Annotated in this window: 34 protein-coding genes; 33 read left to right on the plus strand and 1 reads right to left on the minus strand. The window is 38.2% G+C overall.

Annotated features, from left to right (window positions below; genetic code table 11):
• The first annotated feature begins 118 nt into the window (after window positions 1–118).
• From DFR79_RS12600 to DFR79_RS12755, 32 genes are all read left to right on the plus strand, one after another.
• Window positions 119–1111: a TRAP transporter substrate-binding protein gene (locus DFR79_RS12600; protein ID WP_133515834.1), complete on the plus strand. Its 993-nt coding sequence runs from the start codon at window positions 119–121 to the stop codon at window positions 1109–1111.
• 72 nt (window positions 1112–1183) lie between these two features.
• Window positions 1184–1669, plus strand: coding sequence for a TRAP transporter small permease (locus tag DFR79_RS12605; RefSeq protein WP_133515835.1), 486 nt, complete (start codon window positions 1184–1186; stop codon window positions 1667–1669).
• 13 nt (window positions 1670–1682) lie between these two features.
• Window positions 1683–2963 carry a TRAP transporter large permease gene (locus DFR79_RS12610; RefSeq protein WP_133515836.1) on the plus strand — a complete coding sequence of 427 codons (1281 nt, stop codon included), beginning with the start codon at window positions 1683–1685 and terminating at the stop codon, window positions 2961–2963.
• Window positions 2964–2990: 27 nt separating this feature from the next.
• On the plus strand, window positions 2991–3821 hold the full coding sequence (gene kduI / locus DFR79_RS12615; RefSeq protein ID WP_133515837.1) for a 5-dehydro-4-deoxy-D-glucuronate isomerase: 831 nt from the start codon (window positions 2991–2993) through the stop codon (window positions 3819–3821).
• Between the two features lie 92 nt (window positions 3822–3913).
• Window positions 3914–4678, plus strand: a complete 765-nt coding sequence (kduD, locus tag DFR79_RS12620; RefSeq protein ID WP_133515838.1) for a 2-dehydro-3-deoxy-D-gluconate 5-dehydrogenase KduD — start codon at window positions 3914–3916, stop codon at window positions 4676–4678.
• A 153-nt stretch (window positions 4679–4831) separates the two neighbouring features.
• Window positions 4832–5725: a dihydrodipicolinate synthase family protein gene (locus DFR79_RS12625; protein ID WP_133515839.1), complete on the plus strand. Its 894-nt coding sequence runs from the start codon at window positions 4832–4834 to the stop codon at window positions 5723–5725.
• Between the two features lie 26 nt (window positions 5726–5751).
• Window positions 5752–6738, plus strand: a complete 987-nt coding sequence (yiaK, locus tag DFR79_RS12630) for a 3-dehydro-L-gulonate 2-dehydrogenase (protein WP_133515840.1) — start codon at window positions 5752–5754, stop codon at window positions 6736–6738.
• Between the two features lie 89 nt (window positions 6739–6827).
• Entirely contained in the window at window positions 6828–7217 is a 390-nt protein-coding gene (gene mntA / locus DFR79_RS12635; RefSeq protein ID WP_133515841.1) for a type VII toxin-antitoxin system MntA family adenylyltransferase antitoxin, read from the plus strand.
• Window positions 7217–7624 carry a type VII toxin-antitoxin system HepT family RNase toxin gene (gene hepT / locus DFR79_RS12640; RefSeq protein ID WP_133515842.1) on the plus strand — a complete coding sequence of 136 codons (408 nt, stop codon included), beginning with the start codon at window positions 7217–7219 and terminating at the stop codon, window positions 7622–7624. Before mntA ends, hepT begins: the two co-directional genes overlap by 1 nt.
• Window positions 7625–7748: 124 nt before the next feature.
• Window positions 7749–9239 (plus strand): hypothetical protein, encoded by a 1491-nt coding sequence (locus DFR79_RS12645; protein WP_133515843.1) that lies wholly within the window; start codon window positions 7749–7751, stop codon window positions 9237–9239.
• A 1-nt stretch (window position 9240) separates the two neighbouring features.
• Entirely contained in the window at window positions 9241–10020 is a 780-nt protein-coding gene (locus DFR79_RS12650; protein WP_133515844.1) for a DUF6063 family protein, read from the plus strand.
• Entirely contained in the window at window positions 10004–14482 is a 4479-nt protein-coding gene (locus DFR79_RS12655; RefSeq protein WP_133515845.1) for a hypothetical protein, read from the plus strand. Before DFR79_RS12650 ends, DFR79_RS12655 begins: the two co-directional genes overlap by 17 nt.
• On the plus strand, window positions 14457–15593 hold the full coding sequence (locus DFR79_RS12660) for a Wadjet anti-phage system protein JetD domain-containing protein (protein ID WP_133515846.1): 1137 nt from the start codon (window positions 14457–14459) through the stop codon (window positions 15591–15593). Before DFR79_RS12655 ends, DFR79_RS12660 begins: the two co-directional genes overlap by 26 nt.
• On the plus strand, window positions 15580–16239 hold the full coding sequence (locus DFR79_RS12665) for a flavodoxin family protein (protein ID WP_166638052.1): 660 nt from the start codon (window positions 15580–15582) through the stop codon (window positions 16237–16239). The genes DFR79_RS12660 and DFR79_RS12665 overlap by 14 nt, the downstream gene beginning before the upstream one ends.
• Before the next feature lie 188 nt (window positions 16240–16427).
• Entirely contained in the window at window positions 16428–17429 is a 1002-nt protein-coding gene (locus DFR79_RS12670) for a LacI family DNA-binding transcriptional regulator (RefSeq protein WP_133515848.1), read from the plus strand.
• Window positions 17430–17638: 209 nt separating this feature from the next.
• Window positions 17639–18958 carry an ABC transporter substrate-binding protein gene (locus DFR79_RS12675; RefSeq protein ID WP_133515849.1) on the plus strand — a complete coding sequence of 440 codons (1320 nt, stop codon included), beginning with the start codon at window positions 17639–17641 and terminating at the stop codon, window positions 18956–18958.
• Between the two features lie 95 nt (window positions 18959–19053).
• Window positions 19054–19920 carry a carbohydrate ABC transporter permease gene (locus DFR79_RS12680; protein WP_133515850.1) on the plus strand — a complete coding sequence of 289 codons (867 nt, stop codon included), beginning with the start codon at window positions 19054–19056 and terminating at the stop codon, window positions 19918–19920.
• A complete protein-coding gene (locus DFR79_RS12685) occupies window positions 19914–20756 on the plus strand; it encodes a carbohydrate ABC transporter permease (protein WP_133515851.1) in 843 nt (280 codons plus the stop codon). Before DFR79_RS12680 ends, DFR79_RS12685 begins: the two co-directional genes overlap by 7 nt.
• 54 nt (window positions 20757–20810) lie before the next feature.
• Entirely contained in the window at window positions 20811–22133 is a 1323-nt protein-coding gene (locus DFR79_RS12690; protein WP_133515852.1) for a glycosyltransferase family 4 protein, read from the plus strand.
• Between the two features lie 57 nt (window positions 22134–22190).
• Window positions 22191–23951, plus strand: a complete 1761-nt coding sequence (locus DFR79_RS12695) for an alpha-amylase family glycosyl hydrolase (RefSeq protein WP_133515853.1) — start codon at window positions 22191–22193, stop codon at window positions 23949–23951.
• A gap of 3 nt (window positions 23952–23954) precedes the next feature.
• Window positions 23955–24995: a zinc-dependent alcohol dehydrogenase gene (locus DFR79_RS12700; protein WP_208107548.1), complete on the plus strand. Its 1041-nt coding sequence runs from the start codon at window positions 23955–23957 to the stop codon at window positions 24993–24995.
• A gap of 21 nt (window positions 24996–25016) precedes the next feature.
• Window positions 25017–26006 (plus strand): Gfo/Idh/MocA family protein, encoded by a 990-nt coding sequence (locus DFR79_RS12705; protein ID WP_133515854.1) that lies wholly within the window; start codon window positions 25017–25019, stop codon window positions 26004–26006.
• Between the two features lie 158 nt (window positions 26007–26164).
• Window positions 26165–27136, plus strand: a complete 972-nt coding sequence (locus DFR79_RS12710) for a D-2-hydroxyacid dehydrogenase (RefSeq protein WP_133515855.1) — start codon at window positions 26165–26167, stop codon at window positions 27134–27136.
• Window positions 27137–27164: 28 nt separating this feature from the next.
• The gene (locus DFR79_RS12715; RefSeq protein WP_133515856.1) at window positions 27165–28292 is read left to right on the plus strand and encodes a glycerate kinase family protein; all 1128 of its coding nucleotides are present in this window, start codon (window positions 27165–27167) and stop codon (window positions 28290–28292) included.
• A 297-nt stretch (window positions 28293–28589) separates the two neighbouring features.
• On the plus strand, window positions 28590–28964 hold the full coding sequence (locus tag DFR79_RS12720) for a phosphatase PAP2 family protein (protein ID WP_133515857.1): 375 nt from the start codon (window positions 28590–28592) through the stop codon (window positions 28962–28964).
• Between the two features lie 20 nt (window positions 28965–28984).
• Entirely contained in the window at window positions 28985–30154 is a 1170-nt protein-coding gene (locus tag DFR79_RS12725) for a glycosyltransferase family 4 protein (protein WP_133515858.1), read from the plus strand.
• A gap of 294 nt (window positions 30155–30448) precedes the next feature.
• A complete protein-coding gene (locus DFR79_RS12730; protein WP_133515859.1) occupies window positions 30449–31747 on the plus strand; it encodes an MFS transporter in 1299 nt (432 codons plus the stop codon).
• Between the two features lie 39 nt (window positions 31748–31786).
• A complete protein-coding gene (locus DFR79_RS12735; RefSeq protein ID WP_243727794.1) occupies window positions 31787–33175 on the plus strand; it encodes an MATE family efflux transporter in 1389 nt (462 codons plus the stop codon).
• 82 nt (window positions 33176–33257) lie between these two features.
• On the plus strand, window positions 33258–34337 hold the full coding sequence (locus DFR79_RS12740) for a GGDEF domain-containing protein (RefSeq protein WP_133515861.1): 1080 nt from the start codon (window positions 33258–33260) through the stop codon (window positions 34335–34337).
• Between the two features lie 159 nt (window positions 34338–34496).
• Window positions 34497–35537 (plus strand): LacI family DNA-binding transcriptional regulator, encoded by a 1041-nt coding sequence (locus DFR79_RS12745; protein ID WP_347814037.1) that lies wholly within the window; start codon window positions 34497–34499, stop codon window positions 35535–35537.
• Window positions 35538–35774: 237 nt separating this feature from the next.
• Window positions 35775–38450, plus strand: a complete 2676-nt coding sequence (locus DFR79_RS12750) for a GH36-type glycosyl hydrolase domain-containing protein (RefSeq protein WP_208107549.1) — start codon at window positions 35775–35777, stop codon at window positions 38448–38450.
• A 112-nt stretch (window positions 38451–38562) separates the two neighbouring features.
• Complete coding sequence (locus DFR79_RS12755) at window positions 38563–41823, plus strand: hypothetical protein (RefSeq protein WP_133515864.1); 3261 nt, start codon at window positions 38563–38565, stop codon at window positions 41821–41823.
• Window positions 41824–42063: 240 nt separating this feature from the next.
• Here the strand turns inward: DFR79_RS12755 and mgrA are convergent, their stop codons facing one another.
• On the minus strand, window positions 42064–43056 hold the full coding sequence (gene mgrA / locus DFR79_RS12760; protein WP_133515865.1) for an L-glyceraldehyde 3-phosphate reductase: 993 nt from the start codon (window positions 43054–43056) through the stop codon (window positions 42064–42066).
• A gap of 242 nt (window positions 43057–43298) precedes the next feature.
• On the opposite strand from mgrA, the gene DFR79_RS12765 reads away from it, so the two are divergent.
• The gene (locus tag DFR79_RS12765; RefSeq protein ID WP_133515866.1) at window positions 43299–44423 is read left to right on the plus strand and encodes a Gfo/Idh/MocA family protein; all 1125 of its coding nucleotides are present in this window, start codon (window positions 43299–43301) and stop codon (window positions 44421–44423) included.
• The last annotated feature ends 145 nt before the right edge of the window (window positions 44424–44568 follow it).

Consider the following 44568-nt stretch of genomic DNA (forward strand, 5'->3'; position numbering starts at 1 on the left):
AGGGGGAGGGATTCCTGCATTTAATGCAGATTTCTAACCTGACAACCATGATAACTATTAATATTTTTAAAAAAACTATTAGATTTGACGTAACGTAATAAAACCTAGGAGGAATAAAATGAAATTTAAGAAATTAATTTTGATCAGTATTTTTGTTTTTGTCCTATTAATGGCTAACACTGTGATGACTTTTGCTGCAACTTATGAGTGGTCTCTAGCATCAGTTTTACCGGAATCTCATCCAGTTCATAGTTCTTTAGAATTTTTTGCAGAAAGAGTAAATCAGAATACAGATGGAGAAGTAGAAATTACAATTTTTGCCGGTGGTCAGCTGGGAGAAGAGCAGGATTATATTGAAGGGTTACAGCTGGGAACTGTTGATATGGCAAAAGTTTCTTCTGCTCCTCTGGGACAATTTTCCGAAAGCCTGCAGGTTTTAAGTCTACCATTTATATTTAGAGATATCGACCATCAGCATGCTGTAGTAAGAGGTCCTATTGGTAAAAATCTAATGGCCGACTTAGAGGATCATGGTTTTAAAGGCTTAAGTTTCTTTGACGCTGGGTTTAGAAGTGTTACTAATACTGTTCGTCCGATTAGAAAGCCGGAAGATTTAGAAGGATTACAGATTAGAGTTATGGGAAGTCAGCCTTTAATTGAAACCATCAATGCTTTTGGAGCAACAGCAGTGCCAATGGGTCAGGGCGAAGTTTATGTAGCTTTACAGCAGGGAGTAATCGACGGCTGGGAAAATAATATACCTACAGTTCTAACCTTTAACATGCAGGAAGTAGCCGAATATTATTCTTATACCCGTCATGTTTCTATACCCGATATTTTAATCATGAGAAATGATCTTTTTGCAGACTTAGATGAAGAAACAAAAGCGGCGATAATGGATGCTGCAGAAGCAACTGCAATTTATCAATCAAGTATCTGGGGAGATTATGTGGGTCAGGCTAAGAAGAAATTAAAAGAAGAAGGCATGATCTTTAATGAAGTAGACAATATTAAGGATTTCCAGAAAGTAGTAACTCCAATTTATGAAAAATACGGCCAGCAGATTCCTAATGGAGAACAGTTAATCGAATCAATCGTAAATTATGAATAATAATCTTAAAATTAATCCGGTTATGATCCAGGTGGGTCATAATCGGATTCTTAAAAAGGAAGGATTATTAAAATGGATAGATTAATTTTAGTGATAGATAAAATTGAAAGGTATCTTACTTATCTTACTTCAGTAATGATTATTTTATTAACAACTGTAATTAGTGCTCAGATATTTTTTAGATATGTTTTAAACACAGGAGTATTCTGGCTGCAGGAATTATCAGTTATTATGATGATGTGGATAGTATTTTTAGGAGCAAGTGGAGCTGTCTGGGATAATCGACATATCGGCTTAAATTTTGTAGTAGATAGTTTACCTGCAGGTGTAACAATCTGGGTTAGAGTATTAAGTGATTTGATTATTGCTATTTTCTCTATTCTGTTTTTTAACTATGGTTTAACTATGACACTTAAAACTGGGGGAACTCTGTCCGCTCTCAGAATTCCGATTGGTTTTACATATGCAATTATACCTGTGACAGCAGTACTGATGGCTTTATTTGCTATTATAAATTTAATAAATCGAATTAGACTTTATTATTTAAATGAAGACTAGGAGGTAGTAATTTATGGAACCAATCTGGGTTTTAGTTTCTACATTCTCATTTTTTCTGGTAATTGGACTTCCTATAGCTTTTTGCCTGGCTACATCATCTTTATTAACAGCGATGGCTATGGGGATTCCACCCTTAATCGTAGCCCAGAGAATTGCACGAGGAGTTCAATCTGTTCCTTTAATCGCAATCCCCTTGTTTGTCTTAGCCGGTTCAATAATGGCTAAAGGGGGAATAGCAAAAAGAATAGTTGATTTTGCTTATATTTTAGTTGGTCCTTTTAAAGGGGGACTGGCTATGGTAAATTGTGTACAGTCAATGTTTTTTGGTGGAGTTTCTGGATCTGCAATTGCAGATATTTCTTCCACCGGTCCAATTATGATTCCTATGATGGTAGAAAAAGGCTATGATCGCGAATTTGCTACTGCGATTACTGTTGCCTCTTCAACTCAGGGTATTATTATACCACCCAGTCATAATATGATAATTTTTGCAATGGCAGCTGGGGGAGTTTCGATTGCAGATTTGTTTTTAGCTGGCTACATACCAGGGATTATGGTTGGTTTATCCCTGATGATCACCAGTTATTTTATTGCTATCAAAAGAGGTTATCCGCGTGAGCAGAGACCATCATTTAAGGAGTCTGTCCAGATTACAAAAGATGGTTTGCTGAGTTTACTGGCTGCTGTCATAATTGTGGGAGGAATTGCCTTTGGTATTTTTACTGCAACTGAGGCCTCAGCAATTGCGGTCTTATATGCTGCATTTTTAGGGATTTTCATTTATAAAGAAATTACTTTTAAAGATCTATTCCCAATAGTTGTAGAAAGTGTAAAAACTATCTGTACTGTCTTATTTCTGATTGGTGCTGCTTCTGCTTTTGGCTGGATTATTACCTATCTGCAGGTGCCGGCTCTGGTAACAAATTTCTTTTTATCACTGACTACAAATAGAATAATTATTTTTCTTTTAATTAATGTCTTACTTATTTTACTGGGAATGGTAATGGATGTTGCACCTTTGATAGTTATTGTGACCCCGGTTTTATTACCTGTTGTTCAGTCTTTAGGCATGAGTTCTATAACCTTTGCTGTGGTTTTATTACTTAATTTAGGAATCGGTTTAACCACACCCCCGGTTGGAACAGGATTGTTTGTCGGCTGTTCGGTAGGTAAAACTACAATGGAAAAAACGGCTAAATCAACCATGATTTTATGGCCGGGTATGATTTTAGTAGTGCTTTTAGTAACTTTTATTCCAACATTAACTACTTTTTTACCAAATTTGTTTAATTAAATCTCAAAAAAACATAGGAGGAATATTATGGACGTTAGATATCCGGTACATGCAAGAAATTTTAAGAGGATGACCACAGATGAACTCAGAAATGATTTTTTGGTTGATGATCTTTTTAAGGAAGATGAAATTAAACTTATTTACAGCCATATTGATAGAATAGTAATTGGTTCTGCAGTTCCTGAAACTAAAGAACTTAAGATCGAGGTAGATAAAGAGATTGGAGCTAATTACTTTCTGGAAAGAAGAGAAATGGGAATAATCAACATTGGCGGCCCAGGTCAGGTAATAGTTGATGGAGAAAAATACAGCCTCGATTCTGGAGAAGGTCTATATTTAGGTAAGGGGAGTAAAGAAATTTCTTTTATAAGTGAAAACGGGGAAAAAGCAGCTAATTTTTATTTTAACAGCACTCCGGCTCACAAAAAATATCCAGATAAGAAAATAGCTTTAAGCGACATTCAGGCTGAGCATTTAGGAGAAAAAGAAAAATGTAATTTAAGAGATCTTTATAAATATATTCATCCCGGAGGAGTTCAGAGCTGTCAGTTAGTAATGGGGATGACCAAAATAAAAGAAAATAACAACTGGAATACCATGCCCTGCCATACTCATGACCGCAGAATGGAAGTTTACTTTTATTTCGATATTGAAGCTGATAATGTTTTATTCCATTTATTTGGCGAACCAGATGAAACCCGGCATATTGTAGTTAGAAATAAGCAGGCCGTAATCAGTCCCAGCTATTCGATTCACTCCGGAGTAGGTACCAAAAATTACAGCTTTATCTGGGGTATGGCTGGAGAAAATCAGACATTTACTGATATGGACCATGTTCCGATGGATGTTTTAAAGTAAGAGTATTAGAATAAAAGTATAAGTTATTTTATGCTTAAAATATTTTTGATCAGGCAAGATTAATAATCATAAAATTTCGAGGGAGAGATAATATGGATTTATTCAACTTAGAAGGAAAAGTTGCTATTGTTACAGGCTGCTCTAGTAAAAAGGGAATCGGTTATGCAGTTGCAGAAGGTCTGGCAGAAGCAGGTGCCGATATAGCGGGAGTTGCCCGCAGTGATTTAAGTGAGATAAAAACAGCTATAGAAAGCAAAACAGGTCAGAAGTTTCTGGGAATTCAGGCTGATTTAATGGAAGAAGAGAATTTAGATAAAATAATCGAAGCAGCTCTCAGTGAGTATGGCAGAATTGATATCCTGGTTAACAATGCCGGGATTATTAGACGCGATCCTATTCTAGAATTTTCAGCTGCCGACTGGGATGCTGTAATGACAGTTAATTTAAGAAATCTATTTTTATTAACTCAAAAAACAGCAAATTATTTTGTGGAAAATGAGATTAAAGGTAAGGTAATTAATACAGCTTCTATGTTATCTTACCAGGGAGGTAAATTTGTTCCTGCCTATACTGCCAGCAAACATGCAGTAGCGGGGATTACAAAATCATTCTGTAATGAGCTGGCGGCAAAAGGAATTAATGTAAATGCTATTGCTCCCGGGTATATAGCTACTAATAATACTGCTCCCTTAAGAGAGGACGAAGAAAGGAATGCGAGTATTTTAAGCAGAATTCCGGCCGGACGCTGGGGACAGAATGATGATTTAAAAGGAGCAGCTATTTTCCTGGCTTCTAAAGCTTCTGATTATGTGCATGGAAGTATGATTCCGGTTGATGGGGGCTGGCTGTCCAGTTAAAACTTAAAATCAATTGCAGTATAAAAATATTTAACGAAAGGAAGGGGAGTTATTAATATCTCCTTCTTTTTTATGTTATAATAACTTTATAGTAAGGTTATAAGACTTGAGTGAATTATTTTTTAAACAAAAAATGCAGAGGGAAGTGTTAGAATGGAGAGATTAAAAGGAATTGTCCCAGCTTTAATGACCCCATTTAAAAAAGAGGGAACAGCTGATTATGAATTTTTAAAGGAACATCTTGATTTTTTGATTGAGGCAGAAGTTGATTCACTTTACATACTGGGGACAGCCGCCGAAGTGTTTTTAATGGACTTAGAAGAGAGAAAAAAGGTGGCCAAAACTGTTGTTGAACATACTGCCGGTCGGATTCCGATTTTCATGCATGTCGGAGATTTGAGAATGGATCAGGCTGCAGAGATGATTGATTTTGCAAAAAATATAGATATTGCCGGCCTGGGAGCGGTAACACCTTTTTATTACCATTTTTCTCAGCAGCAGATGATAGATTATTATCAGCAGCTTGCTGAGCTGGCAGCTCCGGAATTGAATTTGTATCTCTATAATTTACCTTCCTATACTACTAATGATCTGCTGCCGGATTCTGTGGCAGAATTGAGTCAGACAAAAAATATTATCGGAATCAAAAACAGTATGGCTGATCTGGAAAGGCTTTATACTTTGATTGATCAGAGCCAGGATGATTTCGATATTATAATGGGTAATGATTTACTTGCCTACCCGGCCTTTTTATATGGTGCTAAAGCTGTAGTTTCCGGCCATTCCAATGTTTTCCCCGAGATTTTTGTTAAACTTTATCAGGCGCTGGAAGCGGGAGATTTAAAAACAGCCCGTAAAATGCAGCAGGCTACTACTGTCATCGGCAGGGTCTTAAAAGGAGGCAGCAACCTGGCTTATTATAAGAAAGCTATGGAGTTTAGAGGTTTTAAGCCGGCTTACAGCCGGGAGCCGATAGGAAGTTTAACTGATAATCAAGTTAAGAAATTGAAATCAGATCTGAAGCAAATCGAGAAAAAATATTTATAAAGAGCTCAGGAAAGGGATGATCGGAAATGAGAATTAAGTATCAAAAATTATATGATAAATTTTTAGAAGTTCTGCTGGATCGAGGTTTTGAGCATAAAAAAGCAGAACTTGCTGCTAAAATTTTTGCAGACAGCAGTCTGGACGGTTTTCAGTCACATGGAATTAACAGGTTTCCCGAGTTTATAATGATGATTGACGAGGGCTATGTAGATATTGAAGCAGAGCCCGAAAAAGTTGAGGCTAATGGGAATATTGAAATTTATGATGGCAATCTGGGGCCAGGAGCTTTAAATGCTCATCAGATAATGGAAAAAGCAGTTGCTAAAGCCAAAAAAGAAGGTGTAGCAGTGATGGCTCTGCGCAATACAAATCACTGGATGCGGGGCGGCACCTACGGCTGGCAGGCAGCAGAAGCAGGCTGTGGTGCAATCTGTTTTACCAATACTCTACCCAATTTACCACCCTGGGGAGCTAAGGAGTCAAAACTGGGGAATAATCCACTGGTGATGGCGATTCCGCGCCAGGAAAAACATATTGTTCTGGATATGGCGGTTTCTCAGTATGCCTATGGAACTCTGGGCGAATATGAGATGAAAAATAAGGATTTACCCTATCCCGGTGGTTATAACAAAGCAGGAGAATTGACCACTGATCCGGGCGAAATTTTAGAAACAATGCGGCCGCTTCCTGCCGGCTACTGGAAGGGTTCCGGACTTTCGATGATGCTTGATCTATTTTCCGCCCTACTTTCTGGAGGTTTAAATACTTTTTTAATTGGAAAAAAAGAAAAAGAGCATGCGGTTTCTCAGCTTTTTCTGGTTTTTGATATGGAGGATAAAATCAACGAAGAAACAACTGAACAGACTGTTGATTCTATTCATTCGGCAGAGAGAGTTGATCCCGAACAAAAACCGACTTATCCAGGAGAAGGAACTTATCTGCGGCGGCAGGAAAATCTTGAAAAGGGAATTCCAGTTCAAAAAGAAGCCTGGGAAAAACTCAATAATTTATAATTAAAAAACAAACAGCTTTCTTAATTGAGAGCTGGTTTTCTTTTTAAATTACTTTAAATGATGTATAATTTAATAAATGGGGTGATGCTATGGATTTAGAAGTGCCAGCAGCTATTATTGAAAAGTATAATATAGAATTATTTATTGTTTTTGGATCCTATGCTGAAAATGTGAACAAGCCGGAAAGTGACCTGGACCTGGCTTATAAAAGCTCTAAGATTTTGGCAGAAGAAAAGGAGTTAGAGCTTTTAAAAAAATTATCTCAATTTTATCAGCGTGGTGATCTTGATTTAGTTAATTTAGCCAAAGCTGAACCAGTTTTAAAGGTAGAGGTGGCTAAAAAGGGAAGATTATTATATGGCAGTGAGAAAAAATTTGAAGAGTTCAGCATTTATGCTGCTGCTATTTATGCTGATACAAAGTTTCTGCGTGATGATCGCAGAAAAACTCTGGAGAAAAAGCTTGAGGTGAGGCGTTAATGAGCGAAATAATAGTAAATAAACTGATTAAAATGGAAGAATACATTAGTGAATTAGAAGAATTTAAACCTGAAACATATAAGGAATATAAAAATGATCAGCTTAAGCGGTATGCGATTGAGCGTTTAATTCAGCTAATTATTGATTTAGCTCTGGATATTAATAATGTTTTAATAAAAAAATCAGATCACTATCCCGCCCAGGATTATTATTCTTCATTTCTGGAATTAGTTGAACTGGAGATTTTACCAGAAGAATTTGCCAGAGATATTGCCCCCAGTACCGGAATTAGAAACCGACTGGTTCATGAATACGAGAAGGTTAATGATAAAGTTGTTTATCAAAATCTTGATAAGTTAGTTAAATATTATCTTGATTATATTAAATATGTAAATCAGAATATCTAAGTTTTAGAAGCAGCTTTCTTAAGCGAGAGCTGTTTTTTTGAGTAATTTTGCTTTAAAAGCAGGAAGAAGCCAGTCAAAATAGAATAAATATTAATGAAAGATTATTATTCTGGAGTTGATTTTTATGGATAGAGCCAATACAGGTTTACATGAGCGTTTAAAAAAGACAACTGCGATTTCACAGCTGGGGCGGGGAATGGATGTGGGAGCTTTAAATGATTATTCCCACCAGATTGCCCTATATCTGCTGCTTAAGGTTTTTAAGCGGGAAATTAATAATAACGGTCAGCGGCAGAGACGTGATCTGATTTCAATGACTACAGAAGTGGTTAAAGAGATGAAATTGCCGCTTAATCTGGAAGAAATTGAGAGGCTGGTGGATGGAGTTCTCTATTCCGGGGATCCAAAACAGCAGTCTTATTTTACTGCCCGGATTTATGATGAAAAGGCCGGGAAAATCAGAGAATTTAAATACCGCTATTTAATTCCCGACCGCGAAGCCTCTAACTGGCAGGAAGGTGGGAGCACAGTCTATATGCTCTCCGAAACTGCTCAGGAAATTATTTTTATCACCAGAGAAATTTTAGAGGAATTTGGTTTTGACCTGGAGCAGTTTTATACCCTGCAGCTGATCAAAAATGGCAACTTTACCGAAGCCAAAAGCAGTGTCAGCAACCTAATTGCCCGGGTTCGTAATTTAATCAAAAAGGAAAAGGACTGGCGGGAGGATATTCTGCGCAATCCGGGTCTCATATTTTCAGCCTATAAAGAGCGCAAACGGCGAACGGAAGCCGAGGTTAGAGAACAGTTTAAAGATGAAAAAAAAGTTTTTAATGATATTTTTGTCTGGCGGGACAGGCTCGATACCTTTGAGAATGTAAATCGAAAAGAAGGGGAACTGCTTTTTGAAGAGCTGGAGCGAGCTCGATCCCTACACGATCGGCTGGCCGAGCTTACAATTTCTAATCTTTCCCTTGAACTGCAGATTCGTAGGGATAACCCTGATATTTTCTGGAAGACTTCCCGCCTCAGTTTCAAAAAAGACTTCTGGCAGAATACCATCTTACAGGAAGGACTGCCCCGGATGGAGCTGCTGGAAGAAATGCTCAACCCCCTATTTTCACCGGCCCAGGACTTTATTTTTCCTTTAGCCTGGGCCTGGTCAGAACAGCAGCTCTACAGTTATTTAGAAGAATCTGAGGCAGAACTGGAAGAATTTGAGGTCGAAGCAGCACCAAAACGGGAATTTGACTGGGAGCTGATTTTAGATCTCTGGCAGGATGTTTTTAAGGAATTAAAAGAAAAGGGCGAGTTTAATTTAAATCAGCTCAATCAGCTGCCCCTGGCGGAAAAGGAGCGCTGGCTGAGTCAGGAAATTAATCTGGAATTATTTATGATGTTTATTATCACCGATATCAAATTAAGACTGGTTGAGGAATACCCGGGACTTGATGAGCGGCTGCTCTTATTTAAACGTCTGACAGAGAAAAACGAAGATTTCGCAGAGCTGGCAGGTAAAAGAGTTAAAGCAGAACTAGATGCCGGGGCAGAAAAATTAAAGCTTCTGGATCAGTTTATCATTTCACCCTATAAAATTTATCTGGAGGAAGAATAAAATGGCTTTTAATCAGGAACAGTTAGAAAAAGGAGCAGCTTTGTTTTTTAAACTACTGGATGAGCAGATAATTTCTGCTTCTGAGCCGCTGGCGGAAAAGTATCGCAGTGACAGTGAAGTACATAATATTGTTAATACGATGGCAGCTGAGGCCGGGCTCAAGGTTTTTGCTACAGCCAGAAATGTACACTTGATCTCAAAGGCCAGGGGTTCAAGTTTTGCCAACTCCTATACTCAGATGAAAAGTAAGTATTCGGGCTTAAAGCGCAAAAGATATTTTTACCTGGCCAATATCATTATTTCAATTTTTCTGGCAGAGGTAGATAAAGAAAGCCATGTCCGGATTCGCTGGGAAGAGGAAGGTGTAAGCTACCACCGTCTTTCTGATCTGGTAACCTCGACTCTGGAGAGCTGGCAGCAGCGCAAAAAGGAAGATCACAGTTTTGCCGAGGAATGGTCAATTGCAGTTGAAGAGGTGGCAGAGCTCTGGCTGACCGAGTTTAACGAATATAAGTTGAGTCAGGTAGATGAGACTATAGATGTGACCAGGACCAGAGGTAACCGCCTTTCCTTTATTAACACCGCCTTAAAACCCTTAACTGAACAGGGATTGATCATTGATCAGAGTGATGAACTTAAAATCATTCCCCGGCCTCAACTTTATGAACGCCTGGATGAGATTTACCATGATCAGAAAAGATACAACCAATTTATGGATTTAATCAGAGAAACCCGCAGTAAAATTGAGCAGGAGGAAAATAAAGATGCCCAGACTGAGTAAAATAAGGATTACCGGAAATAAATATGATGGATTTCAGAAACAGCACCGCAACTCAATCTTTGATCTGGAGGCTGACCATACTCTTTTTACCCTCCAGAATGGGAGTGGGAAAGGAGTTATGCTCCAGCTGATTTCACAGCTGATGCTGCCCGGAACCGCCTGGGGTAAGCGGAATGGTAATAAGCTGGAGGGAATGTTTTATGACCGCTACCAGGTTTTTCAGCCCTATAGCTTCCACGTAGTTTTGGAGTGGAGACTTGATGGGAAAGAGGATAAAAAACTGCTGGCCGGGATCTGTGTTTCAGCCCACAAGCAGCAGAGCACCTCTGACCAGGAGGGAAAGGTCGGTTTAAAATATTTTCTCTATACTCATCAGTATCAGGGTCAGAGCCGTTTTGGCCTGGAAAATCTACCTCTGTATACTAAAAGCAGTGATCAGGTTTTAGAATATGATAAACTGGAAGAATTTATCGATCAGAACCGCAGTGACTTTATGAAGTTTTCGAAAACAGCTGTTTCCAGCCTCAACTCCGAATACTATCAGTACTTAAGCAGCCACGGAATTTACCGCTCCGAGTGGGAGATCATGAAAAACATCAACCGCAGTGAGGGTGGGTTGGAAAAATATTTTTCTCAGGCCAGGGATAATAAGGCACTTTTTGAACAGCTGATTATTCCGGCAGTCAGTGAGAGTATTTCCTATCGGGGAGAATCAGAACAGAATTCTCTGATCAATATTTTTGTTGATAATATCAAGATTGCAGAAAACCTGCCGGAATTGATTTCCCGGACCGAAGATCTGCAGAATTTAGATCAGATGGTGGAACCGCTGTTAAGTGATGCCGAACAGGGTCTGCGGCTGAAGAAAACGAAGACCATGATTAGAGAAAGAGGTAACAATTATCTGCGGGGAATTGCAGACCGCAGGACTTTTCTGGAAAATGAGCTGCGCCGCAGTGAGAGTGATTTACAAGCAGCGGAAAAGGAAATTAGGGATTTAAATTTTGCCCGGGAAAACTTAAAATATGTGGATAAAGCCAGAGAATTAAAAGAACTAAAGGATCTGCAGCAGCAGCAGCAAAAACAGCTGGAAGAGCTGAAAGCAAGAGAAGCCGCCTTAGAAGAGAACAGGCTCCAGTATCAGCTCAATCTGGAATATCTCAAATATCAAAAGCTGCAGCAGGAAGCAGCAGAGACCCAGCAGAAAATTTCTAACTTAAAGGAACGCAGTGAGTTTAAAGAAGTGGAAGCGGAGATTGAAAAAATAAAATCCAGACTGCAGGAAAATTATCAGCAGCTAAAAAACAAGCTGCAGAGAAGTGCAGCCGATTATTATTCCCATCAGAAGTATTTAAAATCAGAAACTAAAACTCTGATCCAGCGGGAAAAAGATCTTAAAAATCTGCTCCGGGATCAGGAAAGAATTATTGCTGACTATGAATTTAAAAAAGAAAAATTTGAGACAGAGCAGAAGAGGCTGGCCCAATTTTTTAATCCTCTGCAGCTGGAGACTCCGCGCTATCTGCTAGAGGAATTGAAAAAGAAAAAAGATGAGCTGGAGAAAAAGCTGGCCGAACTCAACGAAAACTTAAAAACGGAAATGGATAAAGAGAAAGAATTAAAAAACAAACAGCAGGAGCTGGAAGTTAAGCTGGCAGAAGCAAAAAAAGATCGAGACAACCTGGCTGAGCTTTATCAGCAGCAGAAGCAGGAGGAAGAAAAGGTTTTTTCCCTGTTAGTTAAGAATCTGGAGCTGGATAAATTCGATAATTTTTACAGCAAAAAATGGCTGCAGCAGCAGAAAAATGAGCTTTTAAAGTTAATTACTGAGAAAAAAGAACGGCTAAAGGAACTAAACAACCAGAGTTTTGAACTCCAGCTTGATCTAAATTTAAATGACCAGGAGTACTGGGTGGCCAATCATGAGCAGCAGAAATTATATCAGAAAATTAAAGCCTTAAATATTAGAGTTTACTATGGCAGTGAATTCCTATTTGAACTGAGAGATGACAGGGAAGACCTGTTAAAGAAATATCCGCAGCTGCCCTATGGGCTGGTTGTAGTTTATCAGTCAGACTGGGAGAAAATAGAGCAGAATCTCTCCTTAGAAGAGCTGATGCATTATGCAGTTCCAATTTTTATCAATCATCAGCTGGATCAGGAAGAAATAAAACTTCCCTTTAAGGTGCTGGGCGGAACTGAGTTAAAATTTATTGAGGATAATCAGAATTTCAGCAGCTGGTACAGCGGTCTGAAGCAGAAAGAGGCAGAAATAAGCGAAACGACTTCGATTCTGGAGACAAAGATAAATAAGCTGGAGGAACTCAACTATCAGGCAGCCGGGATGCTGCAGAAAAAGGAAGCTTCAGAGCTGAAAACTGAGCTGGATAATCTAGAGGCTGAGCTGGAAGAACTGCAGAAGTCGCTGCAGAAAAATGAGCACAGGCTGAGTAATACTGCTCAAAATATTAATTCTATCAGGGGCAGGATAGAGAAAAAAGAAGAGCAGCTTAAAGAAAATGCTACCAATCTGGAACAGATAGAAGAGTTTATAGAAGCTAAAGAAAATTTAGAGCAGAAAAAGTCCCGTTATCAGCAGGCAGAAGCGGAAATTGAAAAACTTGAATCCAGGCTGGAGGAAAACTCAGATAAACAGCGTCAGAATGATAAATTACTGCTGCAGCTGGATAATGATTTTGAAAACTGGCAGCAGAAGCTAAAGAATTTTCAAAATCAGCTGCGAGAAGTTTTAACTGAGGTAGAGACTCTAAAAATAACTGAGTCAGCCGGCCAGGACTACAAAGCTTCTAAAAATTATCCAGAGTTTATTAAAATAGAGGAAACTGAGGCCTATCAGGATTTTCAAAAGATAACTGACCTGCAGAAAAAAGAAGCAGAGATAGAAAGTGAATTAAAATATCTGCGCAAAGATCTGCAGAAAACTCTGGCTGCTTTAAATGAATCAGAGGCAGAATTAAATAATCTGGCAGCTGACTGGGAAACAAGAGACTATGATTTTCGCTCCCGGGAAAAACTTAAAATCAGCCTGGAAGAAGTAGAAACCCAGCTGCAGAGTCTGGAAGCTGAGATTAAAGAATTAGAGGCTGAAATTAATATTAGAACCGGAGAAATTAATAATCAGAGCCGGGTTTTAAGCGAAAAAGCAGCAGAAATCAAGGAGAGATTTCAGCGCTCGGTTCAGAGCTGGGAAGATGTGGACTTAAAGGTTAAAGAGCTGGAAATCAAAAAAGAGCTGAGTGAAGCCAGAGATTTTCAGTCAAAATTAAAGGAAATGATCATTAATTATAAAGATAAAATTTCTCATTACAGCAATTTGAGCAATAAACTCGAATACTATCAGCTGGAGGCGGCAAAGGGTGAGCTTAATGCCGGAATCAAAGAGGAACTTAAGGAAGATCCGGCGGCTGTGGTTGACAGCTGGACTGCTGATTATGAAAATATTCGTTCCAAACTGCAGAAGTTAAGAGAAAGAACAGAAGAAAATTATTACCGTTTTAAAAATGAAGTGGCAGAGATTGTGGAAAATAAAACTCTGCGCAGTAGAATTAACGAAAAACTGCTCAACAATTTCCGGATGAATGATTATCAGTATAATTTCGAAATGCTGAGCAGCTTTAAGGAATATTTAAACAATGAACTGAATCGAATTGATGAAGATAAATCGGAGGCAGAAAGAGCCCGCAGTCAGTGGGCTGAGCGTTCGGCCCTGCATGTGATGCGCCTAATTACTTCGATGCAGGAAATGATCAACAATATGGTTTATCACAATCAGCGGGGTTATGCTTTTCCTTTAGTCCGTCTGCGCCGCAGCGATCTGCTGCCTGAGACTGAGGAAGAGATTACGGCTGAACTGAAGGAATACTTTCTGGAACTGCTGCAGAAGTTTAAAGAACAGGAGATTGAGGTTGAGCGTTTAAGTGATTATCAGCTCAAAGAATACTGTGGAGATGCGGCACTTTTCTCCCGGGCCCTGCGCGGCCGTTATCCCGTACTCCAGGTTTATAAGATGACAGAGAAAAACGAATTTCTGCATGCTAAACCCGAGGATTATTTCTATTCTGACTGGGAAGCTGTAATTCAGGGTAAGGGTAATGCACCTGAGGGCAGTGGTGGTCAGTCATTATCAATCAATGCCTTTATGATGATGATGCTTTTAAATTACAAAAAGCAGCGTTTTGACCGCACAAATCCCTGGACAGTACTTTTTCTGGATAATCCCTTTGGTAAGGCTTCGGCCGCCCATGTGCTGGATCCGATCTTTAAAATTGCCGATAAGCTTAATTTTCAGCTGGTAGCCTTTGCGGCTCCGGAGATTATTAAAACAGAAATATCAGAGCGGTTTCCCGTATTCTGGGCTTTAGAGATTGCCGATGATCAGAAAAACAGAGGTGTAGTTAAAGGACAGGTGGTTTCCGGTGAAAGAAGAAGAAAAATGGAATAAGTTGTTTAAAAAATTTAGAAAAGAAGAGCTGGCCCATAGAAAGCGTTTTGAGCTGGCAGAACTGGAGGATTATTTTAAAACAAAACTGGGTGGAGTTTCTGCCTATCAGGCTGCCGGTGGTTATCAAAAACTTTATCAGCTGCTGCAGAAGCTGGAAGCCAACCATAAAATTAGTACAATTAAAAGTTCGGATTTCAATCAGCGGCAGCCTCAGCTTAAAAAGCGCTGGCGTCTGGTAAAAAAAGAGCATCAACACTGGTCAGATAAGGATATTTTGCGGCTTTCCCGGCATCTTAATTTGAACTATTATTTAAAAAGACCGGAGCAGCAGACGGAAGAGTTAAAACAGAAACTTTTTAGTCTCTGTAACTTTTTAAACAGTAAAGCTGAGCGGGAGTGGGCCAGCCGGGAAGAGCGTTCTCTGGAATTATTTGCTGACGAGAAATTTTTGAGCAGAGCAGAAGGAAAAAAACTTTTAAATAATTTAAAGTTAAGTCTGGCTGATTTGAAGGCCCAGCAGTACAACCATTTATTTGTTTACTGGACTCAGGACCCGACTCAGATCAAAAATATTTTGATCATGGAAAACCATTCGGCCTTTATTGGTGCCAAAAAAGCCCTGGCAGCAGGATTTAATATTTTCGCTAAAAATTTTGATACAGTAATTTACGGTCAGGGTAAAAAGATTGTCAGCAGTTTTTCCTTTTTAGAAGAACTGCTGGGAGTTAATTTGCTGGCCAATGAGCGGAAAAAAAGAAATAAAATTGAGGAGCTGAATATTTATTATGCCGGTGATCTGGATCCGGAAGGATTTGCAATTTATAAAACATTGAAAGAAAAATATCTGCAGTATGAGATTGAACTGCTGGAAGAATACTATCAGCTGCTTGTAGAAGAGTCCAATAAGTTTTATCCCTCACAGAAGCGGCAGAATAAAAATAAAAATGTTTTAGCTGTGGTGGCAGCCGAATTTCAAGCTCAGGATTTTGCTGAACTAGCGGCCAGCCTGGAAAAGGCCTGGGAGAAAGATTTGAGGCTGCCCCAGGAGCTTATAACTTTTGAAGTGCTGAAAAAATATTTTTTTGAGGAGGCAAAGAGTGGAAGCAGGTAAGTGGATTGGAATAAGTGCAGGTAGAGAAAATAAAGTGACCGAAAAGGCTGTCAAGACTATACTCAAAGCCAGCGGAGAGGATTATGATTTTTATTCACTCTCCAGCTTTGAAATACTCAGCTGTGATGGCTGTAATGGATGTGTTGAATCTCATCAATGTGTTAAAGATGACCAGCTCAACCAGATGTCAGAAGCTATGCAGCAGGCTGCAGGAATTGTTTTTGGAGCCCCGGAATACTGGGATGGAATGAATGCTAAGGGGAGAGCTTTCTGGGAAAGAATCTGTTTTAGTACCCGCCATAATGAATATTTTCCCCTGGCAGATAAGCCGGCTGTATTAATTGGAATCAGTGGTGATGGTAATTCTGCTGGAGTTATAGAAGATGGAATCGAATTTATGCAGGACGCCCGCCTGGAAATTATAGAAAAGATTGAAATTAAAGGAGAATATGCCTGCTTTGACTGCGGTTATGGCCACCTCTGCCAGGTAGGAGGCCTCAAAAATTTTTATGATCTGCCCGTAAAAGCAGAAGAAATTGAGCGGCCCAGACTAGCAGAAGGACAGTTGGAAGAAGAGATAGATTATGCTGGAATCAGAGCTGTCTGTGCGCGGTTTCGTGAAGTAGAGGCTGAAGTCTGCAGATAAAATTCAAGCCAGCAGTTGATAGTTAAATTTAAATTTATAAAAAACATTAATCATTTTTAAACAAACGCTTGACTAATCACAAAAATAGTATTATGATAAAAACAAATCAAAATAGTATGACAATTAAACGAATTATTTGATGATGATGATTAAATAAATATAAATTTTAAATAAATGGGGTATTGAAAATGGCTGTCACACTAAAAGATATAGCAGAAAAAGTGGGAGTAACTGAATCAACAGTTTCTAGAGTTTTAAATGGTATCCCAAAGGCAAGTAAAGAAACCAGAAAGGAAATCTTTCAGGTTGCAGCAGATTTAGGTTATAAGCCAAATCAAATTGCCCGCAGCCTGGTAACTAAAAAAACACATACTATAGGGTTAATTATCAGTGATCTTGCTAACACTTATTTTGCCAGGGTGGCCAGTGGAATTGAAAATATAGCCAGTAAATATGATTACAGCCTGATTATTTCCACTACCGGGGGTCAGGAAAAAGAAGAGTTAAAATATATTAACTTACTCAAAGAAAAACAGGTGGATGGGTTGCTTTTTGCCAGCGGTCGGATGCCTTTTAGCTGCAAAAAATTATTAAGAGAGACCGAAATACCGACAGTTGTTGTAGCCAGAGAGGTAGATGAGGATCTGCCGTCTGTTCATATTAATAATGTTAAAGAATCTTATCGGGCAGTAAAATATCTGATTAATAATGGTCATCAAAAGATTGCCATGATAAGTGGTAATGCAGATGACAAAGAGTCAGGTCTATATAGAATTCAGGGATATAAGCAGGCCCTTAATGATAATAAGCTTGAAGTTCGCGAAGAACTAATTGTGGAGGGAGACTTTAAACTGCAGAGTGGTATCAAAGCAGTGGAAGAAATATTAAAAAGAGATAGCTCTATTACGGCTGTTTTTGCTGCCAGTGATGAAATGGGAGTTGGGGCTATTAAGGCAATTAAAAAGGCCGGACTTAAAGTTCCTAATGATATTTCAGTTATCGGTTTTGATAATAATATAATTTCTTTAGCCAGTGATCCCGAGTTAGCTACAATTTCTCAACCGGAAGAAGAATTGGGCTGGCGGTCAATGGAAATGTTATATAAAGTAATTAAGGGAGAAGAGTTAGAAGAGAAAAAAATATATTTACCCTGTGAATTGAAAAAAAGGGGTTCTGTCAGAAAGATTTAATTTAAGATAATTTAGGCTGCTTATTAACTCTAATCAGCCTGAAATTATAAATGAAAGAGTAAAGGCGGTTTTTTTACCATTTTAGTCAAACGATTGACCAATAAATTTTGTTATTAATTTTGGAGGTGGTAAAAGATTATAAAAATTGTAAGGATAAAGGGGAGTTGTGTCTGAGTTAAATTTTTCAAAAATTATTAGGAGGGCTAAAATTGAGAAAAAATAGAATTTTAACACTAATCTTATTAACTGTTCTGATGCTGGCTTTAACCACTGGTGTTTTTGCAAAGACAACAGTTGAGTACTGGACCACTCAGACTGAAGAAAATCGAGTTGAAGTTATTAACTCTCTAATCAAAGAATTTGAAGCAAATCATCCTGCTTTTGAGATTGAATTAGTTACTGTGCAGGAAAATGATATTCCTACAAAACTGGTAGCTGGAATGGCCGCTGGTCGTTTACCCGAAATTGTAGAAATGGGTTCTGAGGTTATTATGAAAATGGGTGCAGAAGGAATGGTTGCCAGTGATGAGGTAAGTACAGTAATTAATAAAATTGGCAAAGATGACTTTTTTAAAGGAAGTTTAACAATGCTTTCCCGTCCTGAGGAAGGTTATTTTGGAGTTCCTTTCCACGGCTGGGTTCAGGGAATCTGGTATCGTCAGGATTTATTTGAAGAAAAAGGTCTAGAACCCCCAACAACCTGGGACAATATAATCAAAGCAGCAGAAGCATTTTACAAACCTGATCAGCAGCAGTATGGAATTGTAATTGGAACAGACAAAGATGCTTATGCCAGACAGACTTTCACTCAGTATGCTCTGTCTAATAATGCCAGAATTTTTGATGAAAATGGAAATATAGTCTTTAATTCACCGGAAATGGTAGAAACTCTTGATTATTACAGCAGACTGGCTGAGTTTACTCCTCCTGGGCCAGATGGCTGGAGAGATGCACGAGATCTTTATTTAGCAGGTAGAGTACCAATGATGATGTATTCAACTTATATTATGGATGATATTGGTCTGGAAGCAACTGGATATAAAGGTGAAAAAGGAAGTATTATTCCAAATTTAGTTGATAAAACAGCATTTGCCAACAAAATGCATAAAACAAGAGATGCAGTTTTTGGTCAGATTAATGGTCTAACCTTTATAAAAGGTAATGAAGATACTCAAATGGATGGAGCCAAGATGTTTGCCGAATTTCTGTTAACTGGAGATAACTATATTAAATTTCTCCATATGGCGCCTGGAGGAATGAACCCTGTCAGAGCATCAATAGCTTCTGATCCACAGTATCAGAATAATAAAGTTCTGGAAGTTTGGGGAGAGAAAGCAGGAGAAATCGCAGCTGGACTTAATAGTATTGGCAAATTTGGTTATGTAGGTGGAAAAGTATTCCCTAAAATCGGGGATATAACAAGTCAGTTTATTGTAGGACAAACAATAATGAAAATGACCGAAAGCGGCTGGACTGCAGAAGAGGCAGCCGAATGGGGTCAGAAAGAAATGGAAGATGCAGTCGAGTAATTTAAAAAAATAAATAGATTTAAATCCCGTCAGATTTATTTCTGGCGGGATTTAATTCAATATTGACAGGAGACACAATTTAAAGGAGGAAAAAAATGCAGATCAAAACTGATAGAGATGCTCGCCTGGGATACTGGCTGATTTTACCAACAGTAATCGCAGTAAGTGGCCTTATCTTTTATCCAATAGTTTATAATCTCTGGTTGAGTTTGCAGGAAGTTAATATGAATCCGGTACAGCCGAATACCTTTGTTGGACTTAAACATTTTACTGATGTTTTAACTGATAGTGATTTCTGGAGATCATTTAAAACCTCACTTATTTTTACTTCTACAACTGTAGTTGGAACAACCCTACTTGGACTGGGAACAGCATTATTATTGAACAGGGATTTCCCTGGACGTTCAGTAATTAGAGGTGTTATTTTGTTACCCTATGTTACCCCGGTAATCTCAGCTGTATTTGGCTGGAAATATCTTTTTGATCCGGTTTTTGGAATGGCCAATTACTTTCTGGTAGATATTATACATTTACTGCCCCAGCATATTAACTGGATAGAGTCGCCGGCGTATGCAATTTATGCGGTTATTATATTCAATGTATGGAAAAACTTTCCTTTTGCGTTTTTAATGATCCTGGCAGAGCTGCAGTCAATTTCTGCAAATTTATATGAGGCAGCAGAGGTTGATGGTGCTTCTATCTGGCAGCAGTTTAGATATATTACCCTACCAGAATTAAAATTTGTAATTGGAGCCCTGGTAATTTTAAGAACAATCTGGAATTTTTATAAATTTTCCGAAGTTTACTTACTTTCATCATCTGTAGAAGTGTTACCGGTCTATATTTATGAAAAAGCATTTGCCAGTTATGACTTTGGTCAGGCTGCTGCTATTTCGGCAATTTTATTTGTTTTTGTTTTAGGTTTTATTATGTTCTATGTGAGGAAGGTGCTAGAATGGTAAAACAAAATACTATCCTAAAAAAAGTAATTTTTATTATTTTATTATTTCTGCTTTTAAGCTTTGTTTTAATGCCCTTTATTACTATGCTCAGTTCATCCTTTAAACCGGATAGGGAGCAGGGAGCTTTTCCGCCAACTATTTTACCGGATGATCCAACTATAGCTCATTATAAGGGGGTTTTAAATCCTGAAATTTTTCCTTTTTTAATGTATTTTAAAAACAGTTTAATTGTAGCATTTTTATCAGCTGGTATTGGGGTTGTGATTTCGATTTTTGGTTCTTATAGCTTTGCTCGTTTAGAATATACCGGAAGAGCTGTTATTCAAAGAGGAGTACTTTTAGTTTATATGTTTGGTGGAGTCTTACTGGTAATTCCTCTGTTTCAGATGGTAACTAAGTTAGGGCTTTTTGACACAAGAACTTCGCTGATAATTACTTATATCGTTCAGACCCTGCCAGTTTCTCTTTATATGCTTGGTAACTATTTTAGAACAATACCGGAAAGTATAGAAGAAGCAGCGATTATTGACGGCTGCAGCAGATTGGAGGTCATTTATCGAATAGTTATTCCTCTCTCAACTCCAGCCATAGTTTCAGTTTTTATTTATGCATTTATGATTGCCTGGAATGAATATTTATTTGCTTCAGTATTTATTAACTCCAGCAGTCTGCGTACACTGCCCATAGGATTAAATCAGCTTTTCTATACCCAGCACTATATCTGGGGTAGAATGATGGCAGCATCTATTTTGACAGCTATTCCAGTAATTATCTTATTCCTTTCCATAGAAAGATTTATTACAAGTGGTTTAACCTTTGGTGGAGTCAAGGAATAGATTTGATAAATTAAATTTTCGCAAACTTAAATAATCATCAGGGGAGGTTTGATAATGAAAATTGCTCTGGCACATTTTCGTACCGGTCAGACTGATGGGGTTTCCCTGGAAATGGATAAATGGCGTTTTGTTCTAGAAAAAATGGGACATCAGGTAGTCTATATTTCGGGAACTCCTGAAGCAGAAATTCAGATTGAAGAAATGTATTATCAAAATGAAAAAAATCTTAAATTTGTTGATAATGCCTACCGCTGTCTGGAGGATTACAGCTCCGAAGCAGAACTTCAGGCTGAGATTGAGGCTGAAGCAGTTCAAATTGCTCAGAAGCTGGAAAAAGAAGTGAAAAATGCGGAAATTGAACTTTTAATTCCCAATAATATTTTTTCCCTGGGCTGGAATCTGCCGGCAGCGATAGCCTTTAAACGAGTTATAGAAAAACTAAATTTGAAAACAGTAGCCCATCATCACGATTTTTACTGGGAGCGGGAACTTTACAGCAATCCAGTCTGTTCCTTTGTTGAAGAAATACTGGCAGAATATTTTCCACCACAGCTGGAAGAAATTGAACAGGTAGTGATTAACAGGATTGCTCAAAAAGAACTAAAAATGAGAAAGGGACTTGATTCTATGGTAGTTCCCAATGTTTTTGATTTTAAACAGCCTTTATGGCAGCAGGATCAGTATAATCAGGATTTGAGAGCCAGACTGGGGATTAAAAAAGATGATATCGTCATCTTACATGCAACCCGAATTGCTGAGCGAAAGGCAATAGAGCTGGCGATAGAGTTTACAGCCCGACTGCAGCAGCATAATTTACAGGGAAAACTTTATGATGGACGAGAATTCAGCAGTGAGAACAGGATTGTTTTTCTGCTGCCGGGATTGACTGAGGGGAATGAGGATTATATTCAGTTTTTAAAGCAGCAGGCTTCAGAAAATAAGGTAGAGGTTATCTGGGCCAGTGATTACTTTGCCCATCAGCGTTCAGCCAGAGGAGAAAGGAAAATTTATTCTCTCTGGGACAGCTATGTAATCTCTGATTTAATTACCTATACCAGTATCAAAGAAGGCTGGGGTAATCAGCTTCTGGAAGCATTATTTGCAAAAAAACCGGTAGTAGTTTTTGAATATCCGGTTTTTAAGAGTGATATTAAGGAATATAATCTAAATCTTGCTTCTCTGGGATCAGAATATCAAAAAAGAGAAGACGGCTATATTAAGATAGCGGAAGAGCAATTCGAGCCTGCCTTAAAAGAGGCAGAAAAATATTTAAAAGATCAGGATTACCGCCAGCAGGCTGTAGAAGAAAATTATAAAATTGCCGCAGAAAATTTTTCTTATCAGCGTCTAAAAGAATTACTGGAAAAATTAATTTAGGATCAGAATTTGTTTGAGTATCAGAAAATAAGAATAAAAATAACTGGAGTGATATTTATGGATTTTAAAATTCCATATTCAGCCCAAAAAAAATTAAAAGAGAAGTTAAATTTCATTTATGGAGAGCAGAAAACTGCAGAATTTTATCCTGTACTGAAGGATTTTATTCTGGAATTTGCAGAAAAGCATCCCGAGTTGAGAAAGCGAGATCAAAATTCAGCCAGATTAAGCGAAAAAGACAGTGTGGTAATCTGTTATGGAGATCATATACAAACTGAGGGAGAAGCACCACTGCAGACTTTAAACAACTTTTTTAAAAACCATTTAGAGCAAAGTATCAGCACCATTCATCTTCTGCCCTTTTTCCCTTATTCTTCAGATGATGGTTTTGCAGTAATTGATTATAAGGAGGTTAACTCTGATTTTGGTAACTGGTCAGATATTGAGGCGATTAGAGAAAACTTTTCGCTGATGTTTGATGCAGTGATCAATCATATTTCTGCAGAAAGTAAATGGTTTAAAAAGTATAAAAAACAGGAAGGCAAATATGCAAATTATTTTATTGAGGCCGATCCGGAAAAAGATTATTCTAAAGTAACAAGACCGCGGGCCAAACCTCTGCTGACTGAAGTTGAAACTGCAGCCGGCAAAAAACATGTCTGGACAACCTTTAGTCCGGATCAGATTGATTTAAATTTTAAAGAAACTGAAGTTCTGCTGGAAATTATAGATGTGCTTCTCTTTTATGCAGCCCAGGGGGCAGAAATAATTCGTCTGGATGCGATTGCCTATCTCTGGAAGGAAATTGGCACCAGCTGTATTCATCTGCCGGAAACTCATAAGGTGATTCAGCTCTTTAAAGAAATATTTAAGCTGGTGGCTCCAGAGACCTTAATTTTAACAGAAACCAATGTACCACATGAGGAAAATATTAGCTATTTTGGTCAGGGAGTGGATGAGGCAGATATGGTCTATAATTTCACCCTGCCACCACTTGTTTTATACAGTTTTTTAGAGGAGGATGCCTCTAAATTGACTGAGTGGGCTGCTTCTTTAGAGGAACTGGAAGCAGGTAACTATTATTTTAACTTTTTAGCCTCTCATGATGGGGTTGGACTGAGACCTGTAGAAGGAATATTAGCTGAAAATCAGATTGAAAATGTGGTTAAAAAAGTTAAAGCGAAAGGGGGCTTGGTTTCCTATAAGACCAATTCTGATGGTTCAAAAAGTCCTTACGAAATAAATGTCAGTTATGTAGATGCAGTTAGAGATCAGGATAAAAAAATTGAATTACAGGTTAAACAGTTTATGGCTTCTCAGGCAATTATGCTGGCCCTCCAGGGAGTACCAGGGATCTATCTTCATTCTTTACTTGGTTCAGAAAATTACCAGCAGGGTGTAGAAGAAAGTGGAGAAAACAGAAGAATTAACAGAGAAAAATTGGATCGAGACAGGCTTTTAGCCGAGTTAAATGAAGAAAATTCATTCAGACAGCAGGTCTTTGACAGCTACAGAGAATTATTAAAATTAAGAAAGGAAAATGCGGCTTTTGCGCCTGATAGTCTTCAAAAAATATTAGAGCTTGATCGGAGAGTATTTGCAGTTCAGCGGGGTGAGGGTGAGCAAAAAATCATCGCTCTCTGTAACGTTTCTGCTTCACCTGTTGAATTGGAAATTGCAGCCGATATAATTCAAAGTAAAGCCCAAAATTATTTTGAAGATATTATTGAATCTAGAGATTATAAAATTGAAGCTAAAAGCTTAAAGCTAAAACTAGCTCCATACCAAAGCAGATGGTTAAAAGCCAGGGAGGAATAAGCAGTGGGAAAAGTATTAGCTCTAATTAAACCGGGGAAAATTGAAATTATGGATTATGAGGAAAAAGCTCTGCAGCCAGATGAAGTGAGAGTTAAAACTCTGTACTCGGGAATCAGTGCCGGTACAGAGCTGACCTCTTATAGAGGAGACAATCCACATTTAAATAAAAGCTGGAATTCAGACTTAAGAATTTTTGAAGACAAAGAAGAAAAGAAAGACAGTTATCCGATTACAAACTGGGGTTATGAAGAAGTGGGAGAGATTATTGAAATCGGCTCTGCGGTAGAAAAAATTAAACTGGGTGATACTGTCTACGGTACCTGGGGTCACAGAACTAAAGCTGTTCTGACAGAAGACTTTGCTGCCGACCACCGACTGCCTGAGGACGCTGACCCGATCTATGGAATATTTTCGCATATCGGATCAATTGCCTTAAATGCAATTTTAGATGCCGATATCCATGTTGGAGAAACAGCAGCAGTTTTTGGTCAGGGGGTACCGGGCCAGATTGTGACTCAGCTTGCTAAATTAAATGGAGCCCGGGTAATAGCACTTGATTTAAATCCGAAGCGATTAGAGACAGCCAGAAGAATGGGTGCAGACATAGTTTTTAATCCGGCTCAATCTAAGGCTGCAAAAGAAATTAAAAAGCTGACAGGAGGCAGAGGAGCGGATGTAAGTATTGAAATTTCTGGTTCTCTAAAAGCACTCCACCAGGCAGTAAAATCCACTGCCTATTCTGGCAGGACAATTGCTTCCGGTTTTTTTGCCGGCAGCAGTCAGGGTTTAAATTTAGGAGAAGAATTTCATCATAATCGAATTCAGCTGATCTGTTCTCAGATTTCAGGAGTCAGACCGGAATTGAGCTATCGCTGGAACCGGCTGCGGTTAAATCAGACAATTATGGATTTACAGCAGTCTAAAAAAATAGATTTAAAAGGACTGATTACCAACATAGAAGATTTTAATGATGCAGAAAAATTGTTTAAAAAGCTGAATCAGGAGCCAGAAGAAACTCTGCAGACAGTACTTAAATTTGATTAAACTGGGAGGCTGAAAACTATTATGCAGAAATTAAATGTAGGATTTTTAGGTGCAGGAGAAATGGCCCGAATTCATGCTGGAATTTTGCGGGACATGGCGGAAGTTGAAATTACTGCTGTTACTTCCCGCCATCAAAGTTCAGCAGCTGATTTGATAAATAGTCTTGGCTTTGAAAATGCAGCAGCTTATACTGATTTTGATCAGATGCTGGCAGAAAAAGATTTAGACCTGCTCTATATCTGCTTACCACCGGCTGCCCATCAGGGCCAGCTGGAAAAGGCAGCTCGTAAAGGAATACATATTTTTATTGAAAAACCAATAGCAATTAACGAGAAAAAAGCAGAAGAGATGTTAAAAGCTGTGCAGGAAACTGGTGTTGTTTCTCAGGTCGGCTACCACTACCGTTTTGCAAAAGGAATTCAGAAACTAAAAAAATTAATAGATAGTGGTCAGGCGGGGAGAACAGCACTGCTGCAGGGTTATTATTTCTGCAATTCTCTCCATTCCAATTGGTGGCGTCAGCTTGAAAAATCTGGAGGTCAGATCTATGAACAGGTTATTCATCTTTATGATCTGGCTCTGCATTTGTTTGGAGATTATCAGAGTGCAGAAGGAATGCTGGCCAATCTATGCCATCAGGAAACAGAAGGTTATACGATTGAGGACAACAGTCTTTCTTTAATTCAGTTTAAGTCAGGAGCGATGGGTAGTATTGCCGGTTCCAACTGTGCTGTACCCGGCAGCTGGAAGAAAGCACTGACAGTAATCTGTGAGAATTTGACCGTGGAATTTGAAAATATAGAAAAGGCAGTATTTCAATATCATCAGGAAGAAGAAGTTGAAACAGAAGTTTTTGAAGGCAGGGAAGATCTCTATTATCGAGAAAACAGAGATTTTATCGATGCCGTAATAGAAAAAAGAGAAGCCCGGGTTCCAATCAGTGAGGGGTTAAAAGCAATAAAATTAATTACTGAGATTAAGGAAAATAATAAAAAGCGTGGAAATTATTAATTCTTTCTTACTCCTCTATTATTTTTAAATAATATAGAAAATTTGGCTTCTATTTGTTATCATTAATGTAATGATTAAGAATAGAAGCCTTTTTAGTTAAATTTGAATTAATTAAATATTTTATTGACGTAACGAATTTTTAAACGGGAGGTATAAAGATGAAAATTGTAGTTTTAGATGGCTATGCTTTAAATCCCGGTGATTTAAGCTGGGAGGGCATCAGAGAGCTGGGAGAAGTTGAAATCTATGAGCGGACACCGGAGGCTAAAATTCTGGAGAGAGCTCAGGGGGCAGAGGTGCTTTTGACCAATAAGACACCTTTAGACCGGGAAACTATTGAATCTCTGACGGAATTAGAGTATATAGGAGTGCTGGCCACCGGTTATAATGTGATCGATACTGAGGCAGCAGCTGAGAATGAAGTAGTGGTCACCAATGTACCTACCTATGGCACAAATGCAGTGGCTCAATTTGTGATGGCCCTGCTGTTAGAGACCGCCCATCATGTGGGTGAACATAATCGAGCAGTTAAAAATGGTGACTGGACTGAGGCAGCTGATTTCTGTTTCTGGAATTACCCTTTAATAGAACTGCAGGGTAAAATTCTGGGACTTATTGGTTTTGGCAGTATCGGTCAGCAGACAGCTGAGCTGGCTTTAGCCTTTGGCATGGAGGTTATAGTTTATGACCGTTCTCCTGAGAAGAAAATTGAGAATCCAGAAACTAAAACGGAAAATGTAGAATTTGTTGATTTGCTGGATCTTTATAGAAGATCTGAGGTGATCAGCCTCCACTGTCCCCTGACTGAGAGAACCGAAGGGATGATCAATAAGGCAACAATTGCTCAGATGCAGGAAGGGGTAATTATCATTAATACAGCCCGGGGTGGCTTAATTGTGGAGCCGGATCTGGCAGCTGCTCTGGAGGCAGGCAAGGTCAAGACTGCTGCTGTTGATGTTTTATCAACCGAACCCCCGGCAGCATCAAATCCGCTTTTAAATTCCGATAAAACAATTGTTACCCCCCATATAGCCTGGGCGTCCCGGGAAGCAAGACAGCGCTTAATGGAGACTGTTGTTGATAATCTTAAAGGTTATTTAGCTGGCAGTGCAGTTAATCAGGTAAATTAAATAAATTTTAATATTGGAGGCGATAATTTTGAAAATATTAGTAGCTCCTGACTCATTTAAAGGGTCATTAACTGCAATGGAAACTGCAGAGAATATAGGAAATGGAATACATAGAGCTGATTCTGAGATTGAAGTTGATTTACTCCCGATGGCTGATGGAGGTGAGGGTACAGTACAATCTTTAGTTGATGCTACAGATGGAGAAATTATAGAAACAGAAGTAACCGGACCTCTGGGTGATCCAGTTGAAGCCTTTTATGGACTGCTGGGTGATGGAAAAACGGCTGTGATTGAAATGGCAGCTGCTTCGGGCCTGCCTTTAGTATCTGATGAAAAAAAGAACCCTCTAAAAACAACTACCTATGGAACAGGAGAGCTGATAGCTTCGGCTCTGGAGCAGGGAGTGGAGCAGATTATTATTGGGATTGGTGGCAGTGCGACTAATGATGCCGGGGTGGGGATGGCCCAGGCCCTGGGAGCAGAAATACTTGATGTTGAGGGAAATCAAGTAGATTTTGGTGGAGGCAGTTTAGATCAAATTGAAGAAATTAATTTAAATAATTTAGATTCCAGATTAAATGATGTAGAAATCTTGGTTGCCTGTGATGTAGATAATCCTCTTTATGGAGAAGATGGTGCTGCTTATGTTTATGCTCCTCAAAAAGGAGCAGATACAAAGATGGTAGAAATACTTGATCAGAATCTGCGGCACTTCAATCAAATTACCATCAAAGAACTGGATAAAGATACAAATCAGATTCCGGGAGCAGGTGCAGCAGGGGGCCTGGGAGCTGGCTTGGTGGCTTTTTTGAATGCAGAATTGAAGGCTGGAGTAGATATTGTACTGGAGATTATTGATTTTGAGAGTCGCTTAATAAATGTTGATTTAGTTATTACAGGGGAAGGAATGCTCGATGGACAGAGTATTTTCGGTAAAACTCCGATTGGAGTATCTCGCAGTGCAGCTAAAAAAGATATTCCGGTTATTGCTGTTGCTGGAACCTTAGGCAGAGGGGTAGAAAAAGTTTTGGATCACGGGATTAATGCTTATTTTTCTATTATAGATCGCCCGGCGGAATTGAAAGAGATAAAAGAAAAAAGTCCGGAACTCTTAGCTCAATTAAGTGAGCAAATCATCAGGACAATTCAAATTTAAAAAGCAGGTTAAGAAAAACAATATTATTAGTCCTGATCATATAAAATAAAAGGAAATAATAAAAATGGTACAGGGTCCAACATTGTTGGGTATTTTAACTGCATAACTGTTTTCTGAAATTGAGCTTTAAAAAACTGGATTAGTATAAGCTTTCAGGGTGACTGGCGGCCCGATCTTTTTTAAAGAGAAATTGTTTTAAGCTGAGATCAAGATTTAATCAAATGTTAACCTAAATGATAAGTAACTGTAACATTTGAGATATATAATCTAATTAATAAATACGAGGAGGTAAATTGAATGCAGAAGTTTTCGAATAAACTAATTGCTGTCGATAATTTGCTTTTTTATTATTTAAACAGCCTGACCAGGAATGATATAATCGATAAATTTTTTCTGTTAATCACTCATAACACGAGGCTTGCTGATGTGAAACACTTAGTTGTGCCCTTTGAATCTTATTCCTTTCCCTCTGGCCATACAACAGCCAGTTTTGCAGCAGCTTTTATTTTGTCATTTGCTTTACCTCAGCTGAGCATTTTATTTATATTTACCGCCTCATTAGTAGGAGCTGCCAGAATTTATCTGGGAGTCCATTACCCTTCCGATATTTTGATCGGAATAATCACTGCCATAATATTTTCTTTTGCTGTTCATAATCTATTTATTTTGTAAGTAACGGAGGAATAATTATAATGAAGATTGCTATATTTACTGATACTTTTGCCCCTCAAATTAATGGTGTAACCAAAAACTTAAATCGGCTGCTTAATTATTTTTCAGTCCAGGGAATTGAATATCTGCTCTTTGCTCCGGAATCTGAATCCAGAACTGAAAGTATCTTTGAAAAAAATGTTGTCAGATTAAAGAGTATGAATTTTTTTCTTTATCCGGAGCTGAAATTTACCCTGCCAAATTATTTAAAGATTAGATCAAAACTGATAAAATTTAACCCTGATTTATTTCATTTAATTACGCCTTTTAATATAGGTTTAACAGGTCTTTATGCCGCCCGTCAGTCTGACAGTCCAATAGTAGCTTCTTATCATACCAATTTTAATCAGTATCTTGACTACTATAATATTAATTTCTTAGAAAAAGCAGCCTGGAAATATCTGCGCTGGTTTCATGATCAGGCACTGCGGAATTACTGTCCCTCCGAAGAAACCAGAAAAGAACTTGCAGAAAAAAATTTCATTAATCTTGATATCTGGGGCAGAGGTATAGATTCTAATTTGTTTTCTCCAGAGCACAGAGACAGTAAGTTGATTAAGAAACACGGGCTGGAAGATAAGATTTCAATTTTATATGTGGGAAGAATTGCGCGGGAGAAAAACCTATCTCTGCTGATGGACAGCTTTAAGAGTTTAAATCAAAAATATAGCCGTAAAATTAAGCTGATTATAACTGGTGATGGACCTGAGCTGAAAAGTTTAAAAAAAGAGGCACCAGATAATGTAATTTTTACCGGCTTTAAGAAGGGGCGGGATCTTTCTCAAATTTATGCTTCAGCTGATATTTTTGCTTTCCCCTCAGTTACAGAGACCTATGGTAATGTCATAATTGAAGCAATGGCTTCCGGGCTCCCAGTTGTTGCTATAACGGCTGGTGGGGTTAAAGAAAATTTACTGAACAGATATAATGGGCTTGCCGTTAAGGAAAATGATTCAGCCGAATTTAGCTCACAGTTAGAGCAGCTAATTATTAATGATCACCTGCGAGATGCACTGGCTCATAATGCAAGACGTTATGCTTTAGAACAGAGCTGGGATCATGTTTTTGAGAGCTTAGATAAAAGTTATCAGCAGGTAATTGATGATTATACACGAGTTTACGGACGAGCTGTTTCTAAAAATATAATTTAAAGGATAAATGGATTAGTTTAAGATACTGATTTTAATAAAAGAATATTAATTTTAACTGCTCGATATCATAATATTGATATCGGGCTTTTTACTGTTAGTATATTAACTAATTTAACCCCCTGTTATTATTTTTAAACTATAACTAATTTAATTTATAATTATTTTCGATTTATTAAAGGTATTTAATCAATTCTCCAGTATTATATATATAAGGATAATTAATTAAAATCAGAAATTAATTCTGGGAAGGAGCTCACGGGTTTTTACATAATTTTCTAAGTACCCGGTACCAAATTGAATTTAATCAAAAAAATCAAAACAAAAGAATCATATAAAATAATAACTGAATTTTCATTTTTACAGTTTTTCTTCTGGAGCACCTGGGCTATCTATGGTGCTTATTTAGTTTATTACCTGACTGATTTAGGCTACAGCAATATGCGGATTGGAACTTTGATGTCGATCCGAACTTTTATGGGGCTGCTGGGACCACCAATTGTCGGCTATATTTGTGATCGACTGGAAAGCAGAAAAATAATTTTTATAATCTCAATGGTTTTAATGGCGATTTTTGTCGCCCCTTTAACTTTTTATGGAGATTTAATGCTGGCAATTTCAATTGGAGTTGTCGGTTTTTTATGGGAACCACAGCAGTCAGTTTTAGACAGCTGGATTTTAGAGACTTCGGCTCATACTGCCCACAATTATGGTTTTATGCGGGCCTGGGGTTCAATTGGTTTTGCAATTATCGTTACGATTTTTGGTCAGGTGATAGAAAGATTTGGCTGGCGAGTTCACTTTATGGCTTATGGAATAATTGCTTTTATTGTGGTCATCATTGCTTTTAACATTAAAGATAACAGCTACAGTGAGCAGCGCCAGGTAGAATCGTCAACAGAGACAAAAAATATTAGTCAGAATAAGAAGCAGAATCAAAATATTTCTCCGGAAGAGGTTGAGCTGGCAGCAGCAAAGGATGTCGAAGTTGAATTAGAAGATAAAAATATTATGCGCCTTTTTAAAAATCCGGACTATATTTTTATTCTTTTTATTACCCTTTTGATTTTTATTCCCAATCAGATGCTTTTTGTTTATCTGGCACCGATTATTCGCTCTGTTGGTGGTAATTCAACTGATCTGGGTTACACTCTATTTTTTAATGCTTTAAGTGAGGCACCGATCTTTTTTGTAGCAAAATACTTTCTGGAAAAATATAAAACTAACTCCCTGCTTTTGTTTTCAGCCTTTTTTTATCTATTAAGATTTATCATTGCCGCTGCAGCTACTTCGCCTGTTTATTTTTTATTTTTCGGGATGCTGCAGTCGCTTTCGTTTGGTGTTTTTCTGGTAACAGTTCGCTACTATGTTAAACTGGTTGCCCCGGCAGGACTGAAGACTACAGCTCAGAGTATAGCGATGATGTCGGCCTTTGGAGCTGCAGGAATTATTGGCAGTCTTCTGGGGGGTTATTTAATTGATAATTACGGAATGTCGGTGATGTTCAGGGTCGGCATCACTTTAGCCTCAATAGCGGTACTGGTTCTTGCCTATGTAGTTATCAGGGAGCGAATGAATTTAGAAAAAGCTGATTAAAGAATATAAAGATGATTAATTAATTTTGCTAATAATTAGGTGATTAAATTGAAAAAAATCAAGCAGAATAAAAATATCAATAATCGAGAAGCAATTTTAAATGATTCAATACCAAAAACCCTGTTTAGACTCTCCTGGCCAATTATGGTCGGGAATACAATGCAGGTTTTATATAATCTGGCCGATACTTTCTGGGTCGGGAAACTGGGTGCAGATTCTGTAGCAGCAATTTCAGTTGGTTTTCCACTTGTTTTTTTATTGATTTCTATAGGTGGTGGAATGACCATTGCCGGGACAACTCTGGTTGCTCAGTATACCGGCTCTGATAACAAAAAGATGGCTGATCATGTAGCAGGGCAGATTTTCACACTGGTTATTTTTCTCTCCCTGATTTTTGGGACTACCGGCTTTATTTTTGACCGCAAAATTTTAGGCTGGATAGGAGCACCGGCAAATATCATGGAAGAGGCGGTGGCTTACCTGGATATTATCTTTGCCGGGGTAGCGTTTATGTTTATCTTTTTTGTCTTTACAGCTCTGTTAAGAGGAGTTGGAGATACCAAAACCCCGATGAAGATGATGGTTTTTTCAACGATATTTAATATTATCATTGATCCATTTTTAATTTTTGGCTGGGGCTTTTTTCCCCAGCTGGGGGTCAGAGGGGCAGCCATAGCTACAGTTTTTTCCAGAGCTCTTGCCGGTCTTTATGGAGTTTATCTCTTATTTGAAGGAAAAAAAGGAATTAAGCTGAAAGCTAAAAATTTAGTTCCTGATTTTAAAGTACAGAAAAATATAATTAAGCTGGGAACTCCTTCAGCAGCAGAACAGTCAATTATTGCGCTGGGGTTGACTTTTATGATGGGAATTGTTTCCGAATTTGGAACTCTGGCAGTAGCTGCTTATGGAATCGGAAATAGAATTTTGTCTGTAGTCATGATGCCGATGCGCGGCCTATCAATGGCAACTACAACTATGGTTGGACAGACTATGGGAGCTGATGATCCTGATCGGGCTGAAAAAATCGCCTGGACAGCAGTTGGGCTGACATTTAGTCTGATGATGGCTTTAATTTTAATTACTCAGATTTTTCCGGCCCAGATTATTTCTGTTTTTAATGCTAATTCGGAGGTAGTTGCAATAGGGGTTGATTTTCTGAAGATTGTTGGTTTATCCTTTGGCTTTTTAGGAATCAGAATCGTAATTGGTGGTTCATTTAGAGGAGCGGGAAATACAGTTGCCGCTATGGTGCTGGCAGTTATTGCTCTCTGGGGATTTCGAGTTCCTTTAGCCAGACTTTTATCCGAATATTTTCAGCTGGGAACCACCGGGGTCTGGTGGGGAATGTTTATGTCCAATTTGCTGAGTGCAATTATTGGAGCAGTCTGGTTTAAAAAAGGAAGCTGGAAAGAGGAAAAGGCAATTTAGGAGCTCTGGCAGGAAAAAAATGATTTATCTAGAATTAAATATAAGAATAGTATAAAATTATGAGCAGCGGGGAGTAGTTATTATGCAGAGCAGAGACAGGACCGGAGAGAATTTAGAAAATAGAATATTTAAGATTATTTTATTTTTTGGAATTATAATTTCTATAGTGAATATTATAGTCAATTATCTGGTCGGATTTAGCTGGGATATTAATTCTAAATGGATTTTGCTGGCAGTTTTATCAGCTGGAATTTTATATTCCATCAAAAAAGATTTATTTGATTTTTTTCAGCTTAAGTTGAGCTATTATTTATTTTTAATTTTTATTTTTCTCCCTTTTGCCTGGTTTCAGTCAGGGGGAAGTAATAATAACAGCCTCTCTTATATATTTTTAATTTTAATTTCTCTTACTTTTTTATTCAAAAAATCAAAGCCCAGAAGTCTGCTGCTTTTAAGCCTGATTGCAGTTTTTATGATTCTCTTTTCACTGGAATATTTTTATCCGGAGATAATGGTTGCCCACAGTCAGCAGACTCAATTTTATGATAAATTAATCCAGACTCCACTTGTCCTGACAGCATCTTATCTGCTTTTGCTTCAGTTTGCTAATGCCTATAATCAGGAGAAAAGTAAACTTGGATTGTCAACTAAAAAGCTGCAGCTGGCCAATCAAAAATTACAAAAACTGGCCAATCGGGACAGCCTGACTCAAAAGTTTAACCGGAGGGCTTTTGATCAGGAAATCAAAAATATATTTAAAGATCAGCTTCATTTTAAAAAGGATATTACGCTGATTTTATTCGATATCGATAATTTTAAAGAAATAAATGATAATTATGGTCATGATATTGGAGATCAGGTTTTAATTGAACTGGCAGATGAACTGGAGAGAACTATGCCTCCAGATACTCTGATTTCTCGCTGGGGTGGAGATGAATTTGCAATTATTTGTTACAAAAGTGAGATTGAAACCCAGAAGTATCTTGATGATTATTATCGAAATGTTGAAAACTTAAGTGAGAATCTGAATATTCCGATTACAGTTAGTGCCGGTTTGAGCAGACTTAAACAGGATGATCAGCTGCAGGAATTGTTTAAACGAGTAGATGACATCTTATATAAATCAAAAGAAGAAGGCAAAGCAAGATATACAGTTGCTTAAAATTATTTTTGAAAAAATACCGGGCAATTTTATTGAAAAGAGCAGAATATTATTTTAAATTTTTTGAAAATTACCTTGACAAAGAAAAATAGATATACTATACTAATTTTAATTATTGGGACCGCTCCCTAGAATGAACTAAATCCTTTTAGTTAAAAAGTGAGGCAGATAATGAAAAATAAAAATATTGATATTTATCAGATTGCTGAGGAGGCAGGAGTTTCAAAAAGTACTGTTTCTAGAGTAATTAATAATAAAGCTGGTGTTAAAGATTCAACCCGGAATAAAGTTTTAAAAGTAATTAAAGATTTAAACTATAAACCAAACAGCTCAGCTAAAGGACTGGCCAGTAAAAAAACGAATACGATTGGGCTGGCAATTTCGGATATCACGGATCCTTTTTTTGCCCTGTTTGTTAAAGGAGCCGAAACAAAGGCCATGGAAGCTAACTATAATATGATGCTGGCCAACAGTCACTGGGTGGTCGAAGAAGAATTAAAATGTATTCAGATGTTTGAAGAAGGAAGAGTTGATGGGATTTTAATGATCAGTGGTGGTAGTGAAAAAAGACTGAATAATTATTTAAACAATCTGGCCAGTCATAATTTGCAGATTGTAGTTGTTGACAGAAAAATTGACAATGATAAGATTCCAAAACTTAAAGCAGATAATTTAGATGCCGGTTACCGGGCAGCAAAGTACTTGATAGATCTGGGACATAATAAAATTGCCCATATTAAAGGTGAAGATGTAGCTTCCTCCGATGCTTCCAGAGATAGAGTCAGGGGTTACAAAAAAGCACTTGCTGAAGCAGGAATTAAAGAAAAAATTATTTATCCCGGCTATTTTTCCCGCATAGAAGCAGAAAGGGCAACCAAAAAACTGCTGCAGGAGCATCCAGAAGTTACAGCTATTTTTTACTCCTCAGATATGATGGCGATCGGGGGGCTTAAAGCCATTAAAAATATGGGGCTTAAAATCCCGGAGGATATTTCTATCATTGGAGTTGACGGTATTGAAATGGCAGCTTTAATGGATCCCCCAATTACAACTATGGCCCAACCTTCTTTTGAAATGGGCTATCAGGGAATGGAAAAGTTGATAAAAAAATTGGAGGCTGAAGCAGTTAATTCCCATAATCAAGATATTATTTTCAAGATGAAACTGATAGAAAGGGCTTCTACCAGCAGCTTAAGTTAAATCAGTTTAATATATAATTTTACTACTGCAAAGTAAAATTATATTTTTTAATAAATTTGGGAGCACTCCCGAAAAGCTTTTAGTGAATTTTAATTAAGACAACGGATCAATAATTTTGTCAGGGCCTGAAACTCTACCAAGTTTGAGCTTTCCAGCCTGCTGGAATTACTGAAGCTTTAATAAAAGGTTGAATCACAAATTTAATAGAAGAATATTTTATAAAGGTAGGTAATTAATATGAAAAAACTAGATAGATGGAAATTTACCGGTAAAAATGGAGAATTTAAAGTAGAAAATGTTGATCAGAGCACATATCTGTATTTTCCACTGGCCAATGAAGCAGAAATGATGTCTGCAATTACACCGCGTCTGCACGGAGATATAAAAACCGGACAGAATACATTTGCCATGAGACCGGTATCTTTAGAAGATCTGCACAATACAAAGTCAGCCAGAAATTTCTGGCTAAAAGTTAATGACCGGGAAGTCTGGTCAGCCACAGGCAATTCGGCAGCTCAGTTTGCGAAAAAGTTTAGTGATCAGACGGAAACTGTTGAGCTTAATGCAGGTCTGCTCTGGCACAAAATTACCAGAACAAATGAAAAATTAAGTTTAAAATCAGAAGTCACAAATTTTGTCCCGACTAATTCAGATACAGTGGAATTAATGCAGGTTAAAATTAAAAATACTGGTCCTGAGGATTTGAAAATTGAGCCAACAGCAGCAGTCCCAATTTACGGCCGTTCGGCTGATAACTTAAGAGATCACCGCCATGTAACTTCACTTTTACACAGAACTAAAACTATAGAAAAAGGTGTTGTTGTTAAACCGACTCTCTCCTTTGATGAAAGAGGACACAAGCCGAACGAGGTAAGTTATGCCGTTCTGGGAGCAGAGGCAGATGGGAAGGCACCAGTTGGATTTTTCCCGGTGCTGGAAGATTATATTGGTGATGGTGGAAACTTAGAGTGGCCGGAAGCAGTAGTTTTAAGTTCGGATGACTATCTAAAAGCCGGTGCCGAAATCGATGGTTATGAAACAATGGGGGCCCTGAAATTTGAGGAGATAACCCTCAGGGGTGGTGCAGAGGCAGCTTATATTATTGCTATTTCTACAGCAGAAGAAGAAGTTGATTTTGAAAAACTGGCAGCTAAATACTGCAGTCAGGAAGCTTTCGAAAAACATCTGGCAGAAAACAAAAAATTCTGGCAGCAGAAACTTAATGTAGTTGATATTGACTCTGCTGATCAAGAATTTAATCAGTGGATGAAGTGGGTAAGCCTGCAGCCAATTTTAAGAAGGATTTACGGCTGTTCATTTTTGCCAAGTCATGATTATGGACGCGGAGGTCGCGGCTGGAGAGATCTCTGGCAGGACTGTCTGGCCTTACTCTTAATGGAACCGGAACCGGTAAGAGATTTACTTTATAATAATTTTTCCGGAGTTCGGATTGACGGCAGTAATGCAACGATTATTGGCTCAGAGCCGGGGGAATTTAAGGCTGACCGGAATAATATCAAAAGAGTCTGGATGGACCATGGAGCCTGGCCTTTAATGACAACCAAACTATATATCGATCAGAGCGGAGATTTAGACTTTTTACTAAAAGAGCAGAGCTATTTTGAAAATGGTAGTGAGCTTAAAGCTCAAAATGGCGAAATTTATCAGGGAAGTATAATTGAACATCTTCTGGTCCAGCATTTAACTCACTTTTTTGATGTAGGAGAACACAATAACTGTCTGCTTAAAAATGGTGACTGGAATGATGGTCTTGATATGGCAGAAAACAGAGGTGAGAGTGTAGCCTTTACCGCCCTTTACGGCAGCAACTTACTTGATCTGGCTGAGCTTTTAAAAGCTTTAGCAGCAGAGAAATCAATTAAAAAAATAGAACTGGCAGCAGAACTCAGTATTTTACTGGATACAGTTGAGGAAGATTTTGATTATCAATCAGTTGAATACAAAAGAGAAGTTTTAAGTGATTACCGAAGCCGCTGTGAGTCAGGAATTTCAGGTCAGAAAATAGATTTTAACTTAAAAGAATTGACTGCTGATTTGGAAGCCAAAGGTGAGTCAATTTTTGAACACTTAAACCAGAATGAGTGGATTGAAACAAAAGCGGGAGATAAATTTTACAACGGCTATTATGATGATGACGGCCAGCGCCTGGAGGGAGATCATCCTAAAGGAGTTAGAATGACTCTGACCGGACAGGTTTTCCCGATTATGGCAGGTGCAGCTGATCAGGACCAAATTAAGCAGGTTGTGGATTCTGCTGATAAGTATCTCAAAGATTTAAGTGTTGGCGGCTATCGTTTGAATACTGATTTTAAAGAATTAAAAACAAATCTGGGCCGCTTATTTGGTTTTGCCTATGGTCATAAAGAAAATGGGGCTATGTTCAGTCATATGGCAGTAATGTACAGTAATGCTCTCTATAAGCAGGGTTTTGCTGAGGCCGGAGATAAGGTAATAGATTATATTTATCAGCACTGTAAGGATTTTGATACCAGCCGAACTTACCCCGGAATTCCGGAATATATTAATCAGCGGGGACGCGGTATGTACCCTTATCTGACCGGAAGTGCAAGCTGGCTGCTCTTAACGGTGGTCACTCAGATTTTTGGTGTCAGAGGTGAGCTGGGTAATCTGGTTTTAGATCCAAAATTACTTAAAAAACACTTTGATCCAGCGGCTAAAGCAGCAGTTAAAACTATCTTTGCTGATAAGCTATTAAACATTAGTTATTTTAACAAAAATCAGCTCGGGGTAAAAGACTATCAGGTTCAGGAAGTTAAAATTAATGGTCAGTCAGTAAACTTTGAGAATAAAGCTGGAGCGGCAGTAGTTGAGCGCAGTTTAATTAGCAAGCAGCATGATCAAGAAGTAAATATAGAAGTAATTTTAAATTAAAATCAATTCAGGAGAAAAGTGATATTAAGAAAACAGAGAAAGAATTAATTGAGATCAAAAGCAGTGTCAGCAGTTAATTAAACTGCAGCAAATTATTGAGGAGGGTTAGCAAATGAAAGATGTTTATTCGTTAAATGATCAGGGTCAATTTATTATCAAAAACTATCAAAAACAGAAAACATTTGCCAGTTTTCTGCCGGGGATTGCCGGTAAATTTGGAATTCCAATCTGGGCCTTTTATGTAAATCGCGGTCAGGGAATTGCAAGTTTTGGTTCCCGGAATAAGGATAATGCAATCATGGAGTTTTATCCGGCCAATAAATCCTATCAGAATGTGGCAACTAAGGGTTTTAGAACTTTTATAAAACTGAAAGATCAAAATACTGTTTACGAAGCGTTTAGAAATTTAAACGATAAGATTGAAAGCAAAATGACAATTGATACTCAGTCTTTAATAATTGAAGAAAACAATAGGGAGCTGGGTTTAAAGACCACAGTCAGTTATTATATACTGCCCAACGAAGATTTTGGAGCCCTGATCAGAGAAGTAGAGGTCGAAAATACTTCCGACCAAACAAGAGAGCTGGAAATTTTAGATGGAATGCCAATTCTAATTCCTTTTGGAATTGAAAATGGAGCCTTAAAGGAGATCAGTCAGACAATTTCTGCCTGGGCCAGAGTTGATTCTTTTGCAACCAAAATACCATTTTATAAACTGAGAGCCTCAGCTGAAGATGAGGCTGAGGTTAAGCAGATGACAGCAGGCAACTTTTTTATTTCTTTTGAAAAAACTGCTGATTCTGAAGCCAACAGCTTGCTGACACCCCTGGTTGATCCGGATGTTATTTTTGCCGAAAAGACCAGTCTGGAAACAGCACCCGGTTTTGAGCGCAAAGAACTGGCTGAATATCAGGGTGAGCAGATTTTAGAAAACCGCTTTCCATCTGCAATGGCTGCGGCCAAAACAAAATTAAAAGCAGGTCAAAAATTAGAGCTTGCTTCAGTTTTTGGTAATCTGGCCGATGAAGATAGATTGGGGGAAATAAAGGATAAAGTATTGCAACCTGATTATCTAGAGCAGAAGAGAAATGAGTCAAAGAAGATTCATAACTATTATGCAGACCATATCTTTACAGTCAGCGGTAAGCAGGAACTCGATGCCTACAGCCGTCAGACCTTTATGGATAACCTGCTCCGGGGAGGTTTTCCCTTAAGTCTGGGACAGGAAAATAAAAAAACCTATCATATTTTTTCCCGCAAACACGGAGACTTAGAGAGAGATTATAATGAATTTTTATTAGAGCCAACATATTATTCCCAGGGTAACGGTAATTTTAGAGATGTAAATCAAAATCGACGCTCTGATCTTTATTTTAATCCAGAAATTAAAAGAGATAATCTAAAGCTGTTTGCTGATTTAATTCAGACCGATGGCTATAATCCACTGATAATTGAAGGCAGCAAATTTATTTTAACTGAGAATACTGCGATCGAAAAAGTGATGGCTGAGTTGAGTGGAAAAGCAGAAGCTGAATTTAGAAAACTTCTTACAAAGCCATTTACACCGGGCGAAATTGCTCTTTTCATCGACAGTCACAATCTGGAACTTAAATCTTCACTGACAGACTTTATTGACCTTGTAGTTGAAGCAGCAGACAGCTGGACAGAGGCTAAATTTGGTGAGGGTTACTGGATTGATCACTGGACCTATAATCTTGATTTAATCGAAAACTATCTCGCCGTATATCCGGAAAAGAAAAAAGAGCTGCTTTTTGAAGCTGCTGATTATACTTTCTATGATTCTCAGGTTCGAGTTAAACCCCGCCGGGAAAAGTATTTCTTAACTGAAAATGGAGTTCGCCAGTACAATGCAGTTATTACAGATGAGAATAAAGAGCAGGAAATTACTGAGCGGAGTCAGTTCCCCTACTATCTGAGGACTGAAAAAGGAGAAATTTATACTACCAGCCTTTTCAATAAATTACTGACTCTGGTGCTTAACAAAGCAGCCAGCCTTGATCCCTGTGGAATGGGAATCGAGATGGAAGCAAATAAACCGGGCTGGTATGATGCCTTAAATGGACTGCCGGGAATTTTTGGTTCCTCAATTGCCGAAACAATGGAGCTTTTAAGATTGGTCAGGTTTATGAGCAGAGCTATCTCAGAAGCAGATCTGGATAGTGAAATTGAGCTGGCAGCAGAAATAGTTGATTTCCTGGCAGAGTTTGATCAGCTGCTAACTGAAGTAAAATCAGATCAGGATTTCCTTTACTGGCAGCAGGCCGGTCAGATTAAGGAAGAATATCGGGAGCAGGTATTCACCGATTTAACAGGCAGAGAAGCAGCAGTCTCGATTCGAAAAATTGAAGGATTTTTAAATAAGCTTAAGGCTAAACTTGAGCGAGCAGTTGAGCTGGCCCAGGAAGAAAATGGCCTTTATACAATGTACTGCAGCTATCAGGTAGAAGAATACGAAAAGCTGGGTCAGAGCTCAGAAAATGGACTGGAAAAAGTTGCTGTTAAGAGCTTTAAACAGCACCGACTGCCTCCGTTTCTGGAAGCACAGGTCAGGGCAATGAAAATTATGGAAGATGAAACTAGAGCCCGGAAACTTGCTCAGGCAGTTAAAGATAGTGAGCTCTATGATCAGAAATTAGGAATGTACAGAGTTAATGGTGATTTAAGTGCAGAAAGTTATGAGATAGGTAGAGCGCGAGCTTTTTCTCCCGGCTGGCTGGAAAATGGATCAATCTGGCTGCATATGGAATATAAATATCTGCTGGAACTTTTAAAGAGTGGACTTTACGAAGAATACTACCAGGCAGTCAATGATGCTCTGGTACCATTTCAGGATCCAGAAAGATATGGACGCAGTATTTTGGAGAATTCTTCCTTTATTCTGAGCAGTTTAAATGGAGACACTAAAAATCACGGCCGCGGTTATATAGCGAGACTCAGCGGTTCAACTGCAGAATATATTGATATGTGGTCTAAGATGGCTTTTGGTAGACAGCCCTTTAAATATCAGGCTGGAGAATTAGTTTATAGACCAGAGCCAGTGCTGACAGCAGAATTATTTACTGAGGAAAAAAGAAATGAAAAGCTGCAGCTCAGTCAAAACAAATCAGTCGAAGTAGAAATACCAGCTGCTGCTTTTGCCTACAGGTTCCTCGGCAGCACCCTGGTTGTTTACCACAACCCAGCCCGCAGAAATACTTTTGGTGAAGATAAGGCAGTAATTTCGAAGTTTAAATTAACTGCCGCTGGGGAAGAATTTGAGATCGAAGCTGCTGAACTGAAAGGTGAGCTGGCTCAAAAATTAAGAAACGGTGAAATCGAAAGATTGGACATCTTTTTAGTACCAGGTACCTAAATCGTTTTTTGGGGTCAGGTTAAAAAGAAATTATTCACTTATGGTATTGATATTTTCCGCCTGGTATTCTGAGCCTGAAGACTAAAACAATTTCTTAAAAAGTGATGCAAAATTCTGGGTATCCAGGCTGGAAGATATTTAATATAGATTAAAGCTAAAACTAAAAACAAAAAAGGCTAAAGCCCCTGAGGGTTTTAGCCTTTAATAATTTCCAAATATTCTCAAGTACCCGGTACCAAATTAATCAGCTGCAATTGCTTCAATAGCTGCCAGTTCTTCGTTGGTAAAACCGGTATTATTTAAGGTGCCAACATTTTCAATAACCTGTTCAACTTTGCTGGTTCCAACCAGAACAGATGTAACTCCCTGTTCTAAAATCCAGGCTAAAGCCATTTGAGATAGGCTCTGACCTCTGTCAGCAGCAATTTCATTTAGCTGTCTTACTTTTTCCAGTTTTTCTTTGGTAATACTGTCTTTTTTGAGGAAGCCGCTTTCTTTAGCAGCCCGCGAATCTTCCGGGATTCCACCCAGATATTTATCAGTTAATAATCCCTGAGCCAGAGGTGAATAAATAATTGAACCCATTCCTGAATTTTCAAGAGTTTCTAAGAGAACATCTTCTTCTGACCAGCGATCAAAAATAGAATAGTTGTACTGGTTTAAGAGTAAGTTAACTCCCATTCGCTCAGCAACTTCTGCTGCCTTTTTGGTCTGAGCAGCATTATAGTTTGAAATACCAACATATAAGGCTTTTCCCTGATCCTGAAGCTGTTTTAAGGCTCCAATTGTTTCTTCTAAAGGAGTGTCCGGATCCGGACGGTGGTGATAAAAGATATCCACATAGTCAAGGCCCATCCGCTGCAGGCTCTGGTCCAGACTAGAAATTAAGTATTTACGGGATCCCCATTCTCCATATGGTCCCGGCCACATGTAATAACCAGCTTTGGAGGAAATGATTAACTCATCTCTATAGGGTCCAAAGTCTTTTTCCAGTAAAATCCCCATTGTTTCTTCGGCAGAACCGGCTGGTGGACCATAATTATTGGCAAGGTCAAAGTGGGTAATTCCTAAATCAAAAGCTCTGCGCAGCATTTTACGTGCATTTTCTAAAGTGTCTACGCCCCCAAAATTGTGCCATAAGCCTAAAGAAATTGCCGGCAGCTTAAGACCACTGTTTCCTGTGTAATTGTATTCCATCTTCTCATAACGATTTTCGTCAGCTAAATAAGGCATCAAAAAACCCCCTCTTATTATTTTTTATCTTAATTTTTTCTCATTTCTAAAATTTATTATATCAGAATTATCAGAGTAATTAAATGTAAATCGACTACAATTAGCAGAATAAGTTGGAAGTAAGATTAAGGGAGAATTTTCTAATTACTTGTTATCCAGAATTAGCTTCGAAAAATGAAGGATTATTTAGTCTGAGGTTGAATTTAAATTATAAGTCATAAAATAGTAGGGAGGCTGATCTAATGTATATAAATTATGCTCTAAGTGGTTTAGGTGGAATTGCTAAAACTCACCTGATGGGACTTAGAAATTTAGCCATGCTGGAACTGGGATTAGATTTTAAGATAAACTTAAGTACTCTGGCAACAGGCCATCCTCAGGAAAAAGGGGAGCTGGCCCGGGAAATTGGTTTTGACAGGGTTGTAGATGATTTCGATAAATTATTGAAAACTGAGGTGGATCTGGTTGATTTATGTACACCAAACTTTTTGCACAGGGAAGAAATACTAAAGGCTGCAGCAGCTGATAAACATATTTACTGTGAAAAACCGCTGGCCTTAAATCTTGAGGAAGCAGAGAAGATTATGGAGCAGCTGGAAGGAAAAGATATCAAAAATCAAATAGCATTTGTCTACCGCTTTGCTCCAGCAGCAGCTTATGCTCATGCCTTATTGAAAAACAAAATAATTGGAGAAGTCCAGTTTGCCCAAATAGAGTATTATCATTCTCGCTATTTAAATCCGGAGGTGCCGATCAGCTGGAGACTGGAGAAGGATAAATCTGGTGGAGGAGCCTTAGTTGATCTGGGCAGCCATATGGTTGATTTGAGCAGATTTCTGCTGGGTGAGGTGGAGAGTCTGAGTGCCTGGACCAGAACTTTTGTTGATTCGAGAAAAATAGCAGCAGGCAGCCTAAAAAAGGTTGATGTAGACGACTGGGCAATGCTGATGCTTAATTTTGCTTCAGGTGCCAGAGGGACTATCGAAGCATCAAGGGTTTCTCCTGGTAATGAAGGTTTTAGAGTTCACATTTTCGGTGATCAGGGAGCAATTCACATTGATTCTGACCAGATAGATAAGGTTCAGTTATATGATCAGACTCCGGAGGAGATCAGGGTGAGTGAAGAGATGGTGGCCGGAGACCAATTTTTAAAGAGGCTGTTAGAATTATATCCGGGCTCAAAATCAACTCAGGGAATGATGATCGATCTGCACCTGGTCAGTCTAATTTTCTTTTTTGAGTCTATTGCTAAGGGAAAGGCCAATCCAGGTGTGCCAACCTTTGAAGATGGTTATGAAACCCAGAAGATAATTGAGGCTGCCTACCAGTCTGCTGAGGCTGATGCTAAAAAAATCGAGATTAAATAAAAAAGAATAATTATCTATTAAAGAACAGTGCATATTATTATATAATGAAGGATAACGTCAAATAAAATATGATAGTTACCATAAAATGTAAGTAAATAGTAATAGATCACCACTAATTTTAATTATAATAAAAATATTCAAAATG

The sequence above is a fragment of the Halanaerobium saccharolyticum genome (assembly GCF_004362045.1).
Classification (GTDB): domain Bacteria; phylum Bacillota; class Halanaerobiia; order Halanaerobiales; family Halanaerobiaceae; genus Halanaerobium; species Halanaerobium saccharolyticum_C.

Bases quoted from the DNA above. Each gene is read 5' to 3' on its own strand.
- DFR79_RS12600 (WP_133515834.1), top strand. From the start codon at position 119: ATGAAATTTAAGAAATTAATTTTGATCAGTATTTTTGTTTTTGTCCTA.
- DFR79_RS12605 (WP_133515835.1), top strand. From the start codon at position 1,184: ATGGATAGATTAATTTTAGTGATAGATAAAATTGAAAGGTATCTTACT.
- DFR79_RS12610 (WP_133515836.1), top strand. From the start codon at position 1,683: ATGGAACCAATCTGGGTTTTAGTTTCTACATTCTCATTTTTTCTGGTA.
- kduI (WP_133515837.1), top strand. From the start codon at position 2,991: ATGGACGTTAGATATCCGGTACATGCAAGAAATTTTAAGAGGATGACC.
- kduD (WP_133515838.1), top strand. From the start codon at position 3,914: ATGGATTTATTCAACTTAGAAGGAAAAGTTGCTATTGTTACAGGCTGC.
- DFR79_RS12625 (WP_133515839.1), top strand. From the start codon at position 4,832: ATGGAGAGATTAAAAGGAATTGTCCCAGCTTTAATGACCCCATTTAAA.
- yiaK (WP_133515840.1), top strand. From the start codon at position 5,752: ATGAGAATTAAGTATCAAAAATTATATGATAAATTTTTAGAAGTTCTG.
- mntA (WP_133515841.1), top strand. From the start codon at position 6,828: ATGGATTTAGAAGTGCCAGCAGCTATTATTGAAAAGTATAATATAGAA.
- hepT (WP_133515842.1), top strand. From the start codon at position 7,217: ATGAGCGAAATAATAGTAAATAAACTGATTAAAATGGAAGAATACATT.
- DFR79_RS12645 (WP_133515843.1), top strand. From the start codon at position 7,749: ATGGATAGAGCCAATACAGGTTTACATGAGCGTTTAAAAAAGACAACT.
- DFR79_RS12650 (WP_133515844.1), top strand. From the start codon at position 9,241: ATGGCTTTTAATCAGGAACAGTTAGAAAAAGGAGCAGCTTTGTTTTTT.
- DFR79_RS12655 (WP_133515845.1), top strand. From the start codon at position 10,004: ATGCCCAGACTGAGTAAAATAAGGATTACCGGAAATAAATATGATGGA.
- DFR79_RS12670 (WP_133515848.1), top strand. From the start codon at position 16,428: ATGGCTGTCACACTAAAAGATATAGCAGAAAAAGTGGGAGTAACTGAA.
- DFR79_RS12680 (WP_133515850.1), top strand. From the start codon at position 19,054: ATGCAGATCAAAACTGATAGAGATGCTCGCCTGGGATACTGGCTGATT.
- DFR79_RS12685 (WP_133515851.1), top strand. From the start codon at position 19,914: ATGGTAAAACAAAATACTATCCTAAAAAAAGTAATTTTTATTATTTTA.
- DFR79_RS12690 (WP_133515852.1), top strand. From the start codon at position 20,811: ATGAAAATTGCTCTGGCACATTTTCGTACCGGTCAGACTGATGGGGTT.
- DFR79_RS12695 (WP_133515853.1), top strand. From the start codon at position 22,191: ATGGATTTTAAAATTCCATATTCAGCCCAAAAAAAATTAAAAGAGAAG.
- DFR79_RS12705 (WP_133515854.1), top strand. From the start codon at position 25,017: ATGCAGAAATTAAATGTAGGATTTTTAGGTGCAGGAGAAATGGCCCGA.
- DFR79_RS12710 (WP_133515855.1), top strand. From the start codon at position 26,165: ATGAAAATTGTAGTTTTAGATGGCTATGCTTTAAATCCCGGTGATTTA.
- DFR79_RS12720 (WP_133515857.1), top strand. From the start codon at position 28,590: ATGCAGAAGTTTTCGAATAAACTAATTGCTGTCGATAATTTGCTTTTT.
- DFR79_RS12725 (WP_133515858.1), top strand. From the start codon at position 28,985: ATGAAGATTGCTATATTTACTGATACTTTTGCCCCTCAAATTAATGGT.
- DFR79_RS12740 (WP_133515861.1), top strand. From the start codon at position 33,258: ATGCAGAGCAGAGACAGGACCGGAGAGAATTTAGAAAATAGAATATTT.
- DFR79_RS12750 (WP_208107549.1), top strand. From the start codon at position 35,775: ATGAAAAAACTAGATAGATGGAAATTTACCGGTAAAAATGGAGAATTT.
- DFR79_RS12755 (WP_133515864.1), top strand. From the start codon at position 38,563: ATGAAAGATGTTTATTCGTTAAATGATCAGGGTCAATTTATTATCAAA.
- mgrA (WP_133515865.1), bottom strand. From the start codon at position 43,056: ATGCCTTATTTAGCTGACGAAAATCGTTATGAGAAGATGGAATACAAT.
- DFR79_RS12765 (WP_133515866.1), top strand. From the start codon at position 43,299: ATGTATATAAATTATGCTCTAAGTGGTTTAGGTGGAATTGCTAAAACT.